The 54,313-nt window shown below is 61.9% G+C and carries 57 protein-coding genes and 15 pseudogenes (2 of these 72 running past the window's edge); 34 read left to right on the top strand and 38 right to left on the bottom strand.

What is annotated here, in order from left to right:
- From QFZ91_RS26905 to QFZ91_RS26895, 3 genes are all read left to right on the top strand, one after another.
- Positions 1 to 1,270 (top strand): IS3 family transposase gene (locus QFZ91_RS26905; RefSeq protein ID WP_429568996.1). Its coding sequence is split into 2 segments (ribosomal slippage): positions 1 to 180 and positions 180 to 1,270, totalling 1,554 coding nucleotides (it extends 283 nt beyond the left edge of the window); the frame shifts between segments, so codons are not numbered across the junction.
- A gap of 379 nt (positions 1,271 to 1,649) precedes the next feature.
- Positions 1,650 to 2,972: an IS5 family transposase gene (locus QFZ91_RS26900; RefSeq protein WP_429522490.1), complete on the top strand. Its 1,323-nt coding sequence runs from the start codon at positions 1,650 to 1,652 to the stop codon at positions 2,970 to 2,972.
- Between the two features lie 5 nt (positions 2,973 to 2,977).
- The gene (locus QFZ91_RS26895) at positions 2,978 to 3,427 is read left to right on the top strand and encodes a porin (protein ID WP_429568995.1); all 450 of its coding nucleotides are present in this window, start codon (positions 2,978 to 2,980) and stop codon (positions 3,425 to 3,427) included.
- 306 nt (positions 3,428 to 3,733) lie between these two features.
- Here QFZ91_RS26895 and QFZ91_RS26890 read toward each other — a convergent pair.
- From QFZ91_RS26890 to xdhA, 3 genes and pseudogenes are all read right to left on the bottom strand, one after another.
- Positions 3,734 to 3,916, bottom strand: a pseudogene (locus tag QFZ91_RS26890) (XdhC family protein); the annotation flags it as partial.
- Positions 3,897 to 6,413 (bottom strand): xanthine dehydrogenase molybdopterin binding subunit, encoded by a 2,517-nt coding sequence (xdhB, locus tag QFZ91_RS26885; protein ID WP_429569155.1) that lies wholly within the window; start codon positions 6,411 to 6,413, stop codon positions 3,897 to 3,899. The gene xdhB and the pseudogene QFZ91_RS26890, both read right to left, overlap by 20 nt.
- A gap of 90 nt (positions 6,414 to 6,503) precedes the next feature.
- Positions 6,504 to 7,946: pseudogene (gene xdhA / locus QFZ91_RS26880) on the bottom strand (xanthine dehydrogenase small subunit); the annotation flags it as partial.
- An 844-nt stretch (positions 7,947 to 8,790) separates the two neighbouring features.
- On the opposite strand from xdhA, the pseudogene QFZ91_RS26875 reads away from it, so the two are divergent.
- A pseudogene (locus QFZ91_RS26875) lies at positions 8,791 to 8,995 on the top strand (IS6 family transposase); the annotation flags it as partial.
- Between the two features lie 73 nt (positions 8,996 to 9,068).
- Here QFZ91_RS26875 and tnpC (QFZ91_RS26870) read toward each other — a convergent pair.
- From tnpC (QFZ91_RS26870) to tnpA, 3 genes and pseudogenes are all read right to left on the bottom strand, one after another.
- Positions 9,069 to 10,369 (bottom strand): annotated as a pseudogene (tnpC, locus tag QFZ91_RS26870) (IS66 family transposase).
- 30 nt (positions 10,370 to 10,399) lie between these two features.
- On the bottom strand, positions 10,400 to 10,744 hold the full coding sequence (gene tnpB, locus QFZ91_RS26865) for an IS66 family insertion sequence element accessory protein TnpB (protein ID WP_429557025.1): 345 nt from the start codon (positions 10,742 to 10,744) through the stop codon (positions 10,400 to 10,402).
- Complete coding sequence (tnpA, locus tag QFZ91_RS26860; RefSeq protein WP_429522482.1) at positions 10,741 to 11,199, bottom strand: IS66-like element accessory protein TnpA; 459 nt, start codon at positions 11,197 to 11,199, stop codon at positions 10,741 to 10,743. Before tnpA ends, tnpB (QFZ91_RS26865) begins: the two co-directional genes overlap by 4 nt.
- Before the next feature lie 516 nt (positions 11,200 to 11,715).
- Here tnpA and QFZ91_RS26855 point away from each other — a divergent pair.
- Complete coding sequence (locus tag QFZ91_RS26855) at positions 11,716 to 12,051, top strand: DUF3892 domain-containing protein (RefSeq protein WP_368719078.1); 336 nt, start codon at positions 11,716 to 11,718, stop codon at positions 12,049 to 12,051.
- Positions 12,052 to 12,392: 341 nt separating this feature from the next.
- On the opposite strand, the gene QFZ91_RS26850 is transcribed toward QFZ91_RS26855, so the two are convergent.
- Positions 12,393 to 12,653 (bottom strand): hypothetical protein, encoded by a 261-nt coding sequence (locus QFZ91_RS26850; RefSeq protein WP_176369991.1) that lies wholly within the window; start codon positions 12,651 to 12,653, stop codon positions 12,393 to 12,395.
- A gap of 516 nt (positions 12,654 to 13,169) precedes the next feature.
- On the bottom strand, positions 13,170 to 14,006 hold the full coding sequence (locus QFZ91_RS26845; protein ID WP_429568994.1) for a universal stress protein: 837 nt from the start codon (positions 14,004 to 14,006) through the stop codon (positions 13,170 to 13,172).
- Between the two features lie 452 nt (positions 14,007 to 14,458).
- Here QFZ91_RS26845 and QFZ91_RS26840 point away from each other — a divergent pair, with 452 nt between their 5' ends.
- The gene (locus QFZ91_RS26840; protein ID WP_255215352.1) at positions 14,459 to 14,818 is read left to right on the top strand and encodes a flavodoxin family protein; all 360 of its coding nucleotides are present in this window, start codon (positions 14,459 to 14,461) and stop codon (positions 14,816 to 14,818) included.
- Here the strand turns inward: QFZ91_RS26840 and QFZ91_RS26835 are convergent.
- Both QFZ91_RS26835 and QFZ91_RS26830 read right to left on the bottom strand, forming a co-directional pair.
- Entirely contained in the window at positions 14,810 to 15,106 is a 297-nt protein-coding gene (locus QFZ91_RS26835; RefSeq protein WP_255215353.1) for a LemA family protein, read from the bottom strand. The genes QFZ91_RS26840 and QFZ91_RS26835 overlap by 9 nt on opposite strands.
- A gap of 47 nt (positions 15,107 to 15,153) precedes the next feature.
- A complete protein-coding gene (locus QFZ91_RS26830; RefSeq protein WP_255215351.1) occupies positions 15,154 to 15,462 on the bottom strand; it encodes a hypothetical protein in 309 nt (102 codons plus the stop codon).
- Between the two features lie 134 nt (positions 15,463 to 15,596).
- Here QFZ91_RS26830 and QFZ91_RS26825 point away from each other — a divergent pair, with 134 nt between their 5' ends.
- Positions 15,597 to 16,235 (top strand): hypothetical protein, encoded by a 639-nt coding sequence (locus QFZ91_RS26825; protein ID WP_429568993.1) that lies wholly within the window; start codon positions 15,597 to 15,599, stop codon positions 16,233 to 16,235.
- Positions 16,236 to 16,274: 39 nt separating this feature from the next.
- Here the strand turns inward: QFZ91_RS26825 and QFZ91_RS26820 are convergent, their stop codons facing one another.
- A complete protein-coding gene (locus QFZ91_RS26820) occupies positions 16,275 to 16,559 on the bottom strand; it encodes a hypothetical protein (protein WP_429568992.1) in 285 nt (94 codons plus the stop codon).
- 247 nt (positions 16,560 to 16,806) lie between these two features.
- Positions 16,807 to 17,429, bottom strand: a pseudogene (locus QFZ91_RS26815) (AMP-binding protein); the annotation flags it as partial.
- Positions 17,430 to 17,588: 159 nt separating this feature from the next.
- Here QFZ91_RS26815 and QFZ91_RS26810 point away from each other — a divergent pair.
- The 3 genes and pseudogenes from QFZ91_RS26810 to QFZ91_RS26800 all read left to right on the top strand — a co-directional run bounded on the left by QFZ91_RS26810 (position 17,589) and on the right by QFZ91_RS26800 (position 18,644).
- Positions 17,589 to 17,892, top strand: a pseudogene (locus QFZ91_RS26810) (hypothetical protein).
- A 190-nt stretch (positions 17,893 to 18,082) separates the two neighbouring features.
- Positions 18,083 to 18,232: a hypothetical protein gene (locus tag QFZ91_RS26805; protein ID WP_176369988.1), complete on the top strand. Its 150-nt coding sequence runs from the start codon at positions 18,083 to 18,085 to the stop codon at positions 18,230 to 18,232.
- A complete protein-coding gene (locus QFZ91_RS26800; protein WP_368719075.1) occupies positions 18,210 to 18,644 on the top strand; it encodes an Hsp20/alpha crystallin family protein in 435 nt (144 codons plus the stop codon). The genes QFZ91_RS26805 and QFZ91_RS26800 overlap by 23 nt, the downstream gene beginning before the upstream one ends.
- A 77-nt stretch (positions 18,645 to 18,721) precedes the next feature.
- On the opposite strand, the pseudogene QFZ91_RS26795 reads toward QFZ91_RS26800, so the two are convergent.
- The 6 genes and pseudogenes from QFZ91_RS26795 to QFZ91_RS26770 all read right to left on the bottom strand — a co-directional run.
- Positions 18,722 to 18,871 (bottom strand): annotated as a pseudogene (locus QFZ91_RS26795) (SagB/ThcOx family dehydrogenase); the annotation flags it as partial.
- A 423-nt stretch (positions 18,872 to 19,294) separates the two neighbouring features.
- On the bottom strand, positions 19,295 to 19,468 hold the full coding sequence (locus QFZ91_RS26790) for a hypothetical protein (protein ID WP_368719074.1): 174 nt from the start codon (positions 19,466 to 19,468) through the stop codon (positions 19,295 to 19,297).
- 54 nt (positions 19,469 to 19,522) lie between these two features.
- Complete coding sequence (locus QFZ91_RS26785; RefSeq protein WP_429568991.1) at positions 19,523 to 19,876, bottom strand: sensor histidine kinase; 354 nt, start codon at positions 19,874 to 19,876, stop codon at positions 19,523 to 19,525.
- Positions 19,877 to 19,918: 42 nt separating this feature from the next.
- Positions 19,919 to 20,409: pseudogene (locus tag QFZ91_RS26780) on the bottom strand (response regulator).
- Positions 20,367 to 21,136, bottom strand: a pseudogene (locus QFZ91_RS26775) (sensor histidine kinase); the annotation flags it as partial. The pseudogenes QFZ91_RS26780 and QFZ91_RS26775, both read right to left, overlap by 43 nt.
- Before the next feature lie 42 nt (positions 21,137 to 21,178).
- Complete coding sequence (locus QFZ91_RS26770) at positions 21,179 to 21,595, bottom strand: hypothetical protein (protein ID WP_429568990.1); 417 nt, start codon at positions 21,593 to 21,595, stop codon at positions 21,179 to 21,181.
- Between QFZ91_RS26770 and QFZ91_RS26765 the strand changes: the two genes are divergently transcribed.
- A complete protein-coding gene (locus QFZ91_RS26765; protein WP_429568989.1) occupies positions 21,594 to 21,788 on the top strand; it encodes a hypothetical protein in 195 nt (64 codons plus the stop codon). The genes QFZ91_RS26770 and QFZ91_RS26765 overlap by 2 nt on opposite strands.
- 1,172 nt (positions 21,789 to 22,960) lie before the next feature.
- On the opposite strand, the gene QFZ91_RS26760 is transcribed toward QFZ91_RS26765, so the two are convergent.
- From QFZ91_RS26760 to QFZ91_RS26750, 3 genes are read right to left on the bottom strand one after another with little or no spacing between them, the layout of a single operon-like run.
- Positions 22,961 to 23,182 (bottom strand): hypothetical protein, encoded by a 222-nt coding sequence (locus QFZ91_RS26760; RefSeq protein WP_368719056.1) that lies wholly within the window; start codon positions 23,180 to 23,182, stop codon positions 22,961 to 22,963.
- Positions 23,183 to 23,212: 30 nt separating this feature from the next.
- Positions 23,213 to 23,374, bottom strand: coding sequence for a ChaB family protein (locus QFZ91_RS26755; protein ID WP_368719057.1), 162 nt, complete (start codon positions 23,372 to 23,374; stop codon positions 23,213 to 23,215).
- Between the two features lie 6 nt (positions 23,375 to 23,380).
- Entirely contained in the window at positions 23,381 to 24,037 is a 657-nt protein-coding gene (locus QFZ91_RS26750) for a lipocalin family protein (protein WP_429568988.1), read from the bottom strand.
- A gap of 462 nt (positions 24,038 to 24,499) precedes the next feature.
- Between QFZ91_RS26750 and QFZ91_RS26745 the strand changes: the two are divergent.
- From QFZ91_RS26745 to QFZ91_RS26735, 3 genes and pseudogenes are all read left to right on the top strand, one after another.
- Positions 24,500 to 24,598: pseudogene (locus tag QFZ91_RS26745) on the top strand (amino acid ABC transporter ATP-binding protein); the annotation flags it as partial.
- A 23-nt stretch (positions 24,599 to 24,621) separates the two neighbouring features.
- Positions 24,622 to 24,954 (top strand): ABC transporter permease subunit, encoded by a 333-nt coding sequence (locus QFZ91_RS26740; protein ID WP_429568987.1) that lies wholly within the window; start codon positions 24,622 to 24,624, stop codon positions 24,952 to 24,954.
- A 32-nt stretch (positions 24,955 to 24,986) separates the two neighbouring features.
- Complete coding sequence (locus QFZ91_RS26735) at positions 24,987 to 25,574, top strand: dihydrodipicolinate synthase family protein (RefSeq protein ID WP_429568986.1); 588 nt, start codon at positions 24,987 to 24,989, stop codon at positions 25,572 to 25,574.
- Between the two features lie 51 nt (positions 25,575 to 25,625).
- Here QFZ91_RS26735 and QFZ91_RS26730 read toward each other — a convergent pair whose 3' ends face one another.
- The gene (locus QFZ91_RS26730; RefSeq protein ID WP_429568985.1) at positions 25,626 to 25,919 is read right to left on the bottom strand and encodes an aldehyde dehydrogenase family protein; all 294 of its coding nucleotides are present in this window, start codon (positions 25,917 to 25,919) and stop codon (positions 25,626 to 25,628) included.
- Between QFZ91_RS26730 and QFZ91_RS26725 the strand changes: the two are divergent.
- From QFZ91_RS26725 to QFZ91_RS26700, 6 genes and pseudogenes are all read left to right on the top strand, one after another.
- Positions 25,905 to 26,428: pseudogene (locus tag QFZ91_RS26725) on the top strand (aldehyde dehydrogenase family protein); the annotation flags it as partial. The gene QFZ91_RS26730 and the pseudogene QFZ91_RS26725 overlap by 15 nt on opposite strands.
- Positions 26,429 to 26,946: 518 nt before the next feature.
- A complete protein-coding gene (locus QFZ91_RS26720; protein WP_429523959.1) occupies positions 26,947 to 27,105 on the top strand; it encodes a hypothetical protein in 159 nt (52 codons plus the stop codon).
- A 60-nt stretch (positions 27,106 to 27,165) separates the two neighbouring features.
- A complete protein-coding gene (locus QFZ91_RS26715; protein ID WP_429568984.1) occupies positions 27,166 to 28,407 on the top strand; it encodes an NAD(P)/FAD-dependent oxidoreductase in 1,242 nt (413 codons plus the stop codon).
- Between the two features lie 26 nt (positions 28,408 to 28,433).
- Entirely contained in the window at positions 28,434 to 28,706 is a 273-nt protein-coding gene (locus QFZ91_RS26710) for an aldehyde dehydrogenase family protein (protein ID WP_429568983.1), read from the top strand.
- Positions 28,707 to 28,789: 83 nt separating this feature from the next.
- Entirely contained in the window at positions 28,790 to 29,035 is a 246-nt protein-coding gene (locus QFZ91_RS26705; RefSeq protein ID WP_429523956.1) for a hypothetical protein, read from the top strand.
- Positions 29,029 to 29,907 carry an aldehyde dehydrogenase family protein gene (locus tag QFZ91_RS26700; RefSeq protein WP_429568982.1) on the top strand — a complete coding sequence of 293 codons (879 nt, stop codon included), beginning with the start codon at positions 29,029 to 29,031 and terminating at the stop codon, positions 29,905 to 29,907. Before QFZ91_RS26705 ends, QFZ91_RS26700 begins: the two co-directional genes overlap by 7 nt.
- A gap of 115 nt (positions 29,908 to 30,022) precedes the next feature.
- Here QFZ91_RS26700 and QFZ91_RS26695 read toward each other — a convergent pair.
- A pseudogene (locus QFZ91_RS26695) lies at positions 30,023 to 30,477 on the bottom strand (DDE-type integrase/transposase/recombinase); the annotation flags it as partial.
- Between the two features lie 72 nt (positions 30,478 to 30,549).
- Between QFZ91_RS26695 and QFZ91_RS26690 the strand changes: the two are divergent.
- From QFZ91_RS26690 to QFZ91_RS26665, 6 genes and pseudogenes are all read left to right on the top strand, one after another.
- Positions 30,550 to 31,194, top strand: a complete 645-nt coding sequence (locus tag QFZ91_RS26690; protein ID WP_429523954.1) for a transposase — start codon at positions 30,550 to 30,552, stop codon at positions 31,192 to 31,194.
- Positions 31,106 to 31,393, top strand: coding sequence for an IS66 family insertion sequence element accessory protein TnpB (gene tnpB, locus QFZ91_RS26685; RefSeq protein WP_429523953.1), 288 nt, complete (start codon positions 31,106 to 31,108; stop codon positions 31,391 to 31,393). Before QFZ91_RS26690 ends, tnpB (QFZ91_RS26685) begins: the two co-directional genes overlap by 89 nt.
- A 31-nt stretch (positions 31,394 to 31,424) precedes the next feature.
- Positions 31,425 to 32,895: pseudogene (gene tnpC / locus QFZ91_RS26680) on the top strand (IS66 family transposase); the annotation flags it as partial.
- A gap of 361 nt (positions 32,896 to 33,256) precedes the next feature.
- Positions 33,257 to 33,541: a type II toxin-antitoxin system Phd/YefM family antitoxin gene (locus QFZ91_RS26675; protein WP_176126203.1), complete on the top strand. Its 285-nt coding sequence runs from the start codon at positions 33,257 to 33,259 to the stop codon at positions 33,539 to 33,541.
- Positions 33,541 to 33,879: a type II toxin-antitoxin system RelE/ParE family toxin gene (locus QFZ91_RS26670; RefSeq protein ID WP_176369975.1), complete on the top strand. Its 339-nt coding sequence runs from the start codon at positions 33,541 to 33,543 to the stop codon at positions 33,877 to 33,879. Before QFZ91_RS26675 ends, QFZ91_RS26670 begins: the two co-directional genes overlap by 1 nt.
- Positions 33,880 to 34,216: 337 nt before the next feature.
- A pseudogene (locus QFZ91_RS26665) lies at positions 34,217 to 34,516 on the top strand (IS6 family transposase); the annotation flags it as partial.
- Here the strand turns inward: QFZ91_RS26665 and xopAA are convergent.
- Entirely contained in the window at positions 34,495 to 36,567 is a 2,073-nt protein-coding gene (gene xopAA, locus QFZ91_RS26660; protein ID WP_429568981.1) for a type III secretion system effector XopAA, read from the bottom strand. The pseudogene QFZ91_RS26665 and the gene xopAA sit on opposite strands and share 22 nt — an antisense overlap.
- Before the next feature lie 172 nt (positions 36,568 to 36,739).
- Positions 36,740 to 36,907: pseudogene (locus QFZ91_RS26655) on the bottom strand (IS110 family transposase); the annotation flags it as partial.
- A 57-nt stretch (positions 36,908 to 36,964) separates the two neighbouring features.
- Between QFZ91_RS26655 and QFZ91_RS26650 the strand changes: the two are divergent.
- Together QFZ91_RS26650 and QFZ91_RS26645 are read left to right on the top strand one after the other, a co-directional pair.
- Positions 36,965 to 37,687, top strand: coding sequence for an IS6 family transposase (locus tag QFZ91_RS26650; protein WP_429569149.1), 723 nt, complete (start codon positions 36,965 to 36,967; stop codon positions 37,685 to 37,687).
- Positions 37,666 to 38,289, top strand: coding sequence for a transposase (locus QFZ91_RS26645; protein WP_429569154.1), 624 nt, complete (start codon positions 37,666 to 37,668; stop codon positions 38,287 to 38,289). Before QFZ91_RS26650 ends, QFZ91_RS26645 begins: the two co-directional genes overlap by 22 nt.
- 198 nt (positions 38,290 to 38,487) lie before the next feature.
- Here QFZ91_RS26645 and QFZ91_RS26640 read toward each other — a convergent pair whose 3' ends face one another.
- Positions 38,488 to 38,880 (bottom strand): hypothetical protein, encoded by a 393-nt coding sequence (locus tag QFZ91_RS26640; RefSeq protein ID WP_429568980.1) that lies wholly within the window; start codon positions 38,878 to 38,880, stop codon positions 38,488 to 38,490.
- Positions 38,881 to 39,253: 373 nt separating this feature from the next.
- On the opposite strand from QFZ91_RS26640, the gene QFZ91_RS26635 reads away from it, so the two are divergent.
- From QFZ91_RS26635 to QFZ91_RS26625, 3 genes are all read left to right on the top strand, one after another.
- Positions 39,254 to 39,427, top strand: a complete 174-nt coding sequence (locus QFZ91_RS26635) for a hypothetical protein (RefSeq protein ID WP_429568979.1) — start codon at positions 39,254 to 39,256, stop codon at positions 39,425 to 39,427.
- A 176-nt stretch (positions 39,428 to 39,603) separates the two neighbouring features.
- A complete protein-coding gene (locus tag QFZ91_RS26630; protein ID WP_429568978.1) occupies positions 39,604 to 40,638 on the top strand; it encodes a hypothetical protein in 1,035 nt (344 codons plus the stop codon).
- Complete coding sequence (locus QFZ91_RS26625; protein WP_429568977.1) at positions 40,589 to 41,155, top strand: GNAT family N-acetyltransferase; 567 nt, start codon at positions 40,589 to 40,591, stop codon at positions 41,153 to 41,155. The genes QFZ91_RS26630 and QFZ91_RS26625 overlap by 50 nt, the downstream gene beginning before the upstream one ends.
- A 41-nt stretch (positions 41,156 to 41,196) precedes the next feature.
- Here QFZ91_RS26625 and QFZ91_RS26620 read toward each other — a convergent pair whose 3' ends face one another.
- From QFZ91_RS26620 to sctU, 12 genes are all read right to left on the bottom strand, one after another.
- On the bottom strand, positions 41,197 to 41,934 hold the full coding sequence (locus QFZ91_RS26620; protein ID WP_429568976.1) for a class I SAM-dependent methyltransferase: 738 nt from the start codon (positions 41,932 to 41,934) through the stop codon (positions 41,197 to 41,199).
- Entirely contained in the window at positions 41,891 to 42,799 is a 909-nt protein-coding gene (locus QFZ91_RS26615; protein ID WP_429569153.1) for a phosphotransferase family protein, read from the bottom strand. Before QFZ91_RS26615 ends, QFZ91_RS26620 begins: the two co-directional genes overlap by 44 nt.
- Entirely contained in the window at positions 42,799 to 43,254 is a 456-nt protein-coding gene (locus tag QFZ91_RS26610; protein WP_429568975.1) for a CesT family type III secretion system chaperone, read from the bottom strand. The genes QFZ91_RS26615 and QFZ91_RS26610 overlap by 1 nt, the downstream gene beginning before the upstream one ends.
- Positions 43,255 to 43,292: 38 nt before the next feature.
- A complete protein-coding gene (locus tag QFZ91_RS26605) occupies positions 43,293 to 43,538 on the bottom strand; it encodes a type III secretion protein (RefSeq protein WP_429568974.1) in 246 nt (81 codons plus the stop codon).
- Between the two features lie 44 nt (positions 43,539 to 43,582).
- Positions 43,583 to 44,908 carry a type III secretion protein gene (locus tag QFZ91_RS26600; RefSeq protein WP_429568973.1) on the bottom strand — a complete coding sequence of 442 codons (1,326 nt, stop codon included), beginning with the start codon at positions 44,906 to 44,908 and terminating at the stop codon, positions 43,583 to 43,585.
- A gap of 179 nt (positions 44,909 to 45,087) precedes the next feature.
- Positions 45,088 to 46,296: a hypothetical protein gene (locus QFZ91_RS26595; protein WP_429568972.1), complete on the bottom strand. Its 1,209-nt coding sequence runs from the start codon at positions 46,294 to 46,296 to the stop codon at positions 45,088 to 45,090.
- A 24-nt stretch (positions 46,297 to 46,320) separates the two neighbouring features.
- Positions 46,321 to 46,584, bottom strand: coding sequence for a type III secretion system export apparatus subunit SctS (gene sctS, locus QFZ91_RS26590; RefSeq protein ID WP_152854641.1), 264 nt, complete (start codon positions 46,582 to 46,584; stop codon positions 46,321 to 46,323).
- A gap of 10 nt (positions 46,585 to 46,594) precedes the next feature.
- Positions 46,595 to 47,245 carry a type III secretion system export apparatus subunit SctR gene (gene sctR / locus QFZ91_RS26585; protein WP_152854640.1) on the bottom strand — a complete coding sequence of 217 codons (651 nt, stop codon included), beginning with the start codon at positions 47,243 to 47,245 and terminating at the stop codon, positions 46,595 to 46,597.
- The gene (gene sctQ / locus QFZ91_RS26580) at positions 47,232 to 48,584 is read right to left on the bottom strand and encodes a type III secretion system cytoplasmic ring protein SctQ (protein WP_429568971.1); all 1,353 of its coding nucleotides are present in this window, start codon (positions 48,582 to 48,584) and stop codon (positions 47,232 to 47,234) included. The genes sctR and sctQ overlap by 14 nt, the downstream gene beginning before the upstream one ends.
- A gap of 15 nt (positions 48,585 to 48,599) precedes the next feature.
- Complete coding sequence (gene sctP, locus QFZ91_RS26575; protein WP_429568970.1) at positions 48,600 to 49,277, bottom strand: type III secretion system protein SctP; 678 nt, start codon at positions 49,275 to 49,277, stop codon at positions 48,600 to 48,602.
- 7 nt (positions 49,278 to 49,284) lie between these two features.
- Positions 49,285 to 51,387 carry a type III secretion system export apparatus subunit SctV gene (sctV, locus tag QFZ91_RS26570; RefSeq protein WP_429568969.1) on the bottom strand — a complete coding sequence of 701 codons (2,103 nt, stop codon included), beginning with the start codon at positions 51,385 to 51,387 and terminating at the stop codon, positions 49,285 to 49,287.
- The gene (gene sctU / locus QFZ91_RS26565; protein ID WP_429568968.1) at positions 51,381 to 52,487 is read right to left on the bottom strand and encodes a type III secretion system export apparatus subunit SctU; all 1,107 of its coding nucleotides are present in this window, start codon (positions 52,485 to 52,487) and stop codon (positions 51,381 to 51,383) included. Before sctU ends, sctV begins: the two co-directional genes overlap by 7 nt.
- A gap of 252 nt (positions 52,488 to 52,739) precedes the next feature.
- On the opposite strand from sctU, the gene QFZ91_RS26560 reads away from it, so the two are divergent.
- The 3 genes from QFZ91_RS26560 to sctJ form a co-directional block, all read left to right on the top strand.
- Positions 52,740 to 53,333 (top strand): HrpB1 family type III secretion system apparatus protein, encoded by a 594-nt coding sequence (locus QFZ91_RS26560; RefSeq protein WP_429568967.1) that lies wholly within the window; start codon positions 52,740 to 52,742, stop codon positions 53,331 to 53,333.
- Positions 53,334 to 53,425: 92 nt separating this feature from the next.
- Positions 53,426 to 53,818 (top strand): type III secretion protein HrpB2, encoded by a 393-nt coding sequence (locus QFZ91_RS26555; protein ID WP_429568966.1) that lies wholly within the window; start codon positions 53,426 to 53,428, stop codon positions 53,816 to 53,818.
- Between the two features lie 64 nt (positions 53,819 to 53,882).
- Positions 53,883 to 54,313, top strand: the 5' portion of a protein-coding gene (gene sctJ, locus QFZ91_RS26550; RefSeq protein WP_429568965.1) for a type III secretion system inner membrane ring lipoprotein SctJ. It continues 391 nt past the right edge of the window; the window shows 431 of its 822 coding nt (coding positions 1–431); the start codon lies at positions 53,883 to 53,885; its stop codon lies beyond the right edge, outside the window.

Raw genomic sequence — 54,313 nt, 5'->3', positions numbered from 1 at the left:
AGATCGCTGCGTGGCGGGCTGCCTGCCAGGCCGCCAACGCGAATGCTGCCGAGCAGGCGCGCGAGCAGCGTCACCAGTCCAAAGAGGACAAGCAGCGCATCAAGCAGCTCGAGAAGGAATTGCAGCGCAAGGAGAAGGCTCTGGCGGAAGCGGCGGCGCTGCTGATTCTCAGAAAAAAAGCCCAGGCGGTCTGGGGGGACAAAGAGGACGATTGATCAACGTCCCGGATCGCCTGATGTGTATATCGTTGATTCGCGAGGCGGTGCAGTCGGGCAGCCGGTTGGAGAAGGCTTGCAAGGAGCTGGGCCTGAGCCTGCGCACGTTCCAGCGCTGGGTCCGTGATGGCGAGGCGGAGCGCGCTGATGGTCGGACCACGACCGAGCGGCCGGCGCCGCGCAACAGGCTGAGCGAGGCCGAACGGCAACAGATTCTGGAGGTGGCCAATAGCGCTGAGTTCGCCAGCTTGCCGCCCAGCCAGCTCGTGCCGAGCCTGGCCGAGCGCGGCGTGTACCTCGCGTCGGAATCGAGCTTTTACCGTGTGCTGCGAAGTGCCTCGCAGCAGCACCGCCGAGGTCGGGCACGGCAGCCTTCGTCACGTATGCCCACCAGCCATTGTGCGACAGCACCGAATCAGCTGTGGTCGTGGGACATCACCTGGTTACCGGCGGCGATCAAGGGCAAGTTCTACTACTGGTACATGGTGCTCGATGTGTTTAGCCGCAAGATCGTCGGTCACGAAGTCCAGGAAGCGGAATCTGCAGAACTTGCGTCGTTGCTGATGCGGCGCACGAGTTTGGCCGAGGGCTTGGCGGGACGTCCGCTGGTGCTGCACTCGGACAATGGCAGTGCGATGAAGGGTGCGACGATGCTAGCCACGCTGGAAAACCTGGGCGTGGTGGCTTCGTTCAGCCGACCGCGTGTGAGCAACGACAACCCGTACGCCGAGGCGCTGTTCCGCACATGCAAGTACAGGCCCGACTATCCGCGTAAAGCGTTCGCGAGCCTTGACGAGGCGCGCGCCTGGACGCAGCAGTTCGTGCGTTGGTACAACCACGAGCATAAACACAGCGGCCTGAAATTCGTCACGCCGGCGCAGCGTCATAGCGGCGTCGCCACTGCGGTGCTGGCACAACGGGAAGTCTTGTACGCTCAGGCCAAGGCGCGCAATCCGCAGCGTTGGTCCCGCTCGACTCGCAATTGGGAATTGAAGGATGAAGTCTGGCTCAATCCGGAGCGGATGCCGCCGGTCGAATTAAAGCAGTGCGCGTGAAGTGACATGACAACTACGTTGACGAACACCGCTCCCGGAAATTTCACAACTGCCAGCGGCTATTCGGTAGGTGCCGGCTACGCAAACGCGCCATTAAAAGTGGGGGTGGCATTCGAGTATTTTAAACACCCCACTGCAGCGCCAGGCACAGGTTTCTTTACTGCCTATGGGAACGGGTTTTCACCTCTGCAGGGTCCCCTCAACAGAGGATATGCTTCTGCCGAAACATACCAGTCCGCAGTCGTAGGGGCCAATTAGTCGAGCCTGATCAATTCGGAGAGCCTTGCGTGGCAGAGCTTTGAGGCCGAATTGGTGTTGTGAGATTTGCAGGATCCTGGCACATTAACGTGAGAATCCTGCATTTTTCGACGAGGTGCGAATGGGTCCGAAGACGCCTGTGACGGAGGGAGATTTTTTCCGCCAGCCGCTGCGCGAACAGATCAACCTGAAGCATCCGTTGATACGTTTGGCCGACCTGATCAACTGGGAGCGACTGGGCGCATCAATGAGCGAAAGCTTTGTATCGCGCAAGGGACGACCGGCGACATCGCCGAGGCTGATCGCCGGGTTGCTGTATTTGCAGCACGCGTTCGACCTGTCCGACGAAGAGGTCGTCTGGCAATGGGTAGAGAACCCGTACTGGCAGGTGTTCACCGGCGAGACCTACTTGCAGACCGAACCTCCGATCGACCCATCGAGCCTGACGCGTTGGCGCAAGCGAATGGGCGAAGCCGGCGTTGAAGAGTTGCTGGCCGAAACGATCGAAGCAGCAAAACGCGCTGGCGTGATCAAGGCTTCGAGCGTCAAGCGCGTGATTGTTGATACGACCGTCATGGAGAAGGCGATCGCCCACCCAACCGATTCGCGCCTGCTCGAACGGTGTCGCGAACATCTGGTGAAAGCCGCGGCACGGCACGGTCTGAAACTGAGGCAGAACTACAACCGCGAGGCGCCGCATCTGGCGCTGCAGATTGGCCGCTACGCTCACGCGAAACAGTACAAACGCATGAGGAAAGCGCTGCGCACGCTGCGCTCGCGCGTTGGACGGGTGATGCGCGATGTGGAGCGGCAGGTCAACCAGGTGGCCGACCTAGGCTGCGCTGAATTAACGGAACTGATCGCCCGCACGAGACGCATTCTGGCGCAGAAGCCGAAGGACAAGAACAAGCTTTATGCGCTGCATGCACCGGAAGTCGAGTGCCTGGCCAAGGGCAAGGCGCGCAAGCCGTACGAGTTCGGGGTGAAAGTTTCGATCGCGACGACCCACAAGGAAGGACTGGTGGTTGGCATGCGCTCGATGCCAGGCAATCCGTACGACGGGCACACCCTGGCTGAAGCGCTGGAGCAGGCGGCAATCCTGTGCGACGCCACGCCGGAGGTCGCCATCGTCGACCGTGGCTACAAGGGTGTCGCCGTCGATGGTGTGAAGATCTACCACCCGGGCTTGCGGCGGGGCATTACACGCGGACTACGCGCGATGATCAGACGGCGCAGCGCAATCGAGCCAGCAATCGGTCACATGAAGACAGACGGAAAACTCGATCGCAACTGGCTCAAGGGTGCGCTCGGCGACGCGATGCACGCGGTGATGTGCGGCGCAGGACACAATCTACGGATGATCCTCAGGAAGCTGCGGCTTCTTTGCGCCTTCATTCTGACCGCCTTGTTCAACCACCGACTTGCTCGGCTTCAATCCCCGTAACTACGGTGCTCGGCAAAACGAATTGTTCAGGACGGACCAATTACACGATCGGCCCAGTCATCCTGGCGGCTTCGTTCTCCAATATTCAATACGCAAATCTCGGCGCGTCGCTTCAAGACGGAACGGCGATATTCAACAACTACGACGTTGGAATACTGTATCGTTTCAGCCCGGCTTGGACTGTCGCTGCATCATATGCCTACTTGCACTCGGATGGCGTTCAAAACGCCGCGGGACACAAAATCGGAAACCAGCATTTCAACCAGGTAGCGATTGCAACCGACTATTTCCTGTCCAAACGCACCGATGTGTATTTCGGAATTAGTTGGCAGCAAGCATCGGGAACATCGTCTCTCGGTACCGGTACCCCCGCTGTTGCCAACATCACGAATATGAACGATTCATCCAATAATTTCCAGGTCCTTGCTCGCGCGGCCATCCGTCACAAATTCTGATTTGTAGTAAAAGCGTGCGAATCAAGACATGCGAACAGAGCGACACCGCGGAAATGGAGATCTCGTTATCCTGGAGTAAGGCGCTCCGGTGCAAATATCGAGGAGGCAAATTCGGTTAGGGAACCGGTCTGAACGAATTGAGAATCGACAATTTTGGCCCTGTGCGACGCGGGTGCCCGCACGGACATCGAGCACTCTGCCGGCGCCCCCCGGCAGTGACTTGTGCGTCGTCTTCGTCTTTGCCATCGTGCGTGCCGTACGTTGCGATTCGCCCGAATCTACTCGACCTCGCTAACGCGACAGAACCGTCTCGATCGCTTCCCATTCGAGGCGGCCGTCGCCGAGCGAATATCTGCCCAACTCGCGCGTGTGACGATCATCTTCGTGCCGGCGTCGCGGGGCGCTGAACTTTCGACGCGCGACCGTCAGCAGCACGGTGGCGTCGTCATGCGCGAGCAGATGTTGCAGGTCAGTGAGCCGAGCTTGCATCCGGCGATTCTCCTTGCGGGGCCGCGTCAGGTGTCGGCGCGGCGGGTGGCGTGTGGATGTCGGCGCTGTCGGGGTGCGAGGCGGCCTCGGTCGGATGTGCGTGCTGCGACGCGTCCGACGCACTCAACGCATCCAGCGCGTCGAGTATCGCCTCGGGCGTGGCCGGCGCGCGCAATGGCGGAGCATGTTGCGCATCGGGCGCCGCGGCCGCGATCGCGGCGCGGATCGCCAGAAACACCGAGAACGACAGCAGGAACGGCGGCTCGCCGACGGCCTTCGAGCGGAACACGGTCAGCTCCGCATTGCTGTTGTCGTAGAGTCGCACGTGGAACTCGGCGGGCGTGTCGCTGACCGCGGGAATCTTGTACGTCGACGGCGCGTGCGTCATCAGGCGGCCGTCGCGGTCCCACCACAGCTCTTCGGTGGTCAGCCAGCCCATGCCCTGAATGAAGCCGCCTTCGATCTGGCCGAGATCGATCGCCGGATTGATCGATCGGCCCGCGTCGTGCAACACGTCCGCGCGCACGAGCTTCCACTCGCCGGTCAGCGTATCGATGACGACCTCCGATACCGCCGCGCCATACGCGAAGTAATACATCGGATGACCGGTCAGCGTCTTCGCATCGCGATGCACTTTCGGCGTCGCGTAGAAGCCGTCCGACCACAACTGCACGCGCGCGAGATACGCGGCGTTGACGAGCTGTTCGAACGGCAGCGCACCGCCGTTCACCGATACGCTGCCGCGCGCGAACTGCACATCGCTCGCGTCGCCGCCGAGCTGGCGCGCCGCGACTTCGGCGAGCCGTGCGCGGATCGTCTGCGCGGCGGCTTCGGCTGCCATGCCGTTCAGGTCGCTGCCGGTCGAGGCCGAAGTCGCCGATGTGTTGGCAATCTTCGAGGTATCGGTCGCGGTTACCCGCACACGCGATAGCGGCAAGCCGAACTGATTGGCGACCACCTGCGCGACTTTCGTGTTGAGCCCCTGGCCCATCTCGATGCCGCCGTGATGGACGAGCACGGAGCCGTCCTTGTACACGTGCACGAGCGCGCCGGCCTGATTCAGGAAGGCCACGTTGAACGAGATGCCGAACTTGACCGGCGAAAACGCGAGGCCGCGTTTGAGCACGGGACTCTTCGCATTGAATTCGGCGAGCGCCGCGCGCCGCGCGCGGTAGTCGCTCGAATCGAGCAGGGCGTCGGTCAGCGGCGCGATGATGTTGTCCTCGACGCGCTGTCCGTATGGCGTCGTATCGCGTTCGCCGACGCCGTAGTAATTCGCGAGCCGTACGTCGAGCGGATCGAGCCGCAACTCGTGCGCGATGCCGTCGAGCAGCACCTCCATCACGAGCGCGCCCTGGGGGCCGCCGAAGCCGCGAAACGCGGTGTTCGACTGCGTATTGGTCTTGCAGCACAGCGCGACGATATCGACGTCGGGCAGGTAGTACGCGTTGTCGAAGTGCCATATCGCGCGCGTCGCGACCGCGCCCGACAGATCCGCGGAGTAGCCGGCGCGCAGCGCGATTTCGACGCGCACGCCGAGCAGGCGGCCCTGATCGTCGAAGCCCGCGTCGTATTCGTAGACCGCGTCGTGGCGCTTGCCGGTGATCAGGAAGTCGTCGTCGCGATCGGCGCGCAGCTTGACCGGCCGACGCAAGCGTTGCGCCGCGAGCGCGGCCACGCACGCGAATAGCGCCGATTGCGATTCCTTGCCGCCGAAACCGCCGCCCATGCGCCGGCATTCGCACACGACGTTATGCGCGGGCCAGTCGAGCATATGCGCGACCACCTGCTGCATTTCGCTCGGATGCTGCGTCGAACTGTAGACGAGCATGCCGTTCATCTCCTTCGGCACCGCATAGGCGATCTGGCCTTCGAGATAGAACTGCTCCTGGCCGCCGACCTCGAACGTGCCGGCCAGCCGATGCGGCGCGGCGGCGATCTTCGCGTCCGGATCGCCGCGCCGCAGATGCAGCGGCGGCAGCACGAACTGCTTCGCGGCTTTGGCATCGGCGGCGGTGAGGATCGCGTCGAGCGGCTCGTAGCGGATCACGTCGTCGCTTTTCGCGAGCGCGGCCGCGCGACGTGCGAGCTCGTGGCTTTCGGCGATCACCGCGAAGACCGGCTGGCCCAGGTACAGCACTTCGCCGTCGGCGAGGATCGGATCGTCGTGCACTAGCTGACCGCAATTGTTTTCGCCGGGGATGTCGTCGGCGCTCAGCACCGCGATCACGCCAGGCGCGTTTCTGACCGCGTCGAGATCCATCGACACGATCCGCGCATGCGCATGGCGCGACAGACCGAGCGCCGCGTGCAGCGTGCCGTGCAGCTCGGCGATATCGTCGGTGTAAGTCGCTTCGCCGCTCACGTGCAGCGCGGCGGATTCGTGCGGCAGCGGCACGCCGATTGACGCGATGCTACTGCCATCGTCAGGCGTCGCATCGCGTTGATCGGCACGCTCGCCCGCGCGTTCGATAAAGGCATCGGTCCGGCTGGTCACGTCGACTCCTTCGCGACTGCGTTCGCCTCGAACGCGAACGCGTTGACATCGCAGCGACGCGAGCGGCGCGTCGTCGCGCGTTTCGAGGTAGAAGCGCCACAGCAGATTGCGCGCGACCTTCAGCCGATATGCGCTCGATGCGCGCATGTCGGTGAGCGGCTGGTAATCGGCGACGAGCGCGTCCATCGCGCGGCGGGCGGTCTCATCGTTCCAGGGCGCACCGTCGAGCACGGCTTCGGCATGCGCGGCGCGCTTCGGTGTCGCCGCCATGCCGCCGAACGCGACGCGCGCCGCGCGGATCGTGCCGTCTTGCGCGACGTGCAGCGCAAACGCCGCGCACACCGCCGAGATGTCCTGGTCGTAACGCTTCGCCACCTTGTAGGTGCGAAACCGCAGCGCGCCTGCCGGGCGCGGCACGCGCAGCGCGCTGACGAATTCGCCGGCCGCGAGCGCGGTCTTCTGATAGCCGAGGTAGAACGCGTCGAGCGGCAGCGTGCGGGTCGTGCGATCGCGGCGCAGTTCGACCTCGGCGCCGAGCGCGAGCAGTGCCGGCATCGAATCGCCGATCGGCGAGCCGTTCGCGACGTTGCCGCCGAGCGTGCCCGCATTGCGGATCGGCAGCGAGGCGAAGCGCGTCCATAGTTCGGCGAGCTCCGGGTAGTCGGCGGTGAGCGCCGCGTACGCGTCTTCGAGCGAGACCGCCGCGCCGATCGTCAGCGTTTGCGCGTCGCGCGCGATCGTCTTCAACTCCGCGACGTTGCCGATGTACAGCAGGTCGCCGAGATCGCGAAACTGCTTGGTGACCCACAAGCCGACGTCGGTGCTGCCCGCGACGATGCGCGCGTCCGGATGCTGCGCGCGCAGCGTCGCGAACGCGTCGAGCGTGAGCGGGGCGTGGAAGGTGGGTGAGCCGAACGCGGCGCCACGGGCGTCGGGCGCGCTGTATTCGAACGTGTCTTTACGTTGCAGCGTGCGCAGCGTGGCGGCGATCGCATCGCGATCGAGCGCGACACGCGGATGCTGCACGTAGTCGAACATCTTCTGCGCGGCATCGATAATCGGCCGGTAGCCGGTGCAGCGGCACAGATTGCCGGACAGCGCGGCGTCGATTTCGTCGCGGGTCGGCAGGCCGACGCTGGCGGGCTGGTTTTCGTAGAGCGCCCACATCGACATCACGAAGCCGGGCGTGCAGAAGCCGCATTGCGAACCGTGACAGTCGACGAGCGCCTGCTGCACCGGATGCAGCGCGCCGTTCGCGGCGCGCAGGTCTTCGACGGTGAAGAGGGCGCGGCCGTCGAGCGTCGGCAGGAACTGGATGCAGGCGTTGACCGCCTTCAACGCGAGCTCGCCGCGCGCGTCGAGTTCGCCGATCACGACCGTGCACGCGCCGCAGTCGCCTTCCGCGCAGCCTTCCTTGGTGCCGGTGCAGCGCAGATCCTCGCGCAGGTGCTGCAGCACGGTGCGCGTCGCCGGAACGCCCGCGACCTCGCGGACGGACCCCTGGTGATAGAAGCGGATGGTTTGCGTTGTCATGGCGGATCGGAAGACAGTGCGGACCGGGCGCGCGTTACGCAGGGTCTGCACGGTTGTTCACCTTGGCTGCAGTCTTGAAGCACATATTTGATGCCTGCCAGTTTTGGGAATGTCGGCTCTGGCTGCCGGCTAGCTGCCAAGCTGATCGGTGTCGAGTGCGCGGCACGGGGCAAGAACAAAGCACATGGCTGAAGAACCGCTTAACGGTGCCTTAGTCCCGCCGTTTCTGCCGCAGGATGTCGAGTTTGGCCCCTGTTCATCAACGGCACGCCGTGGCAGGTAAGCTCACCGCACAACGACACAAATAGCTCGTCCAGATGCCGTGGTGCTGGATGTGCGGCGAGCTGCCTTTACCCCCCGTTCAAAGCCTGCGCTAAATTTGTCGCACTGGTGTCGAATTGCTCGAGGTCGCGCAGACTCAGCTGAACCCGGTGGTGCGCAACGTACGGCATAACTGATGGCATCGTGGGGAAGCGGTCGCCACGATAAAGGGATCAGGTAACCTGCATCGCCGGATGTTACCGAACTCAGTCAGCAACGTGACAATGCTCTGTGTCGCGGTTGCGCAGCGACCGGGCTGTTCCAAGCCTGTCTCGAAGCACATTCCGGACCATGTGGGGGCCCAAACGCTCGGAACCGCAGAGTATAGGCATAATGACGCATTGGCCCGCAATTGCGTCGCGCACTTGTGTCGGCTATCGAACAATGACGTGGTGTTCCTTACAAGTCGCGCATGTTTAGCCAGCCGCACGGAACCGGCGACTGCGATCGAGCGAATTCGTAGGTTCAGTTGCATTGGCGAGGTCGGGTTGAATCGCTCGAATCGGAATGTACGACACGTGCGATGGCAAAGACGAAGACGACGCGCTATGCGTTGCCCGGCGGTATCGGCAAAGTGCTCAAGCGGCTGCATCATCCGCTGGACGTGATCCTGCTTTGCGTGCGCTGGCACGCGGCGTACTCGCTGAGCCTGCGCAACGTCGAAGAGATGATGGCCGAACACGGACTCGAGGTTACTCATTTGAGCGTGCATCTGGATTATCAGGCTCGCGTGTCGGCAAAATGCCGCCCGCCGGGTGCGGGGCCTCCGCGTGGGGCATGATGGTGAACTGGAGCCGCCGGTCAGGTAGCGGGATTCGGCGGGCTTGCTGGCGTGTGCAGCTTGTCGGCCACACGCCAAGGCAGGAGCTCGTCGATCTGATTGATTTTGTGATCGGCGATGTGGGCTAGCACATAGTCCAGGTAGGCACGCGGATCGATGTCATTCAAGTTGCAAGTGCCGATCAACGAGTACATTGCGGCTGCCCGTTCGCCGCCACTGTCGGAGCCGGCGAATAAAAAATTCTTCCGCCCCAAGCTTACACAACGCAGCGCATTTTCCGCGACGTTGTTGTCGATCTCCAGCGTGCCGTCTTCGCAATACAACGTCAGTGCGCTCCACTGGTTCAGCGTGTAATTGATCGCCTTGGCCGTATCGGACTTCGACGACAGCGTTTCGAGCTTTGCCCTGAGCCACGCTTCGTAGATCTGAAGCAGAGGTCTGGCATTCTCCTGCCGTATTCGCAACCGCTCGGCGGCTGGCCTGCCGCGAATGGAGGCCTCGATGTCATAGAGCCCGCCAATATATTCGAGTGCCTTTTGTGTTGTGTCAGATGGCGTGCGCACATGGATGTCGTAGAACTTTCTCCTCGCGTGCGCATGGCATGCCGCCTCGCGTATCGAGCCATCGCGGAACAATTCGTCGAATCCCGCGTAAGCGTCCGCTTGCAGGATCCCTTTGAAGTTGGCGAGATGGGTTTGAGGATGGATGCCTTGCCGGTTCGGCGAGTACGCGAACCAGACCGACGCCGGTTGCGTCGAGCCCGAGCGTCTGCGAGCAAGCTCGGATGGGCGATGCTCCGCTCGATCGGTAGGCCGGGCATCGGCGGCTGGGTGATAGTGCTGCAGCATGGGCAAACCAGTTTGCGCCGGATCGTGCGAATGACCTTGAACGCCGCTGCGACCCGGGCGAGTTGTTCGGATTCGTCCTCGCCAAGCACCTGCATTGGGTGTCCGCAATCCGGGCAACCTGATTCAGGCTTGAGCACATGATCCTCGCGCGGCAGATGCGCGGGAAGCGCTTGCCTGGAAGCCGCTTCGTCCGTCGTCGCATTTGAGGTGGACGCATTTGCACTTCGGGCCTGCGCACGCTGCACATCCACAACGCCGCGCCCAGCCGCCAGATCCTCAAGTTGAGTCTCGAGCGTCTCGATTTGCCGCTGCAGCTGCTCGGACTTGCGACCGAACTGCATGCGCCTGAGCTTGTCGATCTGGGCCTTGAGCTGCTCAATCTCGACATCGCGTTCAGCAAGCAGGCTACGGGCCTCAACCAGCAAGGCCTTCGGGAGCTCGACATCGTCAGGAAGATCGGCGCCGTTCGACATGCGCCGTAGTTTACGAGTCCGCCGCGCGGTTTACAACATCGATAGTGCGGCAGTGCGACGGGGCTGTCGCCAGTCGATGCCCTCAAGCAGCATCGACAGTTGCGCGGCGCTCAGATGGACCTTGCCACCGTCGGCCTTGGGCCATATAAACCGGCCTCGTTCAAGCCGCTTCGCTAGCAGCCAGATTCCATCCTCCGAGGCCCAGAGAATCTTTACCAGATCGCCCCGACGGCCCCGGAAGATGTAGACGTTGCCGCCCAGCGGATTCTCCCCAGGCGCTGTTTGCACCTTCGCTGCCAACCCCTGGAACCCGCATCGCATATCGGTGACGCCAGCAGCGATCCAGATGCGCGTGCCTGCCGGTAGGGAGATCATGAGCGCAGACTACCCAGCACGATCCGCAGCATATCGGCATCAACCAGGCCGTCCACTTTAACCACCGCACGACCGATCCGGATCTCGATCGTGCCGACCGGTGATACAGGCTTCGCGCCCTGCGCGGGCGCTTCTACCGGAGCTGACTCAATGACCTCCGTCGGCGTGTCGCTGAGCAAAACGACCGGAATGAGCCCGGCAGATCGAGCTTGCTGGTCGGCCAGATAACGCCGCCGCCAGGTGAACAGCATGTTCGCGTTGATGCCATTCTCCCGAGCCAGCTTCGCGACTGATACGCCAGGCTCGCAAGCTGCTGCTGCCAGTCGCTCACGCAGCTCCCGGGGGTAGTTCGGCCGCCCCGTTCGGGAACCCGGCTTCTTCTCCGCAGACTGTGTCAAAGTGGTGCCCATCAGATTGGAAATGATGTGCATCACTTTGATGTCGCCCTCAGCCACTGTCTATAACGGCCGGCACGAGCCGCTTACGATGTGGGTCCGCTTTAGCCATCTGGAAACTGCGCAAATCCCTCCAGATAGGTTTCCTACACGTTCGTAGGAAACATAGTCGCTCGTTACTCCCATGCAGTGCGACCGGGTGGTCATACTGCATCAAAGGGTGCATCACTTTGACCATCCCCTTTGCAATGCGGCATCAACCGAATAGGCCGCGGCGTCGCGAGCATCCGATCCGATAGTGTGCGCGGTCGACGACGGCGCTGTTCGAAATAATCTTTCATCAGCCCTGCAAGGGAGGCGCGTTTCACGACCCCCGGTGAAAATGACCCGAATCGTCGAGACCACCGATTCGGTGGTTCGGGAGAAATCGGTTGGCGAGCCTCGCGGGTTAAGTCGGCTTTCAAATCTGATTTCTCGGAAGGAATTGAAATAACTTGTGTTTTAGTAAATCCCGATCCGTTTGATCTGCGCCAATACATATCGCATAAATCGCGGGTAAACGTGCAATTCCTTAATATGATGGATCATGCAATATCAAACTCCATCATAAAGAGCGGGGGTTTTATGGCGCAGCGTATTCAGGTTCTCTGCATCAGGAAGACAAAAAAGCAGAGTAGGCACGAGGCCATTTCGCATATCGGCGGAAAGAACCCCGACGGGAGCCGGTGGAAAATCAGCGAGAAAGACGCTATTAACGGGATTGAGACGGGTAGGTGGAGCTTCTATGTTGTCAGAGGTGACCAGACTGCTGATGTGCTCGTCTGGCAAACCCCGCAAGGCCAAAAATTCCTCAGGACGGGGCACGACGTGACCACTGCGGACAACCTTCTCAGCCTGCCCCAGTGCCGGTAAATGCTTATCGTTGAGCATGGCGAATTCGACGGGCCGGCCACCGCTTTGAGGCGTCTTGGCCAACTCGCGTTTCAAACGCGAGTGGATTAAGCGGGGAAATCTCACTTATTGTCGAGCCCCCCCATTTTAGGGCCCTCGTTTCGTTCAACATGGCGAATTCCGTCGACGAAGACGGAGCGGGACGGAAATCGTTACCCTAGGGGTGTCCGCCGTGGTTTCACGCCTCGCAGCGATCGATTATGTCCGGCTGCCGAAAGGGCGAGCCAGTCGTTTGGCTTGGTCAGATTTAAAATCCGGGCAAGGCGCGCTGCAGACCGGGCTGGAGAGTTGCGAATTGAAAATTACTCGCCTTCCAGCGGATCGCGTTCACCGAGTGCCTCGTCAATTAGCCGCCTGACTCGTCGCATGGCTTCGCCGACGGCCGCAGTTGCGGGGTGCACCGAGTGGTAATGCTCCGGTTTTGCGAGCGGCGCGCCGGTGCGCACGTCGTCCCGGTGGGAAAAGATGCGCTCGACAAGCAGCGTGACATTGGAGCCGCCGCGTACGTCGTTGCGCGCTGTCACCGTGATGCTGAAGCCTCGGTGCGTCTGTCTATCGAACATGTCATGTCCCGGCGGTACAAGCGATAGGTCAAGTCTAGCTCAGTGGGTATCTGGTTCTTCGCGCGACCCGGGCTCCCAAAGTGTGTGCCCAGGTCTCGGCCGCACTGAGTCGGGCAGCATCCGGCAGCCCCTGACAAGCCGAACTGCCGGCAGACCGTCCCGGATATTTTGCGGAAGTGGCATGACGACTAGAGCCTCACCAAGCATTTCTCACACTCAAACGCTGCTGCGGGGTTCGGGTGCCCGCAGCAATAGCACGTCCGTTTGCGTTCCGGTTGGAGCTCTGATGGAGCCTTGGTCGGTACCTCGCCTGGTGTCTGTTGCTGCTGCAATGAGAGCCCTTCAATGCGAGCCTGCTCGGCTGCCGCGCGAAAGCGCCGTCGTACCTTTCGCGACTGCGATCCCAGATCGCGCGCGCTTCGGCTGTCAGTGGCGCGTGTAGCCCAAGGTCCGTCGTCACCGACGGATCGAAGCCCGCCGTGTCGTACACCATGATGGTCTCTTTAAGCGCGATCTTCAGTGCGACAACAGCACTGGCACGGTCATCGACTCTAGCATCGTGCGCGTTGCGCCTCCCAGTACGACTTCGTGCAGGCGGGAGTGCGCGAACGCGCCCATCACGATCAGGTCGCAGCCGAGCTCCGACGCCTGCGACAGCAAAGCATCGCCGACCGGCGTGTCGTTTTCGATGGTCAGCTCGCGCGCGTCGATCTTCACGCCGTGACGCGCGATGGTCAGCGCGATGTCCGCGCCGGGAATCCGGTCGCGCGGCGGTTGATCGCTGGGCGAATGGACCGTCAGCAGCGACACCTTCGCGGCATGCGCGGGGAACGGCAGCGCGTCGTGGATCGCGCCGGTGGCTTCACGGCTGCCGTCCCACGCGATCAGCACGTGCCGGACCGGCGACGCGACGCGCCCGCTCGACGGCACCACCAATACCGGCCGTCCCGCCGACAGCACGACGTGCTCGACGAACTGTTCGGCGACGACCGCCTCGGGGTCGACCGGATCAGTCTGTCCGAGCACGATCAGATCGGCGAGACGGGCGTACGGCGGCACAACGTCGTTCGCATAGCCGTCTGCGGTGATCCACTGACCTTCGACCCTTGCACGCGCGAGTTCGGCATGAAAGAGCCGCTCGAGGGAGCCGGCCTTTTCGTGGCGCTGGCGCTCGTGCTCCGCGTAGTACTCGGCAGTGCCGGCCATGACGAAGAACACGTGGCGCGGTGGCACATAGGTCGAAAACAGACCGGTCAGCCGCGCGTGAAACCGGGCAAGCTGCAATGCGATCTCGAGGCGCGGATGCGCGCGAACGCTCGTATCGAGGTCAACGAGAATGCTTTTGTAGCTCATCGTCAAGGCTCCCTGACAGACCGTGTGGAAACGGGCGCAGCCCGTAGTGACATTTAGTCTATGGTCCAGCCCGGCACGACTGTTGACGCAGATCAAGCATCGCGGATGCCGCACGCCAGTTGACGTGGGTCAATCGCTGCCGGCCGAGCTCAATTACTCTGACACCACCGCCCGCAAGTCGAATCTTGATCGAAGCGTCATCGCATCGCGAGCTGGCACGTTCGCAGCGCATGACGCTCAATTGGCGGATGAGGTGCCCAATGTCCGATGTCGGAGAAAGCATATGTCCGAGCGTTGCAGGTTTCGCATCGTCTATTACTCGCGAACCGGCACAACGCGGCGTGATGCGGAGCTGCTCGCGTCCAGGCTGGACGCCGACATCAAACCGATTCGCGAACGCGGCGGTCCGGAACCGCGTAACGGTGCACGCGGTTTCGTCGGATCGTTGATCGATGCGCTGTGTCATCGACACGCCCGAGGTCATCCCGGCGCTGCTCGACGTCGCAGCGTATGACCTCGTCGTCGTTGGCGCGCCCGTCTGGGCGCGTGGCGCGTGCGCGCCAGCTCGGGCGTGGCTGGAATTGCACGGCCCGCAGGTTCTCCGGCTCGCGCTGTTTTGCTGCGAGGGCGCGTTCGGCGGCAAAGAGGCGCTGAAGCAGATGTCTGAGGCGGCGGGCAAGGCGCCGCTTGCGACCTGCGTGTTTACCGGCAGTGAGCTGTATCGACGCAAAGACGGCGTCAAGCGCGACGCGTTCGCGCAGAAGATCAGGTCGAGAATGGCGGCGCGCCGCGAGATGGAGTGGCTAGTGTAGCGGAGAGTTCAGGCTCGCGGTCGAAAACGTTGCGACTCGACGCAGCGAGCCGCGCAACGCGTCGAAATCGGTGCGCGGATGAAGATGCACAGGCGTTCCGTCCGGAGCCGTGAAAGCGGGCCTATGCTGGGTGGGATGAATCATGTCCGCGAAGTCGAACGGAAAACGGAGACGCGCTGCGTTGTAGCGCTGGGCCGCTTCATTGTAGCGCTCGCGCGCGAAGGCGATCCGCCCCGCGGACGAGGCGAGCCGCGACCGCAGCGCGTGGAACGCCGGGCTCGCTTTCAGGCGGCGGATGCCCTCGCATGCGATCAGCAGTTGCGAGATCGCGTCGGTCAGATCGCGTGCGCGACATCGAAGCGTTCGAACGAAGCGGGCGAGTCGAGCAGGGCTGGCGACGCATGCAGATCCGCGACCGCCGTGCGCGACCTACCTATCTGCGCGAGCGCCGGCGCATCCGGCGACAGATGCTTGGGGCCGAGCAAGACCGCTTGCTCCGTCAGTTCGAGCCGTTCGTTGTAGAGATCCAGCACGTCGGCAAAGGCCACGGCGACTTCGCGATCGGCAGCCGGCACCATGTCACCCCCGCATCCTGACATGCAGAGCAGCGCGAACAGAATCGAAACGATCAGGGCGGGTCTCAAGGTCGTCCTCGCCGGGTAGTGTGGATGTGGCCGGGGCCATATTCATCGCAGCGTAGACGCGTGGCAGTGGCATCGCTTGATCGCCGTCAATGGCATGTTTGATCAGGATCAGTCTTCATGCGCGACGAGCCGCTATGTTTGCAGACACCCGGGAAGCGATCGTCACGGGACGCGACGCGGTCGTCGATGTCGAGTTCGCGGCGCAGGAGTTGCGGTCGGCCGGGTTCAGACGCGACAAAGACTGGAAACCCGATGAGCAGCAAACCCAGCGAGATCGACAAATGCATTGGTTCGGCGGCCACACCGACACCGGCGCGGTCATGAAGCGCGCCGCGTGCTGGATCTGGGTGTCGATCCTATGTCTGGTGCTCGTTGCCGGATGCGCGAGCACCGCGCGCGAGGCGGCCTTCCGCCGCGAGGAAGTCGCGCCGTTCGAGGCGCGTCAACAGGCCTGTGTGCGTTGCGAACCGACGGTCGATTGCGAGTCGGCATGGGTACGTACGCGCGCGTTCGTCGCCACGCATTCCGCGAGCCGCATCGTCCGCGCTGACGATACGCTGATCGAAACCGCGTTGCCGCATTCGTTCGGCTTCGTGTATCTCGCGGCGCCGAAGGGACGGCTCGACGAAGATCACGCGCTAATTCAACTGAAAGCGATGTGCCGTGGCATGTACCGCACCGACGGCAACTTGAGCGTGATGTATTGGACTTGTGCGAACGCGATCGTCGCGGTCGAGGATGAGTTCCGCGCGTTTATGAGCGAAGCGAAATGACGAAATTCAGCGAGCTCGAATTCGTACCAGTGCACGGGATCACTCCGCCGAATCAGTCCACAAAGCGCGTGACCACACAACGTTGACCTGTATCAAATAGGTGGCCGGCCGTATGCGTATCTTGAGCTTGAGGCGCAGCGCGTAAATGCTCTCTATGACGGCAAAACCATGTTCCGCGATGCGCCCGACGAGAGCGACGGGGCTCGGCAAACGCGCGGAATAATCGATTAGCACGATGAAGGCCATCAGTGAGTCGGGCCCGACGATCGTGGCAACCAATACCTGCAATTCCGGCACGAGGTGTGTCTGCCCGATTTCGGTCATGGTTCGATGCGTCCAAAGCAATGAAAAGATGAAAAGACGAATAGCCCGACGATCCAGCGAATCACGTTGTTTCGAAGCAGGGTGGTCGCAATCATGCGTGGGGTGTATTGTCGCGCCTGCGACCTCAATTGCGACGAGCAACGAGCCGAAGGTAAAGACCAGACATGAAATTGAGTGTGAAGACCCGGTCCAGGATGGCGTGCGCTTCTTCCATGCTGACGTCCAGGAAGCCATGCCGTAGATCGCATCCACCGCGCATCTGTTCGTCGGCGGTAATGACGGCGACGGCAATGACCTCGACCATGCGTTCGTGCAGCGACTTCGCCGAGAAGCCGCCGAACACGACCGAACACGACCGAATGCGGCGCGCCAATGCGCGCGCACGCCTGCATCGCGACGACACCTTCGATCGACATCGGCAGATAGATCATCACGCGATTGCCGCACGCGATGCTGCGCGCGCAACCCATTCGCCAGGCGGCACACGCGCGCATGCAGTTGCCGGTACGTGATGGTCGTCACGGTGCCGTCGTCGGCCTCGAAAATGATCGCGATCTTGTTGGCGTTGCCGTCGTGCAGATGGCGGTCCAGGCAGTTGTACGACGCGTTCAGCAGACCGTCGTCGAACCATTTGAAGAGCGGTGCGTTCGATTCGTCGAGCACCTTCGTGAAGGGCCGGTGCCAGCTCAGATGCTCGCGCGCGAGCCGTGCCCAGAAGCCGCTCCGGGTTCGCGGGACGTGGTTCCGCCACGTTGAACGCGTGCCGGCGATTAGCGCGCGGTTTGTTTGAGCGCTGAGCCGTCTCACAGCGGCACCGCTGGCAACGGGAGTGGCGTCGCGTCGCGAGATGCTTGGGCACACCAAGAAAATGACCGCTATCCCCTGCCTTTCGTCGCGATTGACTCAGGTCAATGACTCCGCTTCACGGAGGAATACAATAAGCCTGCGGCAAACGACGCTGTCCACGGACGGTGCCGCGCTGGGTGTCCGGACAATACTCGGAGCGGGAGGGGGAGGATCGGCATCGGGATGCAGATTGTCTATCTCGGCTTCGCGGGTGCCGCGCAGCTCGAAGCGGAGGCGGGTGTGCAGCTGGGTGCGTCTTGCGCGGTTCGGGGCGCTCGTGTCGAACTGCCATCTGGCGATTGAGGCGTTGCGCCCGGATCGCGCCAGCCCGCATTACGACGTGCGACTCGATCTGACCACTCCCGCGCACGAATTCAGGTCCATCGCTTATTGCGCCGGCGAGAACGCCGAGGCGGCGATCCGCGGCGCGTTCGATCTCGCGGAACAAGAACTCGAAGCGATCGCAGCTCGAGCGCGCAAACACTGAACGACGATGGCCCGACAAACGATGTTTCGCGCGACGCGCGCTTGACCGCGGACGGTGCTGGATCGCGAACTGCTGCAAAAGACGATCGAAGGCCCGCCGGTGCACTGGACCGGGGCTTGACGTGGATCAACGACGCAAAGCCGCGCGCGACTACGCTGAAGGTACCGTTTCACGGTGCGGACCAGCGTGAATGCGCAAGACGGCAACGGCATCTGATTCACCCCGTGCATTGCGCAACCCGGCGGCGACATTGCAGGCCGGATTGCAGTCGGTCAATTGGGCCATTTCATGGCCTGCTTATCTAAAGGAGAAGGGCTATGAGCAATCTGACGCGTTTTGATCCGTTTTCGGCGGATCCTGTTTCGGAACTGTTCCAGGGATTTTTCCGGCCAATGCGCTCGATGCTGACGACACAGGACACCGAACTCGCATCGATGAAGATCGACGTGACGGAAAACAACGGAGCCTATTCGGTGAAAGCTGAACTGCCCGGCGTGGACAAGAAGGATATCGACGTTCAGATCGACGGGCGCGTCGTTTCGATCAACGCAAAGGTCGAGCGCAACAAGGAGGAAAAGGAAGGCGAACGCGTGATCCGTCGCGAGCGTTACTCCGGCACGTTCAGCCGCTCATTCTCACTCGGCGGTGAAGTCGATGAGGCCAATGCCAAAGCCGAATACAAGGACGGTGTGCTGTCGTTGAGCCTGCCGAAAAAGGCGTCGAGCGAGCACAAGCGTCTGACGGTCAACTAGAAACCAGCGACCGAGTCTGAACGATCAAGTATGGCGCGCCATCACGGGCGCGCCCTTTGTTTTCCCGAGCCCTCGCCTCAATCCGCTAAAGAGCTGAGCTTCGTGCCGAGTGCGCCAACGGTCTGCGCGAGAATCGGCAATTTGTCTTCTTTCAACCCGAGCGGGTCGGCGAGCAGGCGGTGATTGATCCAGCCGCGCACCACGTTGCCCAGCCCCGCGGACGCGCAAGACGTCGCGAGCGGGTGATCCGCTCTACGAGCCCGATCAGTTCGAGCGCGCGCATCAGGCGCGCAGCATTGAGGCGTCCCGCCGTGAGCGGCGGAGTGTCCGCGCCTCAGGGCAGTGCCTCGCAAATTTGTATTCGACAGGCTCCGCCCGGATCGTTGAGCGTCATCAGCACGTCATAGAAACGGGCATGGCGTCGGCCGCCGCGGTACCGAAAGCAGATTTTCGTGGCGTCATTGCGCACGACGGATACTCCGGGGTGGTTGAAGGGCGCGGCGCAGCGGAAACCGTGTACCGACGATTCCGATTCGAACGCATGTTGCGCCGGGAATGTTTGACGTCTGTCAATTCGCAATCGATGGAAGCTCAGCAAGCAACGAATTCAGGCACATCACCGGGCAACGACGAACCCTAGGGTCGACGAGTTAGCGCCTCGGGTCCAAGCGACCGGAGGCCGCTCGCTCGATGCTCGCCTCGACGATCTCGAGCGGCAACGAGACCGTGATCGCAAAGCCCTGATCCGGCGCCGTGCGGATCTGCAGATCGCCGCGGAGAGCCCACGCGTGCTCGCGGGTTCCCAACAGGCCGAACGAGTCCACCGCCGGTCGCTCGCTTGGCGAGCTGCCGCAGCCGTTGTCTGCAACGTGAACAACTCAATGCGGTCTCTTGCGCAGTATTTCAAGCACCACTTCGGTCGCTCGCGCGTGCCGGGCGCCGTTCGTCAGCGCTTCCTGAACGATCCGGAACACAGCTGTGTCGCGGTCGTCGTTGAAATCGATGTTGTCGACAATGCGATGCGAGACGCGCACGCCATGTTGCTCCGAAAACCGGTTGACGAGCCATTCGAGGGCTGGGATCAGGCGATGCGCGACCAGCTGATCGATGAGTTTGTAGACGTTGGCGAGGTCAGCCGCCCCTGCCGGGCTATCGCTGCCCTTGATCGACGCATCGACCCTCGCGCACGCAATCTTCAGCGCGACGAGCTGCTGGCCGAAATCGTCGTGCAATTCCCGATAAGCGCCTCCCGGATCAGCAAGGCATCGGTCGGACTATCTTCGACAAGGAGAATTCGCAGATGCTGGGGTGTGTTCATGGCTTGGCGGCGGCAATGTCACGACGCTGAACCAGAAGTCGTTGATTCTGCGCAGGACATCGACGAACATCGTAAAGTCGACTGGCCTGGTGAAGTAGCAATTGGAATGTAATCCGTACGTTTTTGCAACGTCTTCCTCCGAACTCGACGTGGTGAGCACGATGACGGGAATACCATCAGATCGGGATCGGCTTTCAGTTCATCAAGGACTTCCCGGCCGCTTTTTTTCGGCAGATTGAGATCGAGAATGATCAGGCCGGGACGGGGCGCGTCGTGATGCCGACCGGTGCGGTGCAGGAAATCCATGGCTTCGGCGCCGTCCTGCACGACGTGCAACGGATTGAGCACCTCCTAGTCCCCGAGTGCTTCGCGCGTCATCAACACGTCGGTAGGACTGTCTTCGATCAGAAGGATGTGCACGGGATTGCTCGTAACCTGTGACAGCATTGGCGAGCGCTGCCATCCAGCTTCGCATTCAGCGTGAAAAAGAAGGTCGATTCGCCATCTGGCCCGGATTCCACCCAGATGCGCCCGCCATGCTGTTCGACGATACGCTTGCATAGCGCGAGGCCGATTCGCGTGCCAGGGTATTCGGCACGCCAACGCAAGCGCTGGAAAATCATGAAAATGCGTTCGAAGTACTGCGAGTCGATACCGATTCCGTTGTCCTTGACCGAAACGATCCATTCGTCTCCTTCACGGCGGCGCCGATGTCGATCCGTACCGGTTGATCGAGTCGCCGAAATTTGACCGCGTTGCCGATGAGGCAGCAGAGCGAGTTGCGTCGGAATACCCATGACCACGGGGGGCGCATCGCGATTGATCTGCGCGTGAGATTCCTGCAGCACGACGCTCAGACTTTTGAGCGCCTGGTCGAGAGCCGTCGCGCAGCTGGCCAGTTCCTGCGTGGCGCCAGGTGTTCCGACGCGCGAGCACGCAAGCAGATCCTCGATGAGCTTCTGCATGCGCGTTGCACCATCTACCGCATGTGCGATGAATTCGTCCGCGGGGGCATCCAGTTGCCCGTGATAGCGGCGCTGTGGCACTGAAGAGGCTCGGCGACGGCGCGCAACGGCTCCTGAAGGTCGTGCGACGCGACGTAAGCGAATTGCTCGGGATCGTGGTTGGAACGCACGAGTTCTTCGGTACGCCAGATAAGTTCCTGCTCGGCACGCTAGCGTTCGGTGACATGATCGTTCCTCTTACTGCGACCCGTTCAGCGTACCGGAGCGCCGTCTCGCGTGATCTGAACCGCAGTCGCCTCGACGTAGTCGACGCGTACGCTATCGCCCGCTTCGAGCCCGTTGAGCAACCCGTCTGACGACGCCTGCAGCACCACAGTGCGCGTCGGTCCGCGCAACGTTAGCTGACGCTTGCCGCGATCGATCTGCACCACGGTGACCACTGCCTCGACGCGGTGTAGGGCAAGGGAGGCGCCGAGCGATGCGCCGGTGGTGAATCCCTTGTCGATGCGCTCGCGGATGCCGCTTGAGTTGGACTTGTCGGCCCGCAGCAACAGCGCGCGGTTGAACGTGACGGCGACGGTGTCGCCCAGCCGTAGTTTTTGCACATCTCCGATACTCGGGTCGACCACCACGTCGACGGGTTCGCCGTTGTCTTCGAGGAGCGTCATGCTGTTTCGTCCGGGATCTATCGCGAAGACGACCGCGTTCGCATGCGTGACGCTGCTGCCCGAGAAGAGCTTGCTGGGGGCCGCCTGGGTTGTGGCTTCTTCCGCTGTTGCCGCGCGCGGCGGTGCTGCGGCGAATACAAGTCCTGCCGTGACCCCCAGCAGTCCGCATTGCCATCTGTGTTTCATCGTGTAACCCCCGCGCCGTTCAACTCAAATGCGATTGTTCACGCCGCCACGTTCGAAGAACGTGGACGGCGCAATACGTCTGTTCACACCAGCGAGCAACTGCGGCGCGTATGCAAGTTCGGCCGACCTCGCGCGGACGCGAGGATGAACGCACGCGAGCGACACGACGACGGAGGACCCTGGCAGTGCGAGAAATCCTATTAGCAAGATCCGTTTAAGCATGCTGAGCCCCGTCTGCGCTTCACGCACGGTTTCATCCTAGGGCCTCGCGCGCCAGTGCGGTTGATACATGTCAATGGCGATACGGATCTGATGCGAAGGCATGCTGTGCGGCACCAGGCGGCAAGGTGCACACTTGACGCAAATCCGAATGCCGTTCGACAATTGACGCACGCATTGCGCTGTATCGCGGAGTTCGAGACTGAGCGCGCGAATCACGTCCAGCAACCGGTTCTGTGGGGCCGTGACGTGAACCGTTCGCAGTTCGGCCTGCTTTTGTGTCATGAGCGTCTCCTGATGCTAGCGTCGTGCGTGCCTTTCACGCGCGAGCCGCAACGCCCAGATCAGCGCAAGCATCAACGTGTCGGTGCGGTCCACAGCAACGACGGTATTGGCGAACATGACGTACCTCACGCAAGCTGTGCGGATTCGGTTCGACATCAGCACCGGCACAGTTATCGATTGCAGCAGCGCGCGCGTAACGCCGCCGCACACTGCTTCGTGCCAGCGCGCGTGACCGTATACGGCCATCAGGATCAGGTCGCAGCCCTGAGCCTGCGCGGCCCGACAGCAACTTGCTTCCCACGCGCTCTCCGGTGGCGCCCTCGAGTTCGAGCACGTCGATGACCGCGTCGTGACGGGCGAGCGTACGTGCTATGTCCGTGCTCGGGATGCGCGCGCCACGCGGCGCGTCCGCCGGTCCGTGCGCCGTCACGAGGATGTCCTGTCGCGCGGGGGAAACGGCAGGGCGTCGTGAATGGCGGGGGTCGCCCTGCTATCATCATCAGCTGTTCGCCCACGTGATCGTGGATGTATGTTTCGGGGGCGTTCGGGTTCGACTGGCCGGCGATGATATGGTCAGCTAGACGCGCGTACCGCACGATGCTACACATGTCGCTCGCGTCGCCGCATCGGAATTGACCGGCGACATCTGCGTGTCGCCACGCGGCGTCGAATAGATCACGCAAAGCCGCTCGCTGCTGATCGCCCTGCCGCATCACTTCTGCTTGCATGCCGGCCGCGCCCGGTATCGCGGAGATTATGTGAGTATCTGGGATCGGCGTGATGTTCCGGCCCCACCAGCTGCGCATCAAACTGCCGGGCGACGAGCAACGCGATCTCGAGGTGCTGCCGCGCGGCCTGACTATCGTCCAGATGGACCAGCAAGTTGTGGTAGTTCATCGCATAGCAGGAGCGTCACTATCGGGCAGATCAGCGGCGCGCTGTCCACTCATTGCCGTCCTTGGCGTAACGCCGCTTGACTGCCGCCCATGCCACGCGATGCGCGCTTTTGTCGTGATGCGTATCGGCTGCATATTGCTCGTATGCAGCGTTAAATGCAGCCCAATAGATCTCCTGCGCGTGCTGCGGCAGATGATCCTAAACCGAGTCGAGTAGATCGGCATTGCTGAAATAGGGCACTTCGTTCTCTGCTCGAAGAGTCGGCGTATGCGTCGCGTGCAGGGCGGTAGCTTCGAACTGGGTCAACATGAATGCCTCCCGTGGTCGCAATCGCGAGAGCGCCACCGGGCCGCCGGCATCCGGCAGTGGCGGACAAACTGGGGTCATGGCCAGTTGCAGATGACCGCTGGGATGAAAAAAACTTGACGCTCGAATAAAAGGATGAGCACCTGCGAGGGACAGGTATTGACGTGTGTTAATGATGGAGCATCGGGACGTCCGCACCATATTGCTGTCGACCATGCAGCGAATCGTGTGGTGATACTCAGGATCCAAGTACGCGGTCACAACCCGGACTTCGAATGGCCAGATGAGTCCGACTCGCCATGTGGTGTTCCCCGTTCCACCCACAACCTTCGCGACGAAGTGGCTTCCGGTGACCGGCTGGTCGAATGAGTATCGTCGGCCGCGATAGTCGTCTGTGATTTGTCCATCGGCACGCAACGTCCATTCGTCGTAGCTGCCGACATGGTCGTTATCGCTGAGATACGGCGTTTCCGCAATTACGAACCACTTTCCCATGTAGCGTTGCAGGTCGATCGGCGGACCCGCGACACAGACGCCCGGCAGCCGCAAGAAGGGCCTGGCCCGCGCGCTTCGGTACTACATGCTGGCCACCTACTCGCTGGCGGACATCAGCTCGGTCGAGGGCTACGAAGGGTTGAAGAACTACGTGGGTGCCTTGCTCGTAAGCGACCAACTCGCAGACTCGTTCAATACGAAATGCACACATCGTTGTATGCAGTGCTTCTAGCAATAGTACTGATAAACCAGTTTTAAAAACTATTTGTAGTTGAAGTTTCAGCTAAAACCACTACTCAATGTGAGGGGTCGTTGCTCCTTCCGTCCGCAAGGGTTGCCCTCTCTGGCTTAGCGACGTCTGAAGCCATCGCTTCGTTCGCCCCTAGGGACAAACGCCTAGTTGACAGTCTAAATCGCACATCCTAATCTGCGTACAACTATGCACACATAGAAGTGCGCAGAAATGTGTGGTAGTCGGGCTCGCTTCAACGATTCACCGATGATCTCGGGAGGTAACTATGGTTCGAGCCCAAGCTGATGCTGTTCGATGAAGTTACGTCAGCCCTCGACCCGGAGATGGTCATCGAAGTGCAGAACGTGATGCTTCAGCTATCACCAGCGAGACGTTCCGGGGCGCATTGAAGTCCATTTCTGCTGAACAGCACGACGCCTGTACCGCTTTGAGCCTGACGCCCCAGGCAAAAATCCTTTATGTGATTTTCCCTCAAGCACTGCTGCGCGCGATTCCGCCGCTCCTGTCGAACGTCGTGAGTCTGTTCAAGGAAAGCGCGCTGATTTCGTCTGTTGGCGTAGCGGACCTCATGTTCGTCGGGCAGAACATCTCGAATAGCACAGCAAAGCCGGTCGAGTTCCTGACGACCGTCGCGATCATCTACTTCCTGGTGGCTTTTCCGCTTACTCGCCTCGTTGGCGTCGTCGAGTCCCGATTCCTCAGGCGCTTCGCCTATTAACTCAACCTGTCCTTCATAAACTGGAGATACCCATGCAGATGAAAGGCATCCTGCCCGCACTCGTCACGCCGTTCAATGCTTCCGGCGCTGTCGACCATGACGTGCTGGCGAGCATTCTCGAGTACCAGCTCAAGGCGGGAGTGTCCGGTTTCGTGCCGTTCGGCTCGACTGGCGAGTACTACGCTCTCGCGCATGACGAGCGTCGTGCAATTCTCAAGACGGTCCTCGAGGTCGTGGGCGATCGCGGCATGCTCATCGGCGGAGCGAATGGCTCTTGCACGCGGGAAGTCATCGAGCAAACGAAGCTGGTCCGCGATGCGGACTACAAGAACGTCCTGATTGCTCCGCCATACTACGCGCTGCCGTCGCAGGAAGAGCTCATCGGTCACTATGAGGCCATTCTGAAGGCGGTGCCGGACGTTGACATCATCCTGTACAACTATCCGGTCCGTACGAACGTAGAGGTTGGTTTTGGTGTGCTGGACGCGTTCAAGGATCACCCGCGCGTTATCGGCATCAAGGAAAGCAGCGGTATCATCGCGCGGGCTCCTCGCCTCAGGCCTTCGGAAAACCGGAACCGGTCCACACGACCGGGCGGCAGCGTCGTGCAGGTCTGGTAAAGGTCTTCGCTCACCCGATTACGGAACATCACATACACGACTTCGTTGATCTCAGGGAAAAGCGGATGCTGAATCGCCCACGTCCCAGAGTGCCTCCGGAAACGGCTTGCCGTTATCTCGTACTTCGATCTCCGCCAGTTCCTGCAGCCGGTCACGAATGCCTTTACCAATGCGACGAAGGACCGCGGCACGTTCCGCGCCGCTCATGCGCGGCCAAGGCCCCTCGTCGAAAGCCTTCCGCGCGGCCTGCACCGCAAGGTCCACGTCCTCGGCGGTCGCGGCCGCGACTTTCGCAATGACTGTTCGCTGCTCGGGTCGATAGTCTCGAAGCTGACGGCTGAGCATAAGGCGAAAGTCTCGGGTTACATCGAGTCGGGCGAAGCAGAAGGGGCAAAGCTCATCGTGGACGGGCGTGCTCACCCTGTCGCAGCGCAAGGCGGGTTCTTCATCGGTGGCACCCTGTTCGACGATGTGCGTACCGACATGAAGATCTACAAGGAAGAAATTTTCGGGCCGGTCCTTGCCGTCATCCGCGTTCCGGATTTCGCCAGTGCGGTCAATAGCTGATCAACGCGCACGAATTCGGCAACGGCGTGTCGTTGTACACGTCGGATGGCGGTGTCGCCCGGGCCTTCACGCGTCAGATCCAGGTGGGGATGGTCGGTGTCAACGTGCCGATCCCGGTGCCGATGGCATGGCACTCGTTCGGCGGCTGGAAGAAGTCGCTTTTCGGCGACCACCATGCGTACGGTGAAGAAGGCATCCGCTTTTATACCCGGTACAAGAGCGTGATGCAGCGCTGGCCCGACAGCATCAGCAAGGGCGCTGAATTCACGATGCCGGTCGCAAAGTAATTCGCGTGCAGATTAGGAGCGATTTGATTCTTCAGGGATGAACTCACTGTGGGTAAGCGAGAAGCGTGAGTGATTTGGGCCGGCTCCGTACCGAAGGCGCCGGCTTTTTTTTTGCCTCCAGATTGCAAATCCCCAGTCCGGAACACACCGACGACTCGTACGAACTTCGACGACAGGACGGCTGCTTACGAACGCGCCACCGAGGATGCGTTGGCCCGGAGGAGCGGCCCAAATCGCAATTATTTGGGTGATAGTTCTCATGTGGGATGGGTGATTTTTACTGATCCACGATTTTGTTAAGAGGCCGAAGCCGATCCTTGGAGAACAGCAGATTCGTGCCAAAAACAGAGTAGGGCAATCGCTAAGTTGACACTTCAAGGTGACCTTCTTACGCTGCATACAAGCCTGAACACAATAAAACATACCGTGCAGTGTATTGAAAGAGATGTGCATTCAAAATTGACCGCTAGGACTCGAATCATGACGCGTGAAATGATGGCAACGCGCTCTATCGTGCGATGAACATCTTCGAGAGCGGCAAGTTCGTTCAGAAAATCAAATACGGCTGCGAATTGCAGGCCGCGCCGGTCGGTAAAGCCCGTGCGCCGTTAGGCGAATTGACGGACGAAGAGAAGAAGGCAATTCGGGCCGCGATGGAGCCCATCCTGAACTGGTAATGGTCATTGGCGGCTGGGGCGAGATCCTCGGTCATTTGCAAGCGTTCGCGGAGAGCAATTGTGGCACGTATCGTTGTCATCGGCGCTGGAATCATTGGAACCATCATCGCGTACGACCTGCAGCGGCGTGGCCAATCGGTCGTACTCGTCGACCGGGACACGCCTGGTAAAGGGGCGTCGTACGGCAACATGGCCAGTATTGCAGTGACCGAGTTCATGCCGGCATCGCGCCCGGGAGTTTGGGCGCAAATGCCGAAGTGGATGCTGGACCCGGAAGGCCCCGTACGCATTCGACCCGGCTATATGCCGAAGCTCATGCCCTGGTTCATGCGATTTCTCGCTGCGAGCCGGCCTTCGAAGCTGCGTGAGCTGGAAGCCGCGGGAGCCGTACTCTGCGGTCGTGTCTACGAAGATCTGGGCGCTCTTCTCAAGGAAACCCGCCTCGAGCATATGCTGAGCAGGGAAGGCTGCCTCGGCTTGTACACCGACGAAGCGGAGTTCCGGGCCGACCGCGAGCATATTGAAATCCTTGAGCGATTTGGATTCCGGCACCAGGTCCTCGATAGAAATGCCATCCGTGACCTGGAGCCAGCGCTGACGCACAACATCGGCAAGGCGGTTCTCTTTCCGGACAACCGGTCTATCGCGGACCCGTACAAGCTGGTCGTAGCGCTCTCCGAGAAATTCAAGAGCCTCGCCGGTCGAATCGAGCAAGGCGAAGTCGGCGGCTTCGAACATTCCGGAGATGGGGTCTCGGCCGTCAGACTCAAAGACGGTCGCCTGCTTGAAGCGAGCCAGGTCGTGCTGGCCGCAGGAGCATTCACCGGTCGCCTCTCTGCGCTATTGAACGAGCACATCCCGCTCGAAACCGAGCGGGGCTATCACACGCAGATCATGGCGCCCGGCATCTCCATGAAGCATTCGATCATCTGGCCCATCAAAGCCTTCATGGTCACGCCCACTGCAGGTGGGATTCGCGTCGGCGGCACTGTGGAAATGGCAGGCCTCGACGCGCCTCCCGACTATCGGCGAGCAAAGGTTCTCGTGAAGCGAGCCAGCGAGGCCCTTCCTGAGCTCAAGGCCGAGCAGATCAGCGAGTGGATGGGTCATCGGCCAGCCTTTCCGGACACGGTCCCTGTCATGGGGCGCTCGGCCAAACGTCGTAACGTGTTCTACGCCACGGGGCACGGACACCTCGGACTTACGTATGGCGCAACCACGGGCCGATTGATGGCCGACCTCATCACAGGCGTTACGCCGCCCGTGGACATCAGGCCGTTTCGCGTCGACCGGTTTAACTGATTTGAACTATCGACAAGGCAATCTTTATGCGAAGTGAACTTTACATCGACGGCAAGTGGGTCAAAGCGCTCAACGGCGAGACGCGCAATGTCATCGATCCGGCAACGGAAGAAGTGATTCAGACAATCAGCGCTGCCTCGGCTGAGGATGTGGACATTGCCGTCAAGACCGCGCGTCGGGCGTTCGACCACGACGGCTGGCCCAGGCTGAGCGGTGCTCAACGCGCGAAATACCTCCGAGCCATTGCGAAGGGCATCCGCAAGCGTCAGGAAGAAATATCGCGTCTCGAACATCGATAACGGCAAGCCGTTTCCGGAAGCAATGTGGGACATTGGTGATGCGGCCGGCTGCTTCGAGTATTACGCGGGTCTCGCAGAAGAGCTTGACAACCACCCCGAAGAAAAAAATTCAGTTGCCCGACGGCCGATTCACGTCGAAGGCGGTGAAGGAGCCCATCGGTGTGGCGGGGCGTAACCATCCCGTGGAACTACCCGCTGTTGATGGCGGCATGGAAAGTGGCGCCCGCACTCGCTGCTGGCTGCGCCGTCGTCCTGAAGCCTGCGGAAGTGACTTGGCTAACAGCTGGCAGCCATTGCGCATGAAGCAGAACTTCCGCCCGGCGTGCTGAATATCGTCACCGGTTCCGGCTCGGTTGCCGGTCAGGCGATCATTGACCACAAGGGCGTGGACAAGCTGGCCTTCACAGGCTCCGGACCGATCGGTTCGCAAATCATGGCAGCCGCGGCACGCGACATCAAACGCGTGGGCCTCGAACTCGGTGGTAAGTCGCCTTTCGTCGTTTTCGAGGATGCCGATATTGACCTGGCCGTCGAATGGATCATGTTCGGCATTTTCTGGAACCAGGGGCAGGTCTGCTCGGCCACGTCGCGCGTCCTTGTGCAAGAGGGTATCTACGACAAGCTGCTTGCACGACTGATTGAAGAAACGAACCGCATCAAGGTTGGCAACGGTCTCGACGACGGTGTCCTTCTCGGACCGCGGGTTTCGAAGCGCCAACACGAGCAGGTCGTGGCAGCGATCGAAGCCGCGACGGCAGCGGGTGCGACGGTCGCGGCGGGTGGGACTCGCCCTGAAGGTTTCGACAAAGGTTACTACCGGCATCCAACCATCCTGACGGATGTGCTGCTCGACAGCGATGCATGGGTCGAGGAGATATTTGGTCCGGTCGTCTGCGTGCGTCCGTTCGAGACTGAAGAAGAGGCCGTCGAGCTCGCCAATGATTTGCGCTTCGGTCTTGCGGCGGCCGTGATGTCGAAGAATGATGCGCGCGCCGAACGGGTTGCCGCCGCTTTTCGTGCCGGCATTGTCTGGATTAACTGCTCGCAGCCAACATTCACCGAAGCGCCGTGGGGCGGTTACAAGCAATCTGGTATCGGTCGCGAACTGGGTCGCTGGGGCCTCGATAACTACCTCGAGACCAAGCAGGTGACCAGGTTTGTCAGCGAAGAGCCTTGGGGCTGGTACATCAAGACGAGTTAGAGCAATGACCGTTGAGGGCTCCTCGGTATCGAGGGGGCCCCATAAACTGACTAGTTCCGACGGCACTGTCACGTTAAATTGCTCGCGACGTAATAGTGGGGGGCAACGCGCTTGCTCAGAAAACGGGCGGAACTTGGGTGATCTCTGTGAAGCGATGCCAGGCGGCGATGCATGTGGCAAGCTGTTTGCGATAGAGCGAGGCGCGTAGCAGGTGTCGCTTCAGCGCGAAGTGCTGCCGGATCGGACCGAAGCTCGATAGGAAAGCCTGCGTGCGCTCTGATCGCGAAAGCCACGCATGCGTCGCTCGCGTTCGCGGGTCGGCTGATGAGTGTTTTCGGCCTGGTTATTGACCCGCGCGCTGGCTTTGACAAAGACGTGCTTGACGCAAGCCAGTGCGGGAATCTCGGCTTTCGCCGCCCGATAGCTGCGCAGCTGGTCAGTAACGATCTTGCGCGGTGCCTCAGAGCACGCGGCAAGCACGCGCTTGAAAAACCGCTTCGCTGCTGCCTTGTCGCGGTGCTTCTGTAGCAGGATATCGAGTTCAGCACCGTGTTGATCGTAGGCGATCCACTATCGACGTCTACCCAACAGTACTCTGAGCGGGGAGCATAGGTGTCCACCTACTGTTGAAGGTGGACACCTATGGCCGACAAAGACTCAGAGTTAAAAGTAGTTCGCAAGAGTGCCGACGGCCGTCGGCGCTACGACGAGAAGAGCAAGCGGGTACTGATCGAGGCGGCGTTGCAGCCGGGCGTATCGGTGGCCCGGTTGGCGCAGGAGCACGGAGTCAATGCCAACCTGTTGCGCAAGTGGATCACGAAGTTCTTGATGGAGCGCGAGCAAGGCATCTTGCCAATACAGCACGCCAGTGATGACGCCGCCTCGCCGGATGAGGTTGATGGCGTGACCATCGACCAGCCGGATTCGCGTGAGCTCGTCGCTACCGCTGCTGCACTTCCCGCGTTCGTGCCGGTCGTTTCGATACCGACCGCGCCGGTGCCGACACCGCTGCATTCGTCCATGGCGCTCGCGCTGCATGTGCGACTGGCCAACGGTGTCGAGCTCGAGATGGGCAAAGCCATCACGACCATCGACGAACTGACCACGCTGGTCCAGATTCTGGGGGGATGCCGTGTTCCGGTTCGACGAAAACCTGAAAGTGTACCTGCACCGCGATCCTGTCGATTTCCGCTGCGGCATGAACAGCCTCTCGATTCTCGTCGAGCAGGCCATGCATCTGAACCCGATGGTCTCCTCTCTTTATATCTTCGGAAACCGCCGTCGTGACAGGGTCAAGCTTATCGGCTGGGATGGAAGTGGTTTCTGGTTGATGACGAAACGCCTTGAGGCAAGCCGTTTTATCTGGCCCGACAACAAGGCCGATGTAGTGACGCTGACGACCAGCGTGTTGCACGCGCTGCTCGATGGCGATGACATCACCGCGATCCGTCGACATCCACGGGAAGAATATTTGCGCGTGAGCTGAACATGGGCGGGCATGCATGGTCTAATCTGGCATGTCCGTCCAGATCTCGATCTCCGCCGACGAACTCAATGCGTTACTCGCCATGCGCGAGGCGTATGCCACCCTCGAGCGCGAGCACGAGGAAACCCGCAGCATGCTGCGTCTGGTGAGTGCGGAGCGCGACATGGCCGAGGAACGGCTGCGTGCCTACCGGCATGAGCTGTTTGGCGCAAAGAGCGAGGCGCGGGATTCAGAACAGTTCGGGCTGTTCAACGAAGCTGAAGCGCTTGGCTCGAATGCGGCACCGGCCCAGGAAGATATCCCGGAGACGAAGGTATGCTCCGCATACGCGTAAAAAACGTGGCCACCGCAAGCCGCTTGACCCCGGTCTGCCCCGCGAGATCCGGCGGCACGAACTTCCGCAAGCCGAGCGTTTCTGCAGCAACGACGGCCATTCGCTGGTCGAGTTCGGCGTAGAAATCAGCGAGCAACTCGACGTAATTCCCTAGCAGTTGCGCGTAATCCAGCATCAGCGCGTCAAGTATGCCTGCCCATGCTGTGATCTGGGCATCAAGGTCACGCCGGCGCCGTCGCGCATCATCCCACGAGGACTACTGACCGAATCAGCGCTTGCCTGGATCGCGGCGGGAAAATTCCAGTTTGGCATGCCGTTGTATCGCCGGGCTGGTCTGCTTCGCCGCTTCGGAGGCGATATCTCGTCGAACACGATCGCTGCCAGCATGGTCAAGGTCAGCCTCGCAACGCAGCCCGTGATCAACCTGATGCGCGACGCGCTTCTTGAGACAGCAGTGATCCTCACAGACGAGACGACCTTCCAGGTGCTCAAGGAGAAAGGGCGCAAGCCACAGACGAAGAGTTACCTGTGGTGTCAGATGACGGCACGGGAATCCCGATCTGTTGCTATGCCTATACGCCGGGTCGTGGGGCAAAGCTGGCCGACAAGCTGTTCGCCGGCGTGCAAGAAGGCGCTGCGCTGATGACCGATGGCTACGAGGCTTATAACGGTATCGCCGAGCGGTACAAGCTCGTGCACCTTGGTTGCCTCGTTCACGCGAGACGTTACTTCGTCAAGGCAGAGGAAAATGTTCCCAAGGCAGCACGTACGCCAGATCTGCTCGCAACACGCTTCATCAAACTGTTTGGCAAGTTGTTTGCCGCCGAGGCACGCAGTAAAACGTGGAATGCAGGGCGGCGTCAGCGCCTGCGGCAACGCTATAGCGCCCGCGTACTCCGCGTCATCAAGGATGTCATGATCGAGCCTGCTGCCCCAGAGCCTGCTGGGCAGGGCACTGACCTATCTACGTGAGCAGTGGCCGAAGCTTGTGCGTTACCTCGAGAACGGCGACTGGCCGGCATCGAACAATTTCTGTGAAAATTCCATTCGCCCGTTTGTCGTTGCACGCAAGGGCTTCCTGTTCGCAGATACGGTTGCCGGCGCACACGCCAGCGCAAATCTCTTTAGTCTCGTTGAAACATGCAAGGCCAATGGTATCGATCCATACCCGAGTTGACAGGGTGCTGTCCACAGCCACGCGGCCGTCCCTTGTCCATGGACAGCGCGATTTGTAAACTTTTCGCCTGTCAACAGCTACTTATAGGTAGCTGGCTGCGTGTCGGAAATTTCCGAAATTTTTCTCATCGGCGCCGAGCGATGATGCGGGTGACCGTCGAGAATTAGGGCGAAGTTGCCGTTCGCCTATTTTTTGTATTTGACATAATGTGATTTCAATAATGAAGTATGTAGTTGAATAATTCATTATGCTATGTCGAATTAGCTCCTCAACGGTGCGCAAGGGACAAGCTTGCAGTCGGACCATTAATGGTTTAAATTCGGTCTTGTCTGTATCTCTCCCGGAGCCTTGGATGCATCTCGCCGATCATGTCAAGCCGATCAGCTACCTCAAAAGCGAAGCGGCGCAAATTGTCAAGGACCTGACTGAGTCGGGAGAGCCGCTCATCATCACGCAGAACGGCGAAGCGAAGCTTGTCGTTCAGGATGTGCGAACCTATGAATCGACGCAGCAGTCCCTCGCGCTTCTAAAAATCTTGGCTGTCGGCCAGAAACAGATCGAACGCGGGGATCACGTGGATGGCGATGAGTTCTTTGCGGAACTCAACGAGCTCGATCGCCAGGAAAAGCTCCGCTGATGGCGGCACCGCTGCTGAAATACCGCATTCTCCCGACCGCGCGGATCGGCATCGACGAACTCAGAAGCTATGTCGTCCGCACATTCGGGTGGGAAACATGGCGTCAGACATCGGCGCAACTGCAGGAAACGATCACGCAGATTCGGCAGTTTCCCGCTACCGGCCATACGCCTACCGAACTCGAGGGCTTTTTCGAGGACGGTTTCCGGCAGGCCCTTTCTGGCAAGAATCGGATCATTTATCAGGTCCGCGACGATACCGTTTTCATTCATCTCGTGGTGGACGTGCGACGCGATCTGCCCTCCCTTCTTCAAAGAATCGTGCTTCGCCTGATGTAATGGGCGCCGACCGGTGTCTCGCGGTCATGCGGCAGCGCTGCGTTGATACCCTGGCGCACACTGCTACAACTTGCGACCTCTGAGTGAATCTGCTTGTGCGGCTCGGCAGAGCGTTCCCGCAAGAAAATGCCTTGGTATTCAATGCTATCCGCTCGTTTCCCGACTGCATGCTCCTGATCGCCGGCACGGCGGTGTGTCCCGAAACTAAGGCGTTGCACCACGAGCGTCTGCGGTCCACCGAAAAGCACATAGCGAATCTGGTACGACACCGGGCGCGTCTTCGGTTCTGTTGCAGTAAGGCCCACGTTAAAAGGGTAGCGAATTTTTGAGCTGTGCGATGAAGAAGACGAAGACACCGCGAACCACACTTGCGCCGGGCCTGGCCAAGGTCCTGAAGCGCCTTCACTACCCGCTTGAAGTGATTTTTCTGTGCGTGCGATGGTACGTGGCCTATTCGCTGAGTTTGCGCAATCTTGCGGAAATGATGGACGAGCGTGGTATCGCGGTGGATCATTCGACGGTGTACCGCTGGGTCATCAAGCTGCTGCCGCTCTTCGAAAGGCGCTTCCGCAAGCACAAGCGTCCGGTTGGGAAAAGCTGGCGAATGGACGAGAGCTATATCAAGATCAAAGGCGAATCCTGCGCGCCACCATGCGCCTGCAGTGCCGCATGTTCCGACTGGGGCGCCGGCTGCACGGGCAGTTCCGCCGGTGCGTCGAACCAGGTGTCGTCCCCACCCGCCGTCCCCTCGGATCCGTCTTCCCATTCGTCGCGCGCGTCGTGCCACTCGGTGCCGATCTGCGCGAGCGTATCGACCAGGGTACGTTCGGCGGACGCCCGCTGCGAGGGGCTGAAGAACAGCGGATCGCGCGCCACGCCCGCCATCTCGACCCCGGCTTCGGCGTGCACACCCTCGGCAGCCGGCGAGCGGCGGCCGGCGACCAGATCGAAGCCTAGGGCCATCGCGCTCCGGCCGAGGCTGATCGCGTGCCGTTGGCCCCAGCCGAGTGCTCCGCTCGTAGCCATGAGGCCCTTGGACAGGACGTCGCCGGCTACCCGGCCGAAGAGCATGTAGGCCGCCGTGTAGCCGACGGTCCCGGCGACGAAGCCCGAGGGGTTGCCCCTAGGGTCGTCCATGTAGCCGTTCATCAGCGCGGCTACGGAGAACGGCAGGCCGATCGTCATGCCGCCGACCGTGTCGCTCACGCTGTCGTTCATCCCCGTGAGCGAGACGTGCGGGCTCAGCGCTTCACAGAGCAGGAAGGTCGACGAGACGACCGCATCGGCGATGAAGTCGGGCAGGGCCAGCCCGTCCTTGCGCATCAGGGCGATGTTCGACCCGAGGACGGCGAAGGCGACGGTTGCCAGTGCCAGCTTTCCCTTCAGGGCGGGATTGTTCGCGAAGGAGGCGTCCAGCGTCCGGCGCACCGCATCCAGGGGACCTAGGCTATGGCTGGCGGCGACCGGGCTCTCCTGCCCCGTCCCGGTCGCCACGAGCCGCTCAAGGCCCGTCACGATTCTGGACAGGTCTTGTTTGAAGAAGGTGAGCTGCCGGTCCATGTGCGGGGTGATCCGCCGGTCCTGCTGGAACTCGCCGACGAAGCCGTCGATCTTGCCCAGACCCGCGCGCAGGTCGCCCAGGATCCCCTCGATGGCATCCTTGAAGCCGCCGGGAAGATCGTGCCTGCGGTTGAACGCGCTGTTGAAGCGCAGCCGCATCGAATCCATCAGGTCCTTCCCCAGCCGTAGGCCGAACATCATCGCCCCTTGCGCCACCGCGGCGCCGGCGACGAAGCCGGCGTTGTGCTGCAGCGGCCTGGCCTTGTCGTAGAAGGTCGGGACGGCATAGACGAGCGAGATGAAGAAGACCAGGCTGTGCCGGTTGATGGCGTGCTTCCTGAACAGCTTCGCGTCCGTCGTCGGGCGTCGCATGAGCGAGACCAGCTGTATCGCCGTGTAGGTGTAGGAGGCGATGTTGAATGCGGCGTAGGTGCCCGTCTTCTGCTTGAACAGCGTGGCCAGCGGCAAGGGGTAGAGCAGCAGCGTCAGCGCGCCCTGGAACATCCGCTTGGCGGCGCTCGCGTCGTGCTGCAAGGTGTCGATGTCGGTCTCGAAGTTGCTCATGACCGGTGCAAGGTAGCGTTGGGCCTCGGCCAGGAACTCGGCCTCCTCGGGCGTCGCCGCTTGCTTGTCCAGGTGCGACCGCAATTCATCGACCTTCTCGCTCATGGCGGCCAGCAGCGTCTTCGGCTCGGGGCATCCGGGCTCGGTGACCAGCTCGTTGCGCAGCTTGCCCACGAACTCGACGTCATCGAACTGCTGGAGTTCCTGAACGACCGACAGGTTCCCCAGGAAGGCGGCGACCCGCGCCGAGCAATCGCGCAGCGGCAACCCGCTCTCGACGTCCCTCGCATTGCCGGGATGGGGCAGGCGCGGCGGCTGCGCCCCGGAACGAGCCGGTCGCGGGGGCAAGTCCCGGACGCCTTCGTCGATGGCCGGCATGTCTTCGGGCAGCGACGGCCGCTGGGTGGAGATCGACAGCAGGTCCGCGACGCCGGCCGCGGCGTTCGAAGGCGGTCCAGGGCGCGCGCGCGTGGCGCCCGTGGGCGACAGGGTGCCGCTGCCTGGTACCGCTTGCGGGTTGTGCGGATGCGCGTAAGGGCGAGGGCTTGCGGTTTCGATATTCACGGTCTAGTCCTTTCGGTTCTGTCGCGTTAAGGGCGTCGGGCGGAGGCTGAGCGTCTTGCGGCGCCGTTCAACGAGTCGCCAGGCTGTAGAAGCGGTCAGCATCAGACACGAGTAAGAAGCGGCGTGCCGCGGCCAAGTTGCGCCTGGCCGTGAGCAAGAAATCCACGGTCTGCCCACCGCACGCTTCCATCCCGATCAGGCACGGCGCACGGTTCGCGGAGTGTTCGAGGAACTTTGCCCGCTTGATCGGCTTGTTCACGATCTCGCCGGTGTCCTGATCGATGTAATGCAACTGGAACACGTTTTTCGCGATGTCCACACCAACTGCTGTACGATTCATGGTTTTGTCGCAATAACGCGGTCAAGTAAAATCCGCCGACGACAACGCATGACAAGCATGATGACAAAGACGAAGACGCCATGCAAGACGCTGCCCGCTGGCATTGGCAAGGTACTGAAGCGGCTGCACTACCCGCTGGACGTGATCCTGCTGTGCGTCCGGTGGTACGTGGCGTACTCACTGAGTCTACGAAACCTCGAAGAAATGATGGCCGAGCGGGGTATCGAGGTGGACCATTCGAGCGTGCACCGGTGGGTTATCAAGCTGCTGCCGGTGTTTGAAAAAGCATTCCGCAAACGCAAACGGCCTGTCGGCAAGAGCTGGCGCGTCGATGAGACCTATGTCAAGGTCAAAGGCCATTGGAAATACTTCTACCGTGCCGTGGACAAGGCGGGCAACACGGTGGATTTCCTGCTGCGCGCCCATCGGGACAAGGCCGCGGCGCGCCGCTACTTCGAGAAGGCGATTGAACAGAACGGCGAGCCCGAGACAATCACCGTGGACAGGAGCGGCGCCAATCTGGCTGCGCTTGAAGCGCTCAATGCCGAGCGTTTAACGCCGATCAAGGTCCGGCAAAACAAATACCTAAACAACGTCGTCGAGCAGGATCACCGTGCCATCAAACGCATCATCAAACCGATGATGGGGTTCAAGGATTTCCGCTGTGCGCGCATCATCCTGTCTGGCATTGAGATCGCACACATGAACCGCAAGGGGCAGATGTGTGACGATGGCGTCGCCTCGACTGCAGCCGAACAATTCTATTCTCTCGTGATGTAAGCAATCCTCTTCACCTTAGCCGCCTGATCGTCGCATCGTCATTAACGCGACACAACCGCTTTGGGCGGGCGAGCCAGTGGTACGAGGAAAAGTACGCTCAGAAGGCCGCGCGCACGCCGTGGCGCAAGATGCATCTGTCGATCGACGCTGACATGAACGTACACGCGATCCGCATCACCACTACAGAAGTATCGGACCGCGAAGGAATGGACGCCGTGCTGCCCGCTGATGTGCCGATGGATCGGGTGATTGCCGGTGGCGCGTACTACAGCATCGAGCGTACCGAAGCGCTTTCAGGCGCGGGCGTGACGCCCGTCATCCCACCGCCAGCTCACGCTGTCGTACACGGCGAGGAGCGAACCCGCCGGCATGACCAGATCGTCAGATACATCGAGGACAAAGGCATCTATGCATTTCACAAGAAATACGGCTACGGTGTGCGCTCGCTGGTCGAGGCACAGATCTCGCGCATCAAGCGCTGCATCGGCGAGCGCCTGCTGACGCAGGAGCTTGCGGCGCAGGAAGGCGAAGGCGTAATCATCGCCAACCTGCTGAACCGGTGGAACGCCTTCGGCAAACCGGGTTGCGTCAAAAATGCATAGTCGCGTCCATAGCACGGGAACTTGTACCCATCCGGACAAAGCCATTCGAGTGCAGGTCGATTCCGCTAAACTTGTCCATGCCGGCCTCCTGTGCGTCAAGTGGGTCTCGCAACCTCAACTCTACGCCCGCCGCTTCACCACAACGGCGTGGGGCCGGCTATATGATTATCAGATCCCCGGTTCGCGAGCCCCGCACAATCAGCGGGCGGCGCGCTCCATTCCCGCGGCTTCCGATGCGGCAAGCTGACTTTCGCCGTCCATAGCCTTTTGTAGAAGCTGACGGCTGTTTTGCGACACATTCAGCGCCATCTGGAATAGCTGCGACATCTGATTGTTGTACGACTGGACATCCTGAGGCGACATTTGCGGCGGACCTTCCGGCATGCCGGAAGGCGAATGTGCGGGAGGCGGCTGAAGGCTGGCGGACCGCGCACGCGGCGACGGTCCACCCGCCTTCAGGCCGTCGAGCACTCCAGCGTTTTGACTTGCCGTGGGGGCGCCGAAGGGCCGCCGGACCGGGGATTGTGGCTCGTGCGCGGCGGCGTCAACAGGTGCAGCGGGGCCAATATGATAGTCACCAGGAAGTGGCATGTGTGCTCCTTAAAGCATGGACGGTCCAGCGTGCAAGCAGCGCGCACCTGGAGTTTGAAAGCAGTGAAGCCCGGTCTGACGACGCTAGCATGCGCCACGGGCGCAACGCCCGCAAAGGCGAAGATGTTTCGTCACGAGCGAAGAAGAACACACGCTTCGCAGTTCCATCGAGCGATTCGCGTTGGCGTTTAAGGGTTTAAGGAGCCGTCCTCGCGTGCCGATAACACCGTGCTTCGCACGCGGCGCGCCGCCTTCGCGTCCGGCACGGGCGCATTTTGACGGATGCCTATGATCATCACTGTTGTCGGCGCTTCTTCACCGTGCCCGGTCAACGCATCAAACACTCAACCAACTTTTCTCATCGGAGGATCCTATGGCAATGGGTGCACAAATGGCGGCAATGGAAGTACAGATGCAAATACAGCAAATGGAAGCGATGCACTTCCAGCAGGTCGAGCAGGAGTGCAACCTGAAGAACAGCATCACGAACGCTGCAGCGCAGTTCAGCAACGGCCTGTCTGACTCGATCAAGTCAGCGGCAAAGTAACCGACTGTTTGCTACGCCACGCGCCTGCCGCCTGTTGCGGAGCAGCATGCCGGCGCCCTCTTTCTCGCGCCGCTGGCCGGGCTCCGGCATCCAGCGGTGCTGGTCGGGTTGCATGCGGTATCGGCTTCGCCGGGAAGTCTCGTGCTCGCGGATGCCATACCGGATGTGCAACGGAATTGAACGATGCACTGTCATCTGGAGAAGCGCCATGTCGGTCGTGGTTGATTCCGGTACTCAAAGCGATTTTTCCGGCAGCGGGTTGTCGGAAGATTTCAGCGACTATGGCGGCGGTAAGTACGGCCAATACGATTATTCGGGGCAGTTACGGTTCGTCCGTCGAACAGGCGACGCAGTCGCACATCAGCAACCGCGTGGCGCAGATCCACAATCTGTTCCAGCAGCTCCAGTACGCGTTTGTGCTGGGCGATAAGGGCGATCATCATCCATGTTCAGTCCGCAGACCTTCGAAGCCATCCAGTTTCAGCCGGCGGGCACGCAGGAGAAACTTGCGCAAGCCCCGGAGACGCCCGATCCGCAGACTGACATGCAGTCCAAGCTGCAGAATCCGCCAGCGTCAGGGCAGCCGCGTCAAGAACTTGGGCAGCGTGGCGCAGGCAAACGCGATCCGCGGCATGATTCCGGCCTCGGTCCAGGTCGTGCATACCGGAACGGGCACGGACAAAATCGTCAATTTCACCATCAACACTAGCCGTACCCACTCTTTTACCTACAGCGTGCAAGGCGTGAACAAAGGTACGGTCACCCTCAAGCCAGGCGAGACCGGCACGTTCGTCGCGGGTCTTGGGGACATCGGCGTGCGCCTCTCGCCCTCGGATGCGAACGGCAATACGCATCCTGACGAAGTGCTCGACGAGGACGGCGGCGCGGGCAACCCGGACATCAGCAAAATGGACGGCGACAAGGAGTTCTACGGCGACAGCGAAGAAATGACGGCAACCCTGTCCGACGGCCAGCCGCGCTGGCGATGGCGACGACATCAGGCCGTATATGTATCCGACCGACGACGCAGCGGCCATGGGCCTCGCGGGCGATACGAGCAATACGGTGAATATCGTGATGTCGGCCGCTCGGCCCCGCGAGCCGGATACTGCGACCGATGTTGCAGACCTCATGCCGCGCCGATACCAACAGGAGGTTTCCATGGTGTTCAAGCCGTTCGAAACCATGAGCGCGCACGGCCTGATTGCTAGGCCGCTCACGCCAGACGATTGTCCGACGCTTTTCGAACAGATGTTCAGCGACCACGAAACCATGCTCGATCTCGTGACCCCGAGGCACACCGACGCCTGGGCCACGCACGAATACATCACGGAATCCATGACAGGCTGGCAATACGGCTTGCGATACCGCTACGGCCTTTTCGACGAGGACGACGGCGCGCCGACAGCCATCGTGGAACTCACGCCCCGGTTGCCGCAAGTCGAACTGGGCGTGATGATCAGCCGGCAAGGCGGCAGCCGCAAGCGTCGCACCGGCATCCTTGTCCTGCGGATCATTCTCGACTGGCTGATTGCGCAGCCCGGGGTGTATCGGGTGTCCGCATGCTGCGCGGTGGATGGCCGCGCGCACAGCAGCATGGAGCGGCTCGGTTTTTGCCGTGAGGGGACGATGGTGAATTACGAAGCACGTCCCAACCGCGGACTTGTTGCGGGCGACAGCTATTTGTATGCCCTGACGCGGCCCGTGGCACCCGAGGTCGTTCAGTGAAACCAAGCGGGTGCATCGACGGCGCTTTGCGCCGTCCGCAATCATGCCGTCCTGTAGCGTACCAGCCACCACCTGCGGTCCGGATCGGCTACATAGCTGATTTCACGCGCCCGCCCGCTCAATAGCTGACCCACCTCCTGCTCGTCCGGAAAATTCTTGACAACCTCGAAGCGCGTGCCATCCTCGAGCAAGCGCTCTTCGATCAGGTCACCGTGTTCATCAAAACGCCTTGAGTCAGTGTGCCGGTAGGGCATCTGGTCGGCGAACACTACGGGTGAACCGGGCAGCATTCGCGCGTGCAGCACATCGAGGAAACGGCCGATACGCGCCCGCGGCATGTGCGACCACCAGAACATGCCGAACGCGCCTTCGAACCGGGCGGGTACTTCGTCGAGCCGATATGCGTCCGCGCGCTGAAAACGGACGTGATCTTCGTGGGCAAGCCGCCGCCGGGCAAGCTCAAGCGACGCTGCGTCGTAATCCACAGCATATAGCGAGCGCACCGCGCCCGAGATTGCGTGGGTCCAGTAGCCAGTGCCGCACGCAATTTCGAGCACATCCAGGCCACTTAGCGCGTTGACCAGATGCTGCTTGAGCGGCGCCAGACCGGCTTCGACCAGCACGGTGCCATACCCCACGGAGGCGTCGTATCCCGGGGCGCGTGCGGCATAGTACCGGGCATGTTCCTTTGCATTCGACATGAGCGCTCCATCGGCAGCAACGTGCCGGATATCGTTAATCAAGGTGAGCGACGTGCGCAGGTTCGCGATCTTCTTCATGCGAGCACCCGAGCCGGCCGGCGAGCCATTCGCCAAGCGTCGCGCTTTCGTTTGCTCCGATGCCGTCGGCAAGCCGCGCCGCGATCGCAAGCGGCAGCCAGCGCCCGACTCGCTCGCGGGCGTCCGGCGTGTCGAGTGCTTCTGAATAGCGCTGCAGATAGGCATCTGCCAAGAGGCGCCTCATGACGTTCTCGGCGGGTGCCACGCTAATGGCGCCCGGCGCCGGGGCGAAGCGCAGGCGGACGATCGAGCGCGCGACATCGCAGAGCGGGTCGCCCATCTCGGCCGTCATCCAGTCGATGAGAGTCGCGCCGCCGCCCGTGTCCTGCAACACGTTGAACGGATGGAAGTCGCCGTGGCACAGGCGGTTGTCGCGGCATCGCGCCGTGAGCATTTCAAGCAGGGCGCGCAGCGCATCCCGCTGCATGTCGCTCAGTCCCGGAGCCTGCTGGATGGCTAGACCGAGCCGCATCTGCTGCAGCGGCAGCGCGGCGAGCGCGGGGTGCGCGGTCGCGCCGAGGACATGTATAGCACGATGCAGATCCGCCAGCCGTTCGCCGACATGCCTTGGCGTCGCGCCGCGCAATGCTACCGGCAACGCCGTGCCTGCCGCTTTCGCATAAAGAATACCGTTGCGTCCGTGCAGCGCCGCCGGCAGCAACGCGCCGACGGCGGGGACACGAAATGCCCCGCTCGCTTCGGCCGCCGCATACACCGCCCGCGCAAGAACCGCCTCGGTTTGCACGTACTCTTGCGGGCACTGCGGATGAAACAGCTTGAGAACCCAGCCATCGCCCTGATCGAAGACGTCGGAGCTGCAGCCTGTGCCGAGCAGAGTGCCCGGACTAATTTCAACATCCGGCATCATGCGCGCAGCCAGTAGTATTCGCCCGACGCAATGCCTTCGAACATTTCATCGCTGCACTCCAGAATGTTTTTCCGCCAGTAGTGGCCATGCTCGGCGTAGTGGGATAGCAGGTCGGCTAGCATTGAACCGGACAAGTTCTCTTGGAACGGCAGGCGCAGCACCAGCACCATGCCACCCGTATCGGTATCGAGGCCAAGCTGCGCTTGGTCCTGGGCATAGACCAGCAGGTTTGCTTCGAGCATCAGCCGGTATACGACCAGCGTGCGGCCCGCGGTCATCGTGCCATAGTGGAAATTCGCGTACATAGCATCTAGATCGCTGTCGAAGTAATCGAGCCGCACATCGAAGCCCTCGACTTCTATCGAACGCGTTTCCAGCACGAAGTCGACGTCGGGCAAGCCCACGACACCGCACAGTTCGGTGACAATCTGCATGTAGCGTTCGCTGCTCACGGCATGATTCCATCAAATGCTGCCCGCATGCTGACAGGTCAGCGCGCGGCGCCGATCTGTTGCTCCTGGAGATGACCAATCACGCGTGCCGCTGCCATGAATCCCCGGTACAGCCGCGCTAGATTGTCGCGGTCCAGTTCCGTGCGTCCCTGCGCCTCGCCAATCTCGCGGGCAGTCGCCTCCAGCGCGCCGCGCAGTCCGGCGATGTCTGCAAGGCCGGGGGTGGCGAGCGACGCACGCAGGCTGTCGAACTGGGCAGCGTGTGCTTCGATCTGTTCGTACATGTAAGTCTCCACAATAAATCGATGTACCTGGGGGTGCTGCGCGCTCATCGTTGCGGCGCATGGCGCGCAGGAAGACTGGCGGGGGCGGGCAGCGGCGTGTACATGACGCCCTGAGCGGTGCCCGGTGTCACGATCTGCGCACTGCTGCTGGCGTCGGCGCGTGCGGCCCGGGCCACTTGCGCGGCCTTCCCGGCCGCCATGCCGGCTATGTGCCCGGGCGCAGCCGGTTCGAGCGGCGCGCCGCCCAGCACAGCATTGCCGGTAGGCCCGGGTGCTCGCTCCGGCACGCCGCCCGGATTCGCGTAAGCGCCGGCGGGCTCGGCATTGACTTCGGCTTCGGCATTGGCGTCGCCCGTGCCGGACGCGAAGGGAGAACCGCTGGCGGGATCGCTGGATGCAAGCGCTCCAGGCAAGTCCACCGCGAATATGTGCTTGATGCCATCGGGCGTTTCCGCATATCGCACGTCCTCCGATGAAACCATTTCCGAGTAGCTTGCTACCGCCAATTCCGGACCCGGCCGCGAAGCCTGGTCCGCCTGGACCAGCAGCGCCTTGACATTCGAATCGAGATCCGAGCGCACGCGCGCCACGGCGGCATCGAGCTGGGCCTTGTCGGCCACGTGGCCCGAGATCAGGAAGCGGCCATTGCCGGCGTAGGAAACTCGCGCGCCGGCCACGCCGAGCGAATCCTGGATGCTGCGCACGTCTTCCTGGGCGACGTCGTATTTGCGCACCACGCCATCCGGCGCAACGCGTGCAAGCAGCGCGCGCACAGCGGTGTCCTCGCTGGTGCTTGCGACCATGCCGGTCACCACTACGCTATTGCCAAGCGGGGCTGCATGCAATCCGTCAAGGTGCGACTCGGCCAGTGCCTGCGATATCCGCAACGTGCGGTCGTTGGCGCTTGGGGGAAACGCTGCGTCGCTGATCTGCATGGTGATCACGAGCGCGCCTGCGGTGATCACGCCGCCAAGCAGTACGCAGGCCGCAACCGCCGTTAGCTGCCGGCGGCGCCGCTGCTGGTGCCTCAGTGAGGCCAGTTGCGATTTCACCGGGCTGGCAAGCAACGTGGAAAGCAGGTCCAGGTCAGAAGGCCAGGCCGTGTCTTCAGGGCCGAGACACAGCACGGTATCGTCGAACTGGACCGGCACGAAGTCAATCAGCAGGGCCGCGCCGGCTTCGGCATCGCCGGGCAGATCGCGTGAAATGCTAACGACGCCCGTTTCATCGACATCAAGATGCGCGTCGGGACCTTGCCAGTCGGCGAGGCGTATGTCCGCGTCGTCGTCCCGGCCAATGCGGTGCTGCCCTGGCGTGAGCGGCAACGACCCGCCTGCATGGATACCCGTCAGTATTCGGAGAAGTTTCATCGCGTGTCCTGCGTTGCGGTTCGGTGGCGGCGAGGTCCGTCGGATGGCTTGCGCGGGCCAACTGGCCATGTGCGCGGGGGAGCCTGTCGAGAGTGGCCAGTGTCAACTGTGGCGATTCACGATCGCGCTCACTCCAGGTTATACGAAGCGCGCACAGCGCAGGCGAAGCTTTGCGCCTATCAGCGGCGCGTGCCTCGTACGCCCGGGCCGGCGCCGCTCGCCGCCGATGCCGATCGCGGCGCATCCGCCTGTAGTTCCTCGTGTGTCGTGCGCGTTGCGTGCAAGCCGATGAGCGCTTCCTGCATGCCAACACGGGCAATCGATTTGTCGAGCGATTCGTTCGCCGACGGCCGGTCGCCATTGAGCCATATGAGCGGGGCCAGCAAACGAGCGTCGCGAACCCGTTCGCCCCAGGCGCCGGGCGCGTCTCCATCCTGTACCTGACGCGGGCAGGGACCGGCCGTGGCTGCGGCAGGCGTACTGCCGGCGTGCACGGCATTGCCTGCCGAAGCTGCACCCATGCGCGTGGCGGCACGTTGTTTCGTAAGTTCGACGAAGGGTCCGAGTCCCGCGACCGGCTGTGCGCCATCGCGGCGCCTGAACGCAAGCCAGCGCCGGACTTGCTGGATCATGCCGACATGAAAGGCCGCGGACGGATCGGCCGCGAGCCAGTCGACGATATCAAGCAGGCCGTGGCCCCAGATGCCTCGCATGGCGCTTGAATGCCGGGGATCGTCGCTGGCGGCATCAAAGCAGGCGGCGATGGCAGCGAGTGGCGAGGCGGAGCCGGTCTGCTTTATCGTTTCCCTTGCCGCGCCTGACTGATGCGCATCGTGCCCGCGGTCCGGCTGGCGCTCGCGCTTTTGCTGACTGTCGCGCTTTTGCTGATTGCCAACACCACCGCCGCCAGTTCCACCACCACTGCCGCCATGCTTGCCGCCGTCGTGCGGTCGCCGGCTCTTGCGGATCGACCCGCCCGTGGCCTTGACATGCAGCTTTTTGCGGAGCTCCTGCGAGCCGCCTTCGTGCTGAGAATGGCCGCCCTGGCCGCCACGGCTGTCCTTACCCCGTGCCACAGCCGCATCACGCGGATGAAACACGCTGCCTTCGGAGCTGGCGCTTTCCTGTGCGCCGCCTGCATGCTCGCCATGGCGGCGGCGCTGCTTGACCGAGCGCAGCCACGGGAGCCGCATTAGATTCCGGGTGTTGATCGAGCAAACTTGCCTCGCATGCTGCGAATTGCCGCCATAGGCATAACTGGTGCCGTGATGGAGTGTGGCAAAGCGCATGCCTTTATGCGTGTCCTGCGAGTGATCAAGGCGCTGCGCCTCCGAATGACGTTGCGCTTCGGCGGCCACTGCGGCATCCTTCGATCCGATCGATGTCATCGGTGTGCTCCTCTAAGCGGCGCGCTATTGCGGCAGCACGGCGCTCATCATCTGGTTGGCGAAATGCAGGACGGCGGCGCACGACAGCGGCGCGACGATGACAATCGTGACCGTGACCGCGATGAGTTTTACCGCATGCGAGATCGACTGGTCCTGTATTGATGTGATCGCCTGCAGGAACGATACGCCCAGCCCGACCAGCGCGGCCACCACCACTGTCGGCAACGACACGGTCAGGCAAAGCAGCACGCCCTGGATGGTGTACTGGATCAGCGTGTCCATTTGCATGGCGGGTTTCCTATCGATAGCTCATTACGAGTCCGTGGATGAGCGTCGACCAGCCGTCCATCACCACGAACAACAGCAGCTTGAAGGGGATCGCGACGTTGGTCGGCGTGATCTGGTTCAGCCCCATTGCAACCAGCACATTGGCGATAATCAGGTCGACCACGATAAACGCGATATAGAGCATGAAGCCGATCTTGAACGCCTCGGTGAGTTCAGTCAGCGTGAAGGCGGGCGCGAGCACGATCAGGTCGTCCTCTTTGAGCGCCTGCGCTTCCTGCTTGGGCCACACCATGTTGGCCGAATGCACGAAAAAGCGCTTCTCGCGTTCCTGCGCGTGCGCCTTGAGAAACGCGCGGAACGGCTCCTCGGTTGCGTCGAAGATCTGGATCATCGCCTGCGAGGATTGCGGCGCGATCGACTGGCTTTGCAGCTGCTTGCTGGCGGCAATGCCAATGGGCGCCATGACATAGATCGACACCAGGATCGCGATACCGTTGAGCACCATGTTGGGTGGCACCTGCTGCACGCCCAGCGCGTTTCGCAGCAGCCCGAGCACCACCACGATCTTGGCGTACGACGTCACGACCATCGCCACGAACGGGATCACGCTGATGACGACGATTGCCAGCAGCAGCCCGGTGATGTCGCTAAACTGGACCATCGGCGGACCTCGGACGCCCCGCGGCGCAGTGCGCCATGCGGATGATTCGCACTCCAAGGTGCTCGCCGACCGTGACCAGTTCGCCGTACCCGATCGTGCGCCCATGCACGACGAGACGCAGCCGCGCGTCGGCAAACGGCACGGGAAACTCGACCACGTAGCCGGGCCCAAGGGTGGAGAGTTGTGCAAGCGGCATGGCGACCGTATCGATTTCGAATTGCACGGGCAGTTCCAGCTCGCCAACCCGGATAAGGTCATCGGCTTGATTGACGGTGGCGGCTGCATCGACAAAAGCCGAGTCCAGCTTGTCTGACATGTATGGCTCCTTGGCGAGGATGGGCGTTGGCCCGTCGAATTGCACGGCGGCGCACAGGCGCTTGAGCCCCGGCGTGCCCCATACGGCCACGGCGCGCGGCGCTGGCGCGCCGTGGCCAGCGGGATCCGGCGCGGCTTCGTGTGAGGCGAGGATCTGAGCGTCGAATCCAGGAAAGAGGGCGCGCAGCAGGACGTCGCCCGGAGACAGTTCCTGAAGGGTGGCGACTGGCAGCGCCTTGACGCCGAGCACAATGCTGCCCGGTAGTAGCAGGTCATAAAAAAACGGAACTGGCGAGATGCGCGCGACACAGGCGTCAAAGACCGTGAGTGCGGCGCGCGGCAGCGACAGCAGATGTTCGTAGCGTTCCGGCGCGCGGCCGGTGGCGCCTCGCGCGGGGTCCGCCAGCGCATAAGCGAGTTGCACGACTGGTCCCGAAGCTCGGCTTGCAAGGCTCCCGCGCGAGATACCGGCAAGACGTGCATCGACAAAACCAAGAACCATCATGCGCGTCAGCAGCGGCTCGACAAGCAAGGCCGCGACCGCCAGCGTGAGCGCGGCGCGCGTGCGCGAGGCGGCTGCGTCCGGTGCGGCGGCGGCCGGAGCGCTCATGCTGCCGCCCAGCGCTATACGCAGCGAGGGATATTGTTCAAGGTCGACTTCGAGCAGCGCTTCCGCCCGCGCGGCGGGATTATCCGCCGTGCTGAACGCGAGGCGCAGTACCGCCGGATCGCGTGCTCGCGACCCGGCGCTCGCCTGTTCGCCTGCCGCGAGTACATCAATGGCGATTAGCTGCGCGCCGCCTTGCGCGGCGCAATCCGCAAGCCGAAGATCGCACAGCGACTGTAAGAAGGGCAGCAGTTCATGACTGACAGGCGTGAGCCTGAGCGCGGCAACGGGCAACGCCGGGCCAGCGGCGTGGGCCGCCAGATCGGTTGCCCCGGCCCCGCGCCGATGCACAAGCGCTGCGTGCACGAGCGGCCTTGGGGGCGAATCATCGTCAAGTTCCGGCACCGAAGCGGCCATTGGCTTCAGCCTCGCTTACCAGACGGTGATCTGGATGTCGCTGATGTTGCCACACGCGCTGAGTATTGCATCGAGCTCCCGTTCAAGCATTGCACTGTGGTCTAAGAGTAATTGCCTGGTCGCGGGATCCGGCGCGTCGAACCGAAGCTGCATGACGAAAGGCGAAAGCGTGAGGTAGAGCGTGGTGTGCGGAAACAGCGTCTCATCGAGCGGCATGCGTACGTCCCAGTTGCCCGCTGTCGCGATGGCGCGGTCATTGGCGAATCCTGTGATCTCATGTGCCAGTGTCCCGACTATGTCGAGTACCCGTTGCTGGCTCGCGAACACAGAGGCAACCAGTGCCTCGGAGGCATGCTCTACACGCGGTCCGATGCCGTCGTTGCCGGCGGCATCGGCGGAAGCGGGGGCCCGTGCCATGCTGTCAAGGCGGGTGTTCATCAGGCCTGCGCTCAGCAGGCAGACGCCGTCGCGCGAAGCCGGCGAGCCGCCGTCGCCTGCTCCGCCGCCATGCGCGCCTGCAGGTTGTACGGCATGCGGCTCCCGTCCGACCGGCCGATGCAAACTGGGACCGCCGCGCAACAGGCTCGCGTAATCGAACTTCGAAGAGCGCTCGGTCTGGCTCCATGCGCCGCCATCGTCTGCGTGGTCATCGACGGGGAAGACGCGCAGGCGGCGCGAATGGATCGAGGTCACCGCAACTTCAGAGGCCGACGCGGCCGAGCGGCTTGAACTCGACCTGCCCGCCCAATTCCTGGTACGAGTACACCGCGAGCCAGCCGATGCGTGGCTCGATCATGCGCCGCACGTAACGGCGGATATCCATCGACGTGACGAGCGCCACGCCGCTTTGCGGCGTCTCGCCCACAAATGCCTTGATGCGTTCAGTGAGGGTAGCCATGTCCTCGGGCGGCAGCGCAAGGAAATTTCCGGTGGGCGTCTGCTTGATCGACTGCCGGATATGTTGTTCGACCTGCAGGTCGAACAACACCACTGAAAGTGTCTTGCCGCCCGCGGTCGCACGATGCGCAAGGAAGCGCGATAGGTCGCTGCGCACGTACTCAGTGAGCATCAGCGTGTCTTTTTCCTTCGGGCCCCATACCATCAGGCTTTCCATGATGGTGCGCCCGTTGCGGATCGATACGCTTTCCTCCAGCAGGCGGCGCAGCACGTCGGCGATGCGCTGCAGCGGCAAGCCCTTCTGCACTTCGGCGACAAGGCCAGGATAATCGGCGCCGAGCTGATCGAGAATCCACTGCACTTCCTGGATGCCGAGGAAGAGCGGAGCATGCCGGCGCAGCAGCGCCACCGACGCATGTGCGATCACCTGCTCCGCGCGCCATACCGTGGTCTTCGGGGGCACCTGGCGGTCTTCGATCCAGTGCGTGGGAGCGCCGCTGGGTTCGATCGGGTCGCGCGGTTGCGCCTTCGCCATCAGCGCGGCGAGCGCACCGGCGTCCACGGGCGCGCTTGCGGGCATCGACAAATGCAGCGTGTGCGCAGCCTCGGGCAGCATCACCTTGCCGGGCGGCAGTTCAATGCGCAGTTGCGGGACGTCGTGGACCAGGATCTCGCAGGTGGACGGGGGCAATGCGGCATGCGTCCACATGGTGATGCCGGGAAAGGGCAGGCCGAGTTCTTCCTGCAGCGCGCAGCGTTCGAGATCGAACGACTTGTCAAGTGACGGCATGGCCAGCCGCGCGAGCAGGTCCGGCGCAATGCGCACGCCTAGCCCGCAAGTGAATTGCGGCGCGCGCGTGAGGATTGCAGGCGTCTGCGTCCTGGAGCCCGACCGTTGCATGGCATTGAGGCCTTCGTGCTCCTGGGCCGGAGGCTGCGGCGTCTTGCGGTTCAGACGGAACGCAGAAAACGCCAGCGTTCCCGAGAGCAGCAGGAACAGCGCGGCGGGAAAACCCGGGACAGCGGCGAACGCAAGCAGCAGCGCCGACGCGAAGTACAGCGCGCGCACACTGGCACTCAACTGGCGGCCGATTTCGTCGCCCAGCGAAATCGGCTTCGAGCGCCGTTCGTCCGAGACCCTCGTGATCATCACGCCTGCCGCTACCGAAAGCAGCAGTGAAGGAATCTGCGAGACCATGGCGTCGCCCACCGATAGCACCGAGAAGCGGTTCGCCGCTTCGCCCGCGCTCATGCCGTGGTACGCGACACCCACGGCGATCCCCGCGACAATGTTGATGGTCGTGATGATGAGGCCTGCGATCGCGTCGCCCTTGACGAACTTCATCGCGCCGTCCATGCCGCCGTGCAGCTGGCTTTCGATTGCAAGCGTCGCGCGCTTCATGCGTGCCTGTTCCCCGGTCAGCAGGTTGGCGCGCAAGTCGGCATCAATACTCATTTGCTTGCCCGGCATGGCGTCGAGCGAAAAACGCGCACCGACTTCCGCCGCGCGTTCGGAACCCTTCGCTATCACAATGAACTGCACGGTCGTGATGATGCCAAACACCACCAGCCCGACCACCAGGTTGCCGCCTACCACCAGCTCGCCGAAACTGTCGATGATCTGGCCAGCCTCGGCGTGCAGAAGGATCGATTTGGTGGAGGCAATGTTCAGCGACAGCCGGTAGAGCGTGGTGAACAGCAACAGCGCCGGAAACGCGGAGAGCGAGAGCACGTTCGGCACGTAAAGCGTGATCATGAGCAGTGTCACGCTGATCGCAATATTGATTGCGAGCAGGATGTCGATCAGTGCGGGTGGCAACGGCAGGATCATCAGCGAGATGATCGCGACGATCATGGCTGCGATACCGAGTTCTCCCCCGGCGGGCAGTTTGAGCGCTTTCAGCATGGCAGGTCCGTGGAGTCGCCGGAACGGGAAGTGGCGGTTCCGGTGTCGCCGCGCCGCGCGCCGATGGCATTGACCCAGCGAAGTATCGCCGCCACGGTTTCAAACAGTTCCTCGGGAATAGGCTGGTCGACGCCCACCTTGTAGAGCGCGCGCGCGACGGGAGGATTGGCGATGATCGGCACGCCCGCATCACGCGCCTCGCCGCGCAGCCGTGCAGCCTGTTCGTCCATGCCTTTTGCGATCACGCGCGGCAAAGGATGTTCGTCGGGCGCATAGCGCAGTGCGACTGCATAGTGTGTCGGATTCACGAGCATCACATTAGCCAGCGACACGGGCGCCTGCACCGCCGTCTCCACCAGCGATCGCGCAATCCGCCGGCGTTCGCCCTTGATGCGCGGATCGCCCTCGCTCTGCTTGTTCTCGCGCTTGACTTCGTCCTTGCTCATCATCAGCCGCTTGATGAACATCATCGACTGCAGCTTGACGTCTGCGCCGCCGATGAGAAGCAGGATCGCCGTCGCGATGACCAGCAGGCGCACCATCATGTCCCACATCATCAGCACGAGGCCCGGCAATGGCCGGTATAGCGATCCCACGATCAGCGGGAACAGCCACTTGATGGTGACATACATGACTGCCCCCATGAGCGCAGCCTTGATGATCATCTTCGCCATGTCGATCACGGTCTTGACGGAGAAGATACGCTTGAGGCCGGTCATTGGATGGACGGCGGTCAGGTTGGGCGTCACGGGTTTCATCGCTATCTTGAAGCCGACCTGCGCGCCGCAGGCGAGGATCGCCGCGAGCGCTGCCGCGCACACGCAGGGAATGATCACGACCAGCGCCGCGCGGCCGAGCTTGAACAACTGTGCGTAAAGATTGGTCTCCGAATGATCGGCATCGACGAAGCCGGTCGCGAGCGCGATCAAGCCGCGAAACGCGTCGTTGAGATGGCTTGCGCCCGCTGCGAGCAGCAGGACCACCGCTGCCATGCTAACGGCCGAAACCAGCTCCGCGCTATGTGAGGCCTGCCCTTCGTTGCGCGCGTCCGTGAGCTTCTTACGGGTGGGCTTTTCAGTCTTTTCGTCGGTCTGGCTCATGAAACGGCTCGATGAACGGCGGGAGGACGCCGGGACAGATATGGTCGGCGCGTAGCCGCGATGGGCCGAAAGCGTGACAGACTTTACCGCGCCCGGCCTGCGCCGGCCGGTACGCAGGCGAAACGAGCGCGTGCGAGGCGAAGCACGCCGGGAACTTCGGGTGCGCCGCCTTTGCTTCGCGTCGGTGCTGCAAGGCGGTGTATCCGGTTGCTATTGTTTTTCGTACCCGTCTAAAGTCATCAGGGAGTCGCCGTGAACGCCACCAATCCGGAATACCTGAACTGCAGTGCCGAGATTGTCGGCGGATTGATCGAAACGATCTGTGTGGCGCTGTTCGAAACGTTTCCGAGGCCTTCGGTGGATCGTGAAGACGTTGGGCTCGTGCTCGATGCGCTGCATGTGTTGCGCCCCGATGTCGCCGAAGTCGATGCGCTGGACGGCATCCTGCACATCGTAAATGGCAATTGGGACGATGCGATCCATATCCTTCACCAGGTCGTGACGCGCGCGCCGGGCTTCCTGTATGGGAAGTCGTTGCTTGCTTTCAGCCTTGCCGCAAAGGGTGACCCGCATTGGCGCCAGTGCGCGGGCGAAGTGATCGAGAGTGGCGCGGCGGGCGGGTGCGCCGACAAGCTGGTGCGCGCGCTGATTGCCCGGCACGACCTGATGTCCGCGCACCGGGCCGCTCGATTGAGCGGCAAGTTTGTCATGCCCGATTCGGTTGCGGCAATGATCGAGATGGCGCGAGCGCCATCGGATGCACGGGTCACGCCGGATAGCGCAGGCGGCGGCCCGCAAGCAGGCGCGACGGCCGAAGGCGCGCCTACGAGGGCTATCCGCGCGTGAAAGCGAGACGCCGAGCATCGTCTGGTGCAGGTTTGAAGATCGTTTCATGTGAACGCCACGCCAACGCGATGGCAATGTGTCAGGAGATACCCATGAGTATCAGTATTGAAGCCCTGCAAATGCGGGCCGCACTCGATTCGCTCGCGCAGGGCGGAAGCACAGGCGGCACGACGCCGGCGGAGCTGGCCAGCCGCTTCGAGTCGATGATGCAGGGTGCGCATCTTGAAGCGCCGGTCGCGAGCACGCCCAGCGGCATGCAGACCGCCGCGAAGGTCTTGGCCACCCAGGATGCCGAACTGCAGCGCATTCCTCTCGACGCCCAGGCGCTCGTCCAGGCGGTGCCAATGATGTCGATGCAGCAACTATCGGCGAGCGCCACTACGCTGATGCTGAATATGTCGGCCGAGCAGCTTGATCTGCAGGCGAAGATGGGCGTGGTCCAGTCGACCAGGTCGGCAATCGAGACACTGATGAAGAACCAGTAATTCCGCACCCAGCTTGCAACGGCTGATTGGATCGTCACTCAGAAAAAGGCAGGGAATGCACAAGATGGAGCAAAGCACGCTGCGCCCCGTAAGCAGATGGCTGTTGTGCGCAGTTGCGCTCTGCATGCTTCTCGGCGGCTGCAAGATGGAGTTGTACGGCAAGCTGGCCGAGCAGGATGCCAACGAGATGGTCGTGGCGCTGCTGGAGCATGGAGTGGATGCGGGCAAGGAGACGCCAGACAGCGGCAAGACCTGGTCGCTGCAAGTGGATGACAGCCAGCTGATGCAGGCCCTGCAGGTGCTGCGCGCGGCTGGCTTGCCGCACAGCCGTTACGACAACCTCGGCGAGTTGTTCAGGAAGGACGGCTTGGTGTCCACGCCGACCGAGGAGCGCGTGCGGTTCATCTATGGCATGTCGCAGGAGCTATCGTCGACGTTATCGAAAATGGACGGTGTGCTGGTCGCACGCGTACAGATCGTGCTTCCGAACAACGA

This window comes from Paraburkholderia sp. JPY419 (assembly GCF_050435705.1).
GTDB lineage: Bacteria > Pseudomonadota > Gammaproteobacteria > Burkholderiales > Burkholderiaceae > Paraburkholderia > Paraburkholderia youngii.
This window is presented reverse-complemented; position numbering and strand designations above follow the sequence as displayed.

Excerpts from the sequence above, each read along its gene's own strand:
- QFZ91_RS26900 (WP_429522490.1), top strand. The coding sequence starts at position 1,650 with ATGGGTCCGAAGACGCCTGTGACGGAGGGAGATTTTTTCCGCCAGCCG.
- tnpB (WP_429557025.1), bottom strand. The coding sequence starts at position 10,744 with ATGATCTCCCTACCGGCAGGCACGCGCATCTGGATCGCTGCTGGCGTC.
- QFZ91_RS26855 (WP_368719078.1), top strand. The coding sequence starts at position 11,716 with ATGATGGATCATGCAATATCAAACTCCATCATAAAGAGCGGGGGTTTT.
- QFZ91_RS26850 (WP_176369991.1), bottom strand. The coding sequence starts at position 12,653 with ATGTTCGATAGACAGACGCACCGAGGCTTCAGCATCACGGTGACAGCG.
- QFZ91_RS26845 (WP_429568994.1), bottom strand. The coding sequence starts at position 14,006 with ATGAGCTACAAAAGCATTCTCGTTGACCTCGATACGAGCGTTCGCGCG.
- QFZ91_RS26840 (WP_255215352.1), top strand. The coding sequence starts at position 14,459 with ATGCGCTGTGTCATCGACACGCCCGAGGTCATCCCGGCGCTGCTCGAC.
- QFZ91_RS26825 (WP_429568993.1), top strand. The coding sequence starts at position 15,597 with ATGTTTGCAGACACCCGGGAAGCGATCGTCACGGGACGCGACGCGGTC.
- QFZ91_RS26820 (WP_429568992.1), bottom strand. The coding sequence starts at position 16,559 with ATGACCGAAATCGGGCAGACACACCTCGTGCCGGAATTGCAGGTATTG.
- QFZ91_RS26805 (WP_176369988.1), top strand. The coding sequence starts at position 18,083 with ATGCGCAAGACGGCAACGGCATCTGATTCACCCCGTGCATTGCGCAAC.
- QFZ91_RS26800 (WP_368719075.1), top strand. The coding sequence starts at position 18,210 with ATGAGCAATCTGACGCGTTTTGATCCGTTTTCGGCGGATCCTGTTTCG.
- QFZ91_RS26765 (WP_429568989.1), top strand. The coding sequence starts at position 21,594 with ATGCTGTTTCGTCCGGGATCTATCGCGAAGACGACCGCGTTCGCATGC.
- QFZ91_RS26770 (WP_429568990.1), bottom strand. The coding sequence starts at position 21,595 with ATGACGCTCCTCGAAGACAACGGCGAACCCGTCGACGTGGTGGTCGAC.
- QFZ91_RS26760 (WP_368719056.1), bottom strand. The coding sequence starts at position 23,182 with ATGAACTACCACAACTTGCTGGTCCATCTGGACGATAGTCAGGCCGCG.
- QFZ91_RS26735 (WP_429568986.1), top strand. The coding sequence starts at position 24,987 with ATGCAGATGAAAGGCATCCTGCCCGCACTCGTCACGCCGTTCAATGCT.
- QFZ91_RS26730 (WP_429568985.1), bottom strand. The coding sequence starts at position 25,919 with ATGCTCAGCCGTCAGCTTCGAGACTATCGACCCGAGCAGCGAACAGTC.
- QFZ91_RS26720 (WP_429523959.1), top strand. The coding sequence starts at position 26,947 with ATGAACATCTTCGAGAGCGGCAAGTTCGTTCAGAAAATCAAATACGGC.
- QFZ91_RS26710 (WP_429568983.1), top strand. The coding sequence starts at position 28,434 with ATGCGAAGTGAACTTTACATCGACGGCAAGTGGGTCAAAGCGCTCAAC.
- QFZ91_RS26690 (WP_429523954.1), top strand. The coding sequence starts at position 30,550 with ATGGCCGACAAAGACTCAGAGTTAAAAGTAGTTCGCAAGAGTGCCGAC.
- tnpB (WP_429523953.1), top strand. The coding sequence starts at position 31,106 with ATGAACAGCCTCTCGATTCTCGTCGAGCAGGCCATGCATCTGAACCCG.
- QFZ91_RS26675 (WP_176126203.1), top strand. The coding sequence starts at position 33,257 with ATGCATCTCGCCGATCATGTCAAGCCGATCAGCTACCTCAAAAGCGAA.
- QFZ91_RS26670 (WP_176369975.1), top strand. The coding sequence starts at position 33,541 with ATGGCGGCACCGCTGCTGAAATACCGCATTCTCCCGACCGCGCGGATC.
- QFZ91_RS26650 (WP_429569149.1), top strand. The coding sequence starts at position 36,965 with ATGATGACAAAGACGAAGACGCCATGCAAGACGCTGCCCGCTGGCATT.
- QFZ91_RS26640 (WP_429568980.1), bottom strand. The coding sequence starts at position 38,880 with ATGCCACTTCCTGGTGACTATCATATTGGCCCCGCTGCACCTGTTGAC.
- QFZ91_RS26635 (WP_429568979.1), top strand. The coding sequence starts at position 39,254 with ATGGCAATGGGTGCACAAATGGCGGCAATGGAAGTACAGATGCAAATA.
- QFZ91_RS26625 (WP_429568977.1), top strand. The coding sequence starts at position 40,589 with ATGGTGTTCAAGCCGTTCGAAACCATGAGCGCGCACGGCCTGATTGCT.
- QFZ91_RS26620 (WP_429568976.1), bottom strand. The coding sequence starts at position 41,934 with ATGAAGAAGATCGCGAACCTGCGCACGTCGCTCACCTTGATTAACGAT.
- QFZ91_RS26615 (WP_429569153.1), bottom strand. The coding sequence starts at position 42,799 with ATGCCGGATGTTGAAATTAGTCCGGGCACTCTGCTCGGCACAGGCTGC.
- QFZ91_RS26605 (WP_429568974.1), bottom strand. The coding sequence starts at position 43,538 with ATGTACGAACAGATCGAAGCACACGCTGCCCAGTTCGACAGCCTGCGT.
- QFZ91_RS26600 (WP_429568973.1), bottom strand. The coding sequence starts at position 44,908 with ATGAAACTTCTCCGAATACTGACGGGTATCCATGCAGGCGGGTCGTTG.
- QFZ91_RS26595 (WP_429568972.1), bottom strand. The coding sequence starts at position 46,296 with ATGACATCGATCGGATCGAAGGATGCCGCAGTGGCCGCCGAAGCGCAA.
- sctS (WP_152854641.1), bottom strand. The coding sequence starts at position 46,584 with ATGCAAATGGACACGCTGATCCAGTACACCATCCAGGGCGTGCTGCTT.
- sctR (WP_152854640.1), bottom strand. The coding sequence starts at position 47,245 with ATGGTCCAGTTTAGCGACATCACCGGGCTGCTGCTGGCAATCGTCGTC.
- sctQ (WP_429568971.1), bottom strand. The coding sequence starts at position 48,584 with ATGGCCGCTTCGGTGCCGGAACTTGACGATGATTCGCCCCCAAGGCCG.
- sctV (WP_429568969.1), bottom strand. The coding sequence starts at position 51,387 with ATGCTGAAAGCGCTCAAACTGCCCGCCGGGGGAGAACTCGGTATCGCA.
- sctU (WP_429568968.1), bottom strand. The coding sequence starts at position 52,487 with ATGAGCCAGACCGACGAAAAGACTGAAAAGCCCACCCGTAAGAAGCTC.
- QFZ91_RS26555 (WP_429568966.1), top strand. The coding sequence starts at position 53,426 with ATGAGTATCAGTATTGAAGCCCTGCAAATGCGGGCCGCACTCGATTCG.